General features: G+C 55.2%; 48 protein-coding genes and 3 pseudogenes (1 of these 51 running past the window's edge). 26 read left to right on the forward strand and 25 right to left on the reverse strand.

Annotation, left to right across the window (positions count from 1 at the left end):
* Positions 1 to 191 precede the first annotated feature (191 nt).
* Entirely contained in the window at positions 192 to 1,151 is a 960-nt protein-coding gene (gene fepB, locus FD737_RS19795; protein WP_160834354.1) for a Fe2+-enterobactin ABC transporter substrate-binding protein, read from the forward strand.
* A gap of 43 nt (positions 1,152 to 1,194) precedes the next feature.
* Here fepB and entS read toward each other — a convergent pair whose 3' ends face one another.
* The 4 genes from entS to fes form a co-directional block, all read right to left on the reverse strand.
* Positions 1,195 to 2,451, reverse strand: coding sequence for an enterobactin transporter EntS (entS, locus tag FD737_RS19800; protein ID WP_160834355.1), 1,257 nt, complete (start codon positions 2,449 to 2,451; stop codon positions 1,195 to 1,197).
* A 70-nt stretch (positions 2,452 to 2,521) separates the two neighbouring features.
* Positions 2,522 to 10,906 (reverse strand): non-ribosomal peptide synthetase, encoded by an 8,385-nt coding sequence (locus FD737_RS19805; RefSeq protein WP_160834356.1) that lies wholly within the window; start codon positions 10,904 to 10,906, stop codon positions 2,522 to 2,524.
* A 53-nt stretch (positions 10,907 to 10,959) separates the two neighbouring features.
* Positions 10,960 to 11,181 (reverse strand): MbtH family protein, encoded by a 222-nt coding sequence (locus FD737_RS19810; RefSeq protein WP_034830344.1) that lies wholly within the window; start codon positions 11,179 to 11,181, stop codon positions 10,960 to 10,962.
* Positions 11,174 to 12,529 carry an enterochelin esterase gene (gene fes / locus FD737_RS19815; RefSeq protein WP_160834357.1) on the reverse strand — a complete coding sequence of 452 codons (1,356 nt, stop codon included), beginning with the start codon at positions 12,527 to 12,529 and terminating at the stop codon, positions 11,174 to 11,176. Before fes ends, FD737_RS19810 begins: the two co-directional genes overlap by 8 nt.
* Positions 12,530 to 12,805: 276 nt before the next feature.
* Between fes and FD737_RS19820 the strand changes: the two genes are divergently transcribed.
* Complete coding sequence (locus FD737_RS19820) at positions 12,806 to 14,995, forward strand: TonB-dependent siderophore receptor (protein WP_160834358.1); 2,190 nt, start codon at positions 12,806 to 12,808, stop codon at positions 14,993 to 14,995.
* Between the two features lie 185 nt (positions 14,996 to 15,180).
* The gene (locus FD737_RS19825; RefSeq protein WP_097118821.1) at positions 15,181 to 15,639 is read left to right on the forward strand and encodes a hypothetical protein; all 459 of its coding nucleotides are present in this window, start codon (positions 15,181 to 15,183) and stop codon (positions 15,637 to 15,639) included.
* 38 nt (positions 15,640 to 15,677) lie between these two features.
* Here FD737_RS19825 and FD737_RS19830 read toward each other — a convergent pair whose 3' ends face one another.
* Entirely contained in the window at positions 15,678 to 16,307 is a 630-nt protein-coding gene (locus FD737_RS19830; protein ID WP_160834359.1) for a LysE family translocator, read from the reverse strand.
* Between the two features lie 75 nt (positions 16,308 to 16,382).
* A complete protein-coding gene (locus FD737_RS19835) occupies positions 16,383 to 17,132 on the reverse strand; it encodes a YoaK family protein (protein ID WP_097118823.1) in 750 nt (249 codons plus the stop codon).
* A gap of 218 nt (positions 17,133 to 17,350) precedes the next feature.
* Between FD737_RS19835 and FD737_RS19840 the strand changes: the two genes are divergently transcribed.
* From FD737_RS19840 to FD737_RS19850, 3 genes and pseudogenes are all read left to right on the forward strand, one after another.
* Complete coding sequence (locus tag FD737_RS19840) at positions 17,351 to 18,253, forward strand: lipid kinase (RefSeq protein ID WP_160834360.1); 903 nt, start codon at positions 17,351 to 17,353, stop codon at positions 18,251 to 18,253.
* Between the two features lie 290 nt (positions 18,254 to 18,543).
* Positions 18,544 to 20,445, forward strand: a complete 1,902-nt coding sequence (locus tag FD737_RS19845) for an acyltransferase family protein (RefSeq protein ID WP_160834361.1) — start codon at positions 18,544 to 18,546, stop codon at positions 20,443 to 20,445.
* A pseudogene (locus tag FD737_RS19850) lies at positions 20,445 to 20,597 on the forward strand (transcriptional regulator); the annotation flags it as partial. The gene FD737_RS19845 and the pseudogene FD737_RS19850, both read left to right, overlap by 1 nt.
* Here the strand turns inward: FD737_RS19850 and FD737_RS19855 are convergent.
* From FD737_RS19855 to FD737_RS19865, 3 genes are read right to left on the reverse strand one after another with little or no spacing between them, the layout of a single operon-like run.
* Complete coding sequence (locus tag FD737_RS19855) at positions 20,594 to 21,211, reverse strand: class I SAM-dependent methyltransferase (RefSeq protein WP_097118826.1); 618 nt, start codon at positions 21,209 to 21,211, stop codon at positions 20,594 to 20,596. The pseudogene FD737_RS19850 and the gene FD737_RS19855 overlap by 4 nt on opposite strands.
* A 42-nt stretch (positions 21,212 to 21,253) precedes the next feature.
* Complete coding sequence (locus FD737_RS19860) at positions 21,254 to 21,598, reverse strand: cupin domain-containing protein (RefSeq protein ID WP_097118827.1); 345 nt, start codon at positions 21,596 to 21,598, stop codon at positions 21,254 to 21,256.
* Entirely contained in the window at positions 21,595 to 22,200 is a 606-nt protein-coding gene (locus tag FD737_RS19865; protein WP_202404616.1) for a hypothetical protein, read from the reverse strand. Before FD737_RS19865 ends, FD737_RS19860 begins: the two co-directional genes overlap by 4 nt.
* A 245-nt stretch (positions 22,201 to 22,445) precedes the next feature.
* Here FD737_RS19865 and FD737_RS19870 point away from each other — a divergent pair, with 245 nt between their 5' ends.
* Positions 22,446 to 22,634, forward strand: a complete 189-nt coding sequence (locus FD737_RS19870) for a hypothetical protein (protein WP_160834362.1) — start codon at positions 22,446 to 22,448, stop codon at positions 22,632 to 22,634.
* Positions 22,635 to 22,700: 66 nt separating this feature from the next.
* On the opposite strand, the pseudogene FD737_RS19875 reads toward FD737_RS19870, so the two are convergent.
* Positions 22,701 to 23,566, reverse strand: a pseudogene (locus FD737_RS19875) (LysR family transcriptional regulator).
* A 185-nt stretch (positions 23,567 to 23,751) separates the two neighbouring features.
* Between FD737_RS19875 and FD737_RS19880 the strand changes: the two are divergent.
* The 3 genes from FD737_RS19880 to FD737_RS19890 all read left to right on the forward strand — a co-directional run bounded on the left by FD737_RS19880 (position 23,752) and on the right by FD737_RS19890 (position 27,244).
* The gene (locus tag FD737_RS19880; RefSeq protein WP_160834363.1) at positions 23,752 to 25,071 is read left to right on the forward strand and encodes an LLM class flavin-dependent oxidoreductase; all 1,320 of its coding nucleotides are present in this window, start codon (positions 23,752 to 23,754) and stop codon (positions 25,069 to 25,071) included.
* Positions 25,072 to 25,687: 616 nt separating this feature from the next.
* Positions 25,688 to 26,257: a hypothetical protein gene (locus FD737_RS19885; protein WP_160834364.1), complete on the forward strand. Its 570-nt coding sequence runs from the start codon at positions 25,688 to 25,690 to the stop codon at positions 26,255 to 26,257.
* A gap of 519 nt (positions 26,258 to 26,776) precedes the next feature.
* On the forward strand, positions 26,777 to 27,244 hold the full coding sequence (locus FD737_RS19890) for a helix-turn-helix domain-containing protein (protein WP_160834365.1): 468 nt from the start codon (positions 26,777 to 26,779) through the stop codon (positions 27,242 to 27,244).
* Positions 27,245 to 27,388: 144 nt separating this feature from the next.
* Here the strand turns inward: FD737_RS19890 and FD737_RS19895 are convergent, their stop codons facing one another.
* From FD737_RS19895 to FD737_RS19915, 5 genes are all read right to left on the reverse strand, one after another.
* On the reverse strand, positions 27,389 to 27,808 hold the full coding sequence (locus FD737_RS19895) for a VOC family protein (protein ID WP_237448837.1): 420 nt from the start codon (positions 27,806 to 27,808) through the stop codon (positions 27,389 to 27,391).
* A 120-nt stretch (positions 27,809 to 27,928) separates the two neighbouring features.
* Positions 27,929 to 28,807: a permease gene (locus tag FD737_RS19900; protein ID WP_160834366.1), complete on the reverse strand. Its 879-nt coding sequence runs from the start codon at positions 28,805 to 28,807 to the stop codon at positions 27,929 to 27,931.
* 103 nt (positions 28,808 to 28,910) lie between these two features.
* On the reverse strand, positions 28,911 to 29,099 hold the full coding sequence (locus FD737_RS19905) for a YjfB family protein (protein ID WP_160834367.1): 189 nt from the start codon (positions 29,097 to 29,099) through the stop codon (positions 28,911 to 28,913).
* A 150-nt stretch (positions 29,100 to 29,249) separates the two neighbouring features.
* Positions 29,250 to 30,200 carry an aliphatic sulfonate ABC transporter substrate-binding protein gene (locus tag FD737_RS19910; protein ID WP_160834368.1) on the reverse strand — a complete coding sequence of 317 codons (951 nt, stop codon included), beginning with the start codon at positions 30,198 to 30,200 and terminating at the stop codon, positions 29,250 to 29,252.
* Between the two features lie 100 nt (positions 30,201 to 30,300).
* Positions 30,301 to 31,206, reverse strand: coding sequence for a LysR family transcriptional regulator (locus FD737_RS19915; protein WP_160834369.1), 906 nt, complete (start codon positions 31,204 to 31,206; stop codon positions 30,301 to 30,303).
* A gap of 143 nt (positions 31,207 to 31,349) precedes the next feature.
* Between FD737_RS19915 and FD737_RS19920 the strand changes: the two genes are divergently transcribed.
* Together FD737_RS19920 and nfsB are read left to right on the forward strand one after the other, a co-directional pair.
* Positions 31,350 to 32,351, forward strand: coding sequence for a zinc-binding alcohol dehydrogenase family protein (locus FD737_RS19920; protein WP_160834370.1), 1,002 nt, complete (start codon positions 31,350 to 31,352; stop codon positions 32,349 to 32,351).
* Between the two features lie 87 nt (positions 32,352 to 32,438).
* Positions 32,439 to 33,092 carry an oxygen-insensitive NAD(P)H nitroreductase gene (gene nfsB / locus FD737_RS19925; RefSeq protein ID WP_160834371.1) on the forward strand — a complete coding sequence of 218 codons (654 nt, stop codon included), beginning with the start codon at positions 32,439 to 32,441 and terminating at the stop codon, positions 33,090 to 33,092.
* 64 nt (positions 33,093 to 33,156) lie between these two features.
* Here the strand turns inward: nfsB and FD737_RS19930 are convergent, their stop codons facing one another.
* Genes FD737_RS19930 through FD737_RS19940 form a run of 3 tightly spaced genes read right to left on the reverse strand, consistent with a single transcriptional unit; the run spans position 33,157 to position 35,995 of the window.
* The gene (locus FD737_RS19930; RefSeq protein ID WP_160834372.1) at positions 33,157 to 34,536 is read right to left on the reverse strand and encodes a heavy metal sensor histidine kinase; all 1,380 of its coding nucleotides are present in this window, start codon (positions 34,534 to 34,536) and stop codon (positions 33,157 to 33,159) included.
* Positions 34,533 to 35,207, reverse strand: a complete 675-nt coding sequence (locus FD737_RS19935) for a heavy metal response regulator transcription factor (protein ID WP_160834373.1) — start codon at positions 35,205 to 35,207, stop codon at positions 34,533 to 34,535. The genes FD737_RS19930 and FD737_RS19935 overlap by 4 nt, the downstream gene beginning before the upstream one ends.
* Before the next feature lie 26 nt (positions 35,208 to 35,233).
* A complete protein-coding gene (locus FD737_RS19940) occupies positions 35,234 to 35,995 on the reverse strand; it encodes an alpha/beta hydrolase (RefSeq protein WP_160834374.1) in 762 nt (253 codons plus the stop codon).
* Positions 35,996 to 36,246: 251 nt separating this feature from the next.
* Between FD737_RS19940 and FD737_RS19945 the strand changes: the two genes are divergently transcribed.
* Both FD737_RS19945 and FD737_RS19950 read left to right on the forward strand, forming a co-directional pair.
* Complete coding sequence (locus FD737_RS19945) at positions 36,247 to 37,017, forward strand: transporter substrate-binding domain-containing protein (RefSeq protein WP_160834375.1); 771 nt, start codon at positions 36,247 to 36,249, stop codon at positions 37,015 to 37,017.
* Between the two features lie 24 nt (positions 37,018 to 37,041).
* Positions 37,042 to 38,130: a DUF2817 domain-containing protein gene (locus FD737_RS19950; protein WP_160834376.1), complete on the forward strand. Its 1,089-nt coding sequence runs from the start codon at positions 37,042 to 37,044 to the stop codon at positions 38,128 to 38,130.
* Here FD737_RS19950 and FD737_RS19955 read toward each other — a convergent pair.
* On the reverse strand, positions 38,115 to 38,885 hold the full coding sequence (locus tag FD737_RS19955) for a 2OG-Fe(II) oxygenase (protein ID WP_160834377.1): 771 nt from the start codon (positions 38,883 to 38,885) through the stop codon (positions 38,115 to 38,117). The genes FD737_RS19950 and FD737_RS19955 overlap by 16 nt on opposite strands.
* A 98-nt stretch (positions 38,886 to 38,983) precedes the next feature.
* On the opposite strand from FD737_RS19955, the gene FD737_RS19960 reads away from it, so the two are divergent.
* The 4 genes from FD737_RS19960 to FD737_RS19975 all read left to right on the forward strand — a co-directional run bounded on the left by FD737_RS19960 (position 38,984) and on the right by FD737_RS19975 (position 42,600).
* Positions 38,984 to 39,883, forward strand: coding sequence for a LysR substrate-binding domain-containing protein (locus FD737_RS19960; protein ID WP_097118847.1), 900 nt, complete (start codon positions 38,984 to 38,986; stop codon positions 39,881 to 39,883).
* Positions 39,884 to 39,985: 102 nt separating this feature from the next.
* A complete protein-coding gene (locus tag FD737_RS19965; protein WP_202404619.1) occupies positions 39,986 to 41,272 on the forward strand; it encodes an SLC13 family permease in 1,287 nt (428 codons plus the stop codon).
* Positions 41,273 to 41,300: 28 nt separating this feature from the next.
* Positions 41,301 to 42,158: an AraC family transcriptional regulator gene (locus tag FD737_RS19970; RefSeq protein WP_160834379.1), complete on the forward strand. Its 858-nt coding sequence runs from the start codon at positions 41,301 to 41,303 to the stop codon at positions 42,156 to 42,158.
* A 34-nt stretch (positions 42,159 to 42,192) separates the two neighbouring features.
* Positions 42,193 to 42,600, forward strand: coding sequence for a DUF2000 family protein (locus FD737_RS19975; protein ID WP_045833270.1), 408 nt, complete (start codon positions 42,193 to 42,195; stop codon positions 42,598 to 42,600).
* 26 nt (positions 42,601 to 42,626) lie between these two features.
* On the opposite strand, the gene FD737_RS19980 is transcribed toward FD737_RS19975, so the two are convergent.
* Positions 42,627 to 43,970, reverse strand: coding sequence for an amidase (locus FD737_RS19980; RefSeq protein ID WP_160834380.1), 1,344 nt, complete (start codon positions 43,968 to 43,970; stop codon positions 42,627 to 42,629).
* A 4-nt stretch (positions 43,971 to 43,974) separates the two neighbouring features.
* Positions 43,975 to 44,796 carry an MBL fold metallo-hydrolase gene (locus tag FD737_RS19985; protein WP_160834381.1) on the reverse strand — a complete coding sequence of 274 codons (822 nt, stop codon included), beginning with the start codon at positions 44,794 to 44,796 and terminating at the stop codon, positions 43,975 to 43,977.
* A gap of 102 nt (positions 44,797 to 44,898) precedes the next feature.
* On the opposite strand from FD737_RS19985, the gene FD737_RS19990 reads away from it, so the two are divergent.
* Positions 44,899 to 45,822 carry a LysR family transcriptional regulator gene (locus tag FD737_RS19990; RefSeq protein ID WP_160834382.1) on the forward strand — a complete coding sequence of 308 codons (924 nt, stop codon included), beginning with the start codon at positions 44,899 to 44,901 and terminating at the stop codon, positions 45,820 to 45,822.
* 135 nt (positions 45,823 to 45,957) lie between these two features.
* Here FD737_RS19990 and FD737_RS19995 read toward each other — a convergent pair whose 3' ends face one another.
* Positions 45,958 to 46,638: an SDR family NAD(P)-dependent oxidoreductase gene (locus FD737_RS19995; RefSeq protein ID WP_034830294.1), complete on the reverse strand. Its 681-nt coding sequence runs from the start codon at positions 46,636 to 46,638 to the stop codon at positions 45,958 to 45,960.
* Positions 46,639 to 46,770: 132 nt separating this feature from the next.
* On the opposite strand from FD737_RS19995, the gene FD737_RS20000 reads away from it, so the two are divergent.
* Complete coding sequence (locus FD737_RS20000) at positions 46,771 to 47,682, forward strand: LysR family transcriptional regulator (protein ID WP_160834383.1); 912 nt, start codon at positions 46,771 to 46,773, stop codon at positions 47,680 to 47,682.
* Here the strand turns inward: FD737_RS20000 and FD737_RS20005 are convergent.
* Both FD737_RS20005 and FD737_RS20010 read right to left on the reverse strand, forming a co-directional pair.
* Entirely contained in the window at positions 47,666 to 48,949 is a 1,284-nt protein-coding gene (locus FD737_RS20005; RefSeq protein ID WP_160834384.1) for a histidine-type phosphatase, read from the reverse strand. The genes FD737_RS20000 and FD737_RS20005 overlap by 17 nt on opposite strands.
* 59 nt (positions 48,950 to 49,008) lie before the next feature.
* Positions 49,009 to 50,043, reverse strand: coding sequence for a LacI family DNA-binding transcriptional regulator (locus FD737_RS20010; RefSeq protein ID WP_097118855.1), 1,035 nt, complete (start codon positions 50,041 to 50,043; stop codon positions 49,009 to 49,011).
* A 216-nt stretch (positions 50,044 to 50,259) separates the two neighbouring features.
* On the opposite strand from FD737_RS20010, the gene FD737_RS20015 reads away from it, so the two are divergent.
* The 5 genes and pseudogenes from FD737_RS20015 (at position 50,260) to FD737_RS20035 (ending at position 56,458) form a co-directional block, all read left to right on the forward strand.
* Positions 50,260 to 51,288 (forward strand): ABC transporter substrate-binding protein, encoded by a 1,029-nt coding sequence (locus tag FD737_RS20015; RefSeq protein WP_160834385.1) that lies wholly within the window; start codon positions 50,260 to 50,262, stop codon positions 51,286 to 51,288.
* A 118-nt stretch (positions 51,289 to 51,406) separates the two neighbouring features.
* A pseudogene (locus tag FD737_RS20020) lies at positions 51,407 to 53,629 on the forward strand (ABC transporter permease).
* Positions 53,626 to 54,687 (forward strand): ABC transporter ATP-binding protein, encoded by a 1,062-nt coding sequence (locus FD737_RS20025; RefSeq protein ID WP_160834386.1) that lies wholly within the window; start codon positions 53,626 to 53,628, stop codon positions 54,685 to 54,687. Before FD737_RS20020 ends, FD737_RS20025 begins: the two are co-directional and overlap by 4 nt.
* A 14-nt stretch (positions 54,688 to 54,701) precedes the next feature.
* Positions 54,702 to 55,502 (forward strand): inositol monophosphatase family protein, encoded by an 801-nt coding sequence (locus FD737_RS20030; RefSeq protein WP_160834387.1) that lies wholly within the window; start codon positions 54,702 to 54,704, stop codon positions 55,500 to 55,502.
* A gap of 155 nt (positions 55,503 to 55,657) precedes the next feature.
* Positions 55,658 to 56,458, forward strand: coding sequence for an AraC family transcriptional regulator (locus tag FD737_RS20035; protein ID WP_160834388.1), 801 nt, complete (start codon positions 55,658 to 55,660; stop codon positions 56,456 to 56,458).
* Here the strand turns inward: FD737_RS20035 and FD737_RS20040 are convergent.
* A complete protein-coding gene (locus tag FD737_RS20040) occupies positions 56,429 to 57,067 on the reverse strand; it encodes a LysE family translocator (protein ID WP_160834389.1) in 639 nt (212 codons plus the stop codon). The genes FD737_RS20035 and FD737_RS20040 overlap by 30 nt on opposite strands.
* A 196-nt stretch (positions 57,068 to 57,263) precedes the next feature.
* Between FD737_RS20040 and FD737_RS20045 the strand changes: the two genes are divergently transcribed.
* A protein-coding gene (locus FD737_RS20045; RefSeq protein ID WP_160834390.1) for a MurR/RpiR family transcriptional regulator crosses the window boundary here: on the forward strand, positions 57,264 to 57,671 show its 5' end (the start). The gene runs 450 nt beyond the window's last position; 408 of the gene's 858 nt are visible here — the first part of the coding sequence; its start codon is at positions 57,264 to 57,266; its stop codon lies off the right edge, out of view.

Here is a 57,671-nt window from a genome sequence, read left to right on the forward strand (position 1 = left end):
CCCCTCAATCTTCATCCGTACTTCAGCATCAAATTTCACCAACCACCAACCACCATTCACCAACCACCAACCACCAACCACCAACCACTCCTCGCCACCCGTCATCAGCCCCACGCCAGCAAATCCGCTTGCACCCCATCCTGATTTTGATAATGATATCCATTCTCAATTATCAAGTAATGGATAACCTGATGCGTTTGCCCGTTCTGGCGTTACTGCTTTGCCTCTGCTCCCTGTTCAACTATGCGGCCGCCGCTGAGGCCTCAGCCAGCTGGCCTCGCACCATACCCACTCCGCAAGGGCCGTTCACCTTACAGCAGCCACCGCAGCGCATTGTTTCTACCAGCGTGACCTTAAGCGGCACCTTGCTGGCGATTAACGCGCCGCTGATTGGGTCTGGCGCCACCAGTCGCAATAGCAGCGTGTCCGATGCCCAGGGCTTCTTTACCCAATGGGGAGAGGTCGCTAAAGCCCGTCACGTCAAGCCGCTGTACGTCAGCCAACCCAACGCGGAGGCGATTGCCGCCGAAGCACCCGATCTGATCGTTATAGCTGCCACCGGCGGCGATTCCGCGCTGAAACTCTACGATCAGCTGAAAACCATCGCGCCCGTGCTGGTGGTTGATTACGGTGATAAGAGCTGGCAGGCGCTGGCATTGCAGTTGGGTCACATCACCGGTCACGCAGCGGAGGCGAAACAGGCAATCGCGCAGTTTGACCAACGCGTCGAGACACTGCGCAGCAGAATTACCCTGCCGCCGCAGCCGACCTCGGCGATTGTTTATTACGAAGATGGGCGCGGCATGAATGTGTGGACGCCGGCTTCGGCGCAGGGAGAGTTACTGAAAGCGTTGGGCTTTACGCTGGCGATGCCGCCTGCCAGCCTGCAGGGAAGTACCAGCATGGGCAAACGCAACGACATCATCCAACTCAACGGCGAGACCATGGCGGATGGCGTCACCGGCAATACGCTGTTGCTGTTCGCCGCCGATGAAAAAACGGTGCCGCAGGTGGCGAAGAATCCCTTCCTCGCACATCTACCCGCCGTGCAGCATCACGATATTTTTGCCATGGGCAACGATACCTTCCGCCTCGATTACTACAGTGCCAGCAATATGCTCAGCAGCATTGAACGGCAGTTCGTACACTAATCGGCAGCAATATACTCAGCAGTTTAGAACGGCAGTTTGTGCACTAAGCAGCGGCTTGCTCAGTGGCCGGTGGTTCTTGCTGCAGCTGTGCCGAGCGCAAACCGCGTGCGGCCAGCGCGACCAGCAGCAGTAAACCTGCTGCCACGCCGCCGAACCACAGCACGCTGTTGAGTGCTGCCAGCATGCGTGCTAATGCACCCAGCCCCAGCGCACCCAGCGAATCGCCACTCACATCCTGCGCGGTACCCAGGCTGTTGACCCGACCCAACAGGGCATCTGGCGTGTGGTGCTGAATCAAAATAAATTGCAGCAGGGAAGCGATAGCATTGCTGTAGCCATAAGCCACCAATGCCAGCAACGCCGGAATCAGTTGGCTATACAGCCCCAAAGAAGCGATGCAACCAAAGGCAGCCAGTGCACTCACCAGCAACACCAGGCCTGGTCGTGACAACTGTCGCACCCAGCCGCTGGTGAATGCGCCGATCATCGCACCCAGCGGCACGGCGGAATACATCAGCCCGAGCGCCGAAGCATCAACCTGCCACGTTTGCGCCAGTGCCGGGAACAGGATGCGCACCGCGCCCACCATACTGAGCAGCAAGCCGACCAGTACGGCCGCACCCACCACATTATGCCGGCAGACAAACTGAATGCCGCTGGCGAGCGCGCGCAAAGGGTGTTCAGGCTCCTGCTGCTCCGGTTTCATCGCGGGCAACCGCACCAGCGGGATCAGCGTCGCTAAGGTGCCGAGGGCGGCCACGGCAAAGGCCCAGCCGACGCCCGCCGCCACGATAATCATGCCACCCAGTGCCGGAGACAGTATCGCCCCCAGCCGTACGGTTAACATGCTCAGCGCACCGGCTTCCGCCAGATGCTCGCGTCCCACGATTAACGGAATTACCGCCATCAGCGCTGTCATGCCCAGCGCACCAAAAAATCCGTCCCAGAAGGCGAGGAAATAGAGCGCCCACAATGAAGGGGCAGGACTAAAGGCGTTCAGGCTCAGCAACACAAAACCGATACCACAGGTGCCACGCGCAAACAGGATCAGCTTGCGGCGATCATAACGATCCGCCAGCACGCCCCCGAGCAGCAGGCCAATAAACATGCCGATGCCATCCAGCATCACGGCCACGCCGACCTGCAAGGTCGAGCCGGTCATGGCCTGAATCTGGATCGGCACGCCCACTGCCAGCATGCCCAGCGCAAATACGGATAGCATGCGGGCGCAGAAGATAGCGCGAAACGCGGCGTTGTTTTTCAGCAGGCTGAAATCAAGAAAAATTGAAGGCTTAGCCATAAATATCCATTGTTAAAACGAGCAGGGGCGCACATCAGTGCGCCCACATTAAGTGGCCAAAGGCCGGGTGTTATGAGCGACTCTCAGATAACAAACGATTGATCAGCGGACCCAGCACTTTCAGCGAGGTGGCAGACAAAATGTCAGCGTGCTCGCAATCCAGCGGCCAGATTTCCAGGTCTGAAACAAACGGTTTCCAGGTCGCCGGCACATCCATGTCGGCAGGCAGGGTTTTCTCCGCCATAAACAGCGTGGCTTTACCGGCATAACGCGGCGTACGCGCTTCCGCCAGCCGTGCGACTGCGTCCTTGTAGTTGGCGACGATGGTGCTAAACATCGCGGCTTTCTCGGCACGTAACAGGGAATCGCGCTCATCTTCAGTAGCAGCCATAAACTCGGCCTGTTCCCGCGCCACTTCCTGCTCCGCCTCTTCAGCATCGGGCGTGCGCCAGTCCTGTCCTTCGGCCGGGTAAGTATCCAGCAGACCAAGGAAGGCCACGCTTTCGCCATTGGCCTGCAGGCGCGCCGCAATGCCTTGTGCCAGCGTGCCGCCCAACGAGTAGCCCAGCAGGAAATAAGGCCCATGCGGCTGCTGCTCGCGAATCACAGCCAGATGGCGATCGCACATGGCTTCTAGACTTGTACAGGCTGCGATAACACCCGCCGGGCGCGGTGATTGCAGCCCCACAATCGGGAAATCGCCGTCGAGATAGTGCAGCAGCGCGCTGTACTGCCAGGCGAACCCTGATGCCGGATGGATGCAGAACAGCGTCGGCCCCTGACCGGCACGCAGTGGCAGCAGTTCCCCGTTGCCGCTGCTGTCGCTGGCATCGCCTGATAACAGCGCTGCCAGTTTCTCCACGCTGCGTGCGGCGATGATCTGTCCGACACTCACCGGCTGCGCTACACGGCGGCGCATTTCTGCTGCCAGTCGCATCGCCATCAGTGAATGACCGCCCAGTGCGAAGAAATCGTCGTCGGCATACACCTGCTCACATCCCAGTAGCTGCTGGAACAGTTCTGCCAGCATCTGCTCGTGAGGCGTTTCCGGCAGACGGCCAGCCTGCGTGCTGCGTTGCGGCATCGGCAGGGCTTTACGATCCAGTTTGCCGTTGGCGCTGAGGGGCAAATCGTCCAGCAGCAGATAGCTCACCGGCTGCATATGGGCAGGCAGGCGGGTGCTCAACTGCTGTTTAATTTGATCGATATCCAGTACCACGCCAGGTTGTGCTACCAGCCAGCCGAGCAGCTGGCGATTATCGACGCCCGCCGCCGCCTGTTGTGTCAAATTGCGCGCAGCCACGACTGCTTGCGCCACGCCCGGCAATGCCACCAACGCCTGCTCAATTTCACCCGGTTCGATACGTTGTCCGCGCATCTTTAACTGATCGTCGCTGCGCCCCAGATACTCTACGGCGCCATCCTCACGCCAGCAGGCGATATCACCGGTTCGGTACATACGTTCGCCATCAGCAAACGGAGCGGCAATAAAGCGCTGCGCGGTAAGATCGGCGCGATGCAAATAGCCATCTGCCAGCTGGATGCCGCTGAGATAAAGATCGCCCGGCACGCCGACCGGCACCGGGCGCAGCAGGTTATCGAGGATATGCAGTTGGGTGTTCCACACCGGACGACCAATCGGCACGCCGGGGCCATTCAGGCCTTCGAGCGCGCTACCGCTGGCGGGTTGCCATGTGACATCCACGGCGGCTTCGGTCGGGCCGTACAGATTATGCAGCGGAGCGGCGATCACCTGCTGATAGCTGCGCGCCAGATCGCAGGCCAGCGCTTCTCCGCTGCAAAATACGCGGCGCAGTGAAGCGCAGGCGCGATCGGTGTGCGTACTGACATGCCCGACAAAGGCGGCCAGCATCGACGGAACGAAGTGCAGGGTGGTGACCTGATAATCGTCAATCAACTGCCACAGCGCCTGTGGATCGCGATGGGCATCCGGTGGCGCCATCATCAACTGCGCGCCGGTCATCAATGGCCAGAAGAACTCCCACACCGAAACATCAAAGCTGCACGGCGTTTTCTGCAACACCACATCGTCGCTGCGCAGTGGATAGCTGGCCTGCATCCAGCGCAAGCGGTTAACGATGGCGCGTTGATTGACTACCACGCCTTTCGGCTTGCCGGTGGAACCTGAGGTGTAAAGCACATAAGCCGGGCGCTGCGCGTCGGGTTTAGGCAATGGATGACGTGCTACCGTCTGTGCGCTGGCAAGGCGATCAAACATCATCAGCGTGCCAAAGTCAGCAAAACGATTTTCCAGCGCCGACTCGGTGATCACCACCCACGGTCGTGCATCGTCCACCATGTACGCCAGACGTTCATCGGGATAACCAATATCCAGTGGCAACCAGGCTGCGCCTGCCTGCAAGATGGCGGTAAGGGCAATACTCAGACGAACCGAACGCGGCAAGGCAACGGCAACGATATCGCCTGGCATCACGCCCGCTTCGATCAGTCGATCGGCCAGCAATGTGGCCTGACGCTGCATCTCGCGGTAGCAGAGCTGATGCTCAACATCACACAGCGCCAGCGCGTCCGGTGTGCGTGCGGCTTGCTGGGCGATGGCTTGTTGTAAGGTTTCATTTTCCAGCTGCACGCCGGTGTTATTGACCCACTCGAGCAGCGATTGCTCGGCGAGGGTTTGCAAACGCCACTGCGTTAACGGCAGATCTGGTGTGGTCACCAGCTGCTGTAACAGCAGCAACAGGCGTTCAGCCAGACGGTCGGCATCGGTGACGCAAGCGCGGTATTCCATTAATAGCGTCAACTGTTCACCCGGCAGCACCAGCAGCGTCAACGGATAATGGGTATAGCCGCGGTTGTGGATCGCGTCGCAGCGCACCTTCGCGTTGGCGTCGAGTAATGTCTGATTATCAGGATAGTTCTCCACCACCAGCAGGGTATCAAATAGCGTACCCGCACCCGCCAGCTGTTGGATTTCAGCCAGTCCAAGGCAATCCTGCTCAATCAGCTGGATCTGACGATTTTGGTGCGCGGCTAACTGCTCCAGCAACGGGCGTTGAGTATCAAACCGCACGCGCACCGGCAGCGTGTTACTGAACAGACCGACATGTTGATCGATCCCTTCAATCTGGCCGAAACGACCTGAAACCGGCGCGCCAAATATCACGTCCTGCTGACCACTGGCAATCGACAACATCATGCCCCACAGGCCCTGCATCACGGTGTTGAGGGTCAATCCGCGAGTGCGGCACAGCGCATAGAGTTCGCGCTCCAGCGAGGCGTCCAGCGTAATGCGTTTTTCCTGAACAGCACTCTCGGCGGCATTGGGATATAGCAATGTGGGCCGCACGTCGCGCAGACATTCTTGCCACTGCTGGCGAGCCTGATGCTCATCACGCTGGCTAAGCTGGCGCACGATGTCGGCATAATGGGTGCGTTGGGCGGCCAGCGGCTGTTGACGCAATGCGCTAAGTAAATCGTTTAAAATCACCGGCGTTGACCAGCCATCCACCACCAGATGATGCGCATTGAGCAGCAGCGTCCAGCGTGCTTCATGGCGATGCGGGATCAGCGTCGCCTGCAACATCACCGGCTGCCGGAACAGATCCTGTGACAGCGCCTGATGTTCAGTGGCGTCAATATCCTCGACTTCCAGCACCTGTAGCGGCCAATGCAGATCGCCTTCCGGCAGCAACTGCAAGGGTTGCAGACTGAGTTCGCTATCAAACCTGGCGGCGAGCTGCGGATGGCGCTGCAACACCTGATTGAGCGCCTGCTGCACCGATGCTACCGACACATCACCGCTGAGGGTTAATCGCGTCAGTGAGTTATAGCTGCCTTGCGCGCCACTGGTCTGCGCGTGGAACAGTAATCCTTTCTGCAACGGCAGCAGCGGCAAGACGTGGCTAAAGGCCCCGTGACGTGCGCGCAAACGTTGCAGCAGCGCATCATCAACGCCTTCAAGATTGATTTCCGCAGCGACCAGCGTGTTGGCGGCCTGCTGTGGCTGTTGCTCTGCGAAGTGGTAAAGCTGTTGCGCACCCAGAGCGATGGCCTGATGCAGTTGCTCAATCTGATCGGCATGCAAGACGCCCTCCGCCCAGCTCCAGTTCAGCGCCAGCTGCTGGTCATCAACAAACACGTTGAGTTCCAGTGCGTGCTGTAACGGCATGGCATCGTCCTGAATCACCGCAAAAGTGTCGCGGAACTGCTGCGCGGTCCGCTGAGGCTGCCAGTGACCGGCGGATTGAGTGAAGCGGCCGAGATAATTGAACAGCACCTGTGGCGCATGGTCGGCGGCCAGTTTCGCCAATGTAATGCCACGGTGGGCATCCAGCCAGCGCAGTTGGCCATAACCGATGCCGCGATCCGGCACGGCACGCAGCGCGGATTTTACCGCGCGCACGCTGTCATTGAGGTCGGCCGAAGCAGGCAGGGCGAGCAGCAGAGGAAACTCCGCTGTCAGCCAGCCCACCGTGCGCGCCAGATCCTGATGATCGTGCAACTCGGCACGGCCGTGTGACTCCAGCGTCACGCGTTGTAACGCACTGCCGTTCATGCTGCGCAGCGCCAGTGAGAGCAGCGTCAGCAGTAACTCTTCGCTGGTGGCACGGAATTGCTGCGGCAGGGTATGTAGCAAGGCAGAGCTGGTGGCCACATCCAGCAGGGTTCGCTGATGCAAGACACGCTCGTTACCCGTTAAGGCTCGCTCACCCAGCGCCGGCAGCGGCTGTTCCAGCATGCGTTGCCAGAACGGCATTTCGCTGGCGCGTGATGCCAGGTTAGCCAGCAGCGTAGCGGACCAGTCATGCAGCGAGGTCTCTTCGGCAGGCAACGTGATCGGTGCACCGCTTAGCAGTGCATCACCGGCCTGTTGCAGTTCATCCAGCAATACTCGCCATGACACGCCATCCACCACCAGATGGTGCAGCGTTAACACCAATCCGCAGCTTGCCCCTTGTGTCTGAAGCAGGGTTGCCTGTAGCAATGATCCTGTCGCCGGATCGAGGCGGGCTGCATCGTCACGGAAGGCCTGATCGGCGGCCTGGTCATATGCTGACACTTCGATAACACGACAACGCGCAGGGCGCGCAGAGAGCGATTCGCCCACCACTAACTGCTTATCACGCGTGAAGGCGTTGAGGGCTGGATGCGTGTTGGTAAGCTGTTCAATCAGCTTTTCCAGCTGCGCGAGTTGCAGCTCTGGCGGCACCGACAGCAGCACGCCGTGGGCGAAGCGTGCGTTAATGCCCGCCTGCGCATGGAACCAGTGCAGAATCGGCAGACCACCAATCGCGCCCTGTTGCGACATGCGGGCATGTTGAGTGTGTTGCGTTAGAGGGGCGAGATCTTGCGCCATACGTGCGGCGGTGCGTTCGGCAAAAATGTCACGTGGGCGAAGCATATAACCAGCGCGGCGAGCGGCGGTGCTGAGGCCCATTGCCGAAATACTGTCACCACCGAGTGAGAAGAAGTCATCTTCTGCGCCGACGCTCTCCAGCCCGAGCAGGCTGGCCATCGCCTGGCAAATTAACGCTTCCTGCGGGGTGCGCGCCGCGCGGCTTTGCTGTTGCTGAGCCTGATGGGGTTTCGGCAGTGCCTGGCGGTCGATTTTGCCATTCACATTCAGTGGTAGATCATCCAGCACCATCAGCACGGCTGGCAGCATATAGTCCGGCAACTGGCTACCCAACTGCGCCAGCAAGCGGTTGCTGATTTGCGGATCGGCGCGCAAGGCATCATCCTGCACCGAGCAGTAGCCAATCAGACGGTGCGTGGCGCCCATCACTTCGGCAATCACCACTGCGGTGCTGACTTCGGGCAGTGCCACCAGCGCGTTTTCAATTTCACCGAGTTCGACGCGGAAACCGCGCACTTTGATCTGGTGATCCACGCGTCCGATAAACGCCAGTTGACCATCCTGACGCCAGCGCATCACATCGCCGCTGCGATACATCACCTCGCCTTCGCGGAAGGGGTTAGCCACAAAGCGGGCGGCTGTCAGATCCGGGCGGCGCAGATACCCGCGAGCGATGCCGGTTCCGGAAATATAGAGTTCGCCGGTGCAGCCAATCGGCACTGGACGCAACTGGCTGTCGAGCAGATAAACCTGGCTGTTGCCCACCGGGCGACCAATCACCGGCTGCGGAGAAGCCAGCACGCTGGCACCGAGGGTATCAATGGTGTACTCAGACGGGCCGTAGTAATTGTGGATTTCCATCTGATGCTGTTGCTGCATCAGTTTCCACAACGTCGGCGTGGCCGCTTCACCGCCAATCATGACAAACGCAGGGCGGTGGTTTTCCGCTTCCAGTAATCCGCTGTCGATCATCTGAGAGAAGAATGACGGCGTGATGTCCAGCAGATCGACCGGCACCGCGTTCATCTGCTGAATCAAACCCCAGGCATCGCGACGTAGTTCTTCGTCGAAGATATTCAGCTCGCAGCCCATCAGCATGCAGAACAGCGGTTCCCACGAAGAGTCGAATGAGAACGACGCGGTATGACCGGCGCGCATGCGGCGCGGGTTGCTGGCGTGGAAGCGGTCAATCGCCGGTCCAAACAGATGTTCGCGATGTGACAGGAACAGATTCAGTAATCCCTGATGTGTGCTCATCACGCCTTTTGGCCGGCCGGTGGATCCGGAGGTGTAAATCATATAGGCAAGATCGTCGCCGCACAGCAGAGTGCTCGGTACGCTGGTCGGCTGTGCCGCCAGTTCGCTCTCCAGCTGATCGATGCACAGCGCGGGAAGGGCCGGCATCTGCGCCAGTGTCGTGGAGTGAGTCAGCAATAATGCGGGTTGCGCATCGTCACACATCAGTGCCAGACGTTCGCGTGGGTAGTCAAGATCCAGCGGCATGTAGGCCGCGCCGCTCGCCAGCACACCAAAGATGGCGACCAGCGAATCCACCGAGCGCGGAATCCCAATCGCCACCACGTCGTCTGCTTGTAAGCCACGCGCGATCAAGGCATGTGCCAGTTGCATGGCGCGGTCGGTCAGCTGGCGATACGTCAGTGACTGTGTGCCGCAGACGACTGCCGTCAGGTCAGCGCTTTGTGCCGTGCGTTGCAGCAGCATATCCACGATGGTGGTCGCCCCCGCTGGCGGGGTGATTTTCGGGCCGGTTGACCAGCGCTGTAAATCAGCCTGTTCGTCCGGAGCAATGATCGAAAGCGTATCCAGAGTGGCTTCGGGTTGTGCAGCGAACTGCGTGAGCAGATGACGAATACGGTCTGCGTGACGCTGTAACATTTGTGCGTCGTAGCGCGCAGGGTTAGCCACCAACGTTAACTGCAATGCGCCATCACGAAAGCCCACTTCAAACTCGATATCGTCAACCGGGCCCATGGCTAAGGTGTGGGTCGCCGCCGGAATGCCATCGAATTGCAGATCATCATGGTAGACCTTGACGTTAATCACCGGCCCGTAAAGCTGTTGGCTGCTGCCGACCAAACCCAGATCGCGACGCAGTTGCTCTGCTTCATAGCGCTGATGACGGCGTGCTTTGCGGATTTCCGCCTGTACCTGCTGCAGCAGCGCGGCTAAATCGGTGTGATGAGGGATGTCGAAGATCAGCGGCAGCACGTTGACCACCGGCCCCAAAGTCGTCAGTGCCGCTGAGCCCATGCGGCGCATAAACGGAAAGCCAATCGCTAAGCGCGAGCTGCCGCTAATGCGCGCCAGATAAGCCACCAGCAGGGCACTGACAATATCGCCTTCGCTGCAATCCTGGAACGCCACGTGCTGGCGCAACGTTGTCAACTCCGGCAGCGCGACGTGGCAGCTGATCGGACGATCGCCAGCATCCGTTACGCTTTCACTGGAGAGCGTTAAAGTTTCGGGTAGTTCAGCCGCATAGGTCTGCCAGTGGCTGGCGGAACGGGCAAACGCCGGGGATACTCCCCACTGCTGATACTCATCAATCACCTCGCTAAACGGCGTGAAGGGTGAAAGTGAGGGTTCTTCGCCACGGCACAGTTCGGCATAGATGGCCGCCACGCGCTGCGTCAGCGCTTCGAAACTGAAGCCATCAAGCAGCAGATGGTGATATCGCTGATACCACCACCAGCTGCCATCACCCACGCGCATTAACACGTGGCGATAGAGCGGCTTATCACCGTTGGCCGCCAGTTCGGCGCGCAGATCGGCCTGCATCAGTTTATGCGCCTGACCGGTGGCGTCCGCGCGCTGGCTGAAGTCATGCCACTCCGGCAGCACCAGTGCCTGCGCGCCAAACCATTGCGCGGGATTCCCGTTTTCATCGAGGCCAAAGCGTGCCTGCACGGTATCGGCTTCCGCCATCGTCTGGCGGATGGCGCTGTCCAGGGCGGCGCGGTTGATGTCGCCGTGCAGCACGCTGTAGTGCGCCACGGTAAATTGATTGCGCTGCTGCGCAATAGCGTCAGCGATCCAGATGCCGGGCTGAGCCGCCACCAAAGGATACGCAGGTGAATGCGTGATTAACGATGCCAAAGGAATGTTCCCGTCTAAAAAAATCGAAAAAGGAAAAGTTAAAAAGCGAAAAATCAATGTGCGCTGGACGACGTCTGTTGCGTCGCTGGTCGCATGTCCTGCCAGTGTGTTTCGATGTACTCAATCGCTGCGGCACGCGGCAGCGGACCCGCCACGTTTTGCCAGCCCGCAGGCACCTGAGCAAATGCGGGCCACAGGCTGTACTGTTGGCGCGCGTTGATCAGCACCAGAAAATCGAGCGCGTCGTTATCAAACGGATTTTGTTGTTCAGACATGGTGGTTACCTTTTGAGGTTGGGTCAGAGAGAAGATCGGCCAGCAGCCAGCGGCAGCCGTCGATCAAGCCGCCGCGCCAGCACAGCGCGTCGTGCCCTCCGGCGTAGCAGCGGAAAAACAGTTCATGTCCAGCGGCTTCTAGTGCGGGACGTATTTGTTGATTCACGAACAACATGTCCTGCTCGCGATCGCCGACTTCCTGGAAAATCTTCAACTTGCCAGCGGGCAGGGCGTTGTCCTGTAAGCGCTGCAACAGCAGACCCGGAGCGTGCCGTTCACGGTTAGCGTAATCGCGGATGTATTGCAGGTGCGGCCACCAGAACGAGCCGGATTGCGTGAGGATGCGGCCAAAACGCTGCGGCCAATGCAGACCGGCGTACAGCGCCGCGAGGCCACCGTAGCTTTGCCCCGCCACCAGCGTGCGGCAGCCATCGCTGCTGAACGCGGCATGCTGGCGCGCCAGCGGCAACAGTTCCTGTTGCACCGCCTGCCAGAAGGTTTCGTTGCAGGGCAGCTCAACCTCGCGATGCTGGCTATCGATTACGTCGATAAACAACCAGCAGGCAGGCGGCAGTTCGCCGGCATCGGTGACCTGATCGAGGGCGCTGAAAATCGGCTGTCCGTATACCCAATTCTGCCCATCCAGCAGAATCGCCAGCGGGCGCTGATCCGGTTGCGCAGTCTGTCCGGTGGTGTAAAGCCAGACGTGACGCGTGACGTTGAGCAGATCGCTGTGCCACTGCAAAGTTTGCAGGCCATCCGGCCAGGTTTCGGCTAAACCGGCATCCAGCTGTTGCCAGGCGGATTGATCAGGCGCCTCGGGCATATGCGCATTACTCAGCGCAAAGCGGCGGCTGCTCAGAAACGGGGGCGAAGGATTCAGCATGTCGGGGATCGCCAGTGGCATCAGCGAAATCCACCATTTGCGTTGCAGCACCCGGCAGGTTTCGTCACTGCCGCAGAACAGCGGGGGCAAATGCTCAGCGGTCACCGGGATCAGGCTATAGCTGCCGCGCCAGTCAGATTCGATCTGCGTCGACCAATGCCAGACATCGCTAAGACCGACGCGAACAAGGGATTCAGGCGCCTGGCTGTGATGATCGGTGACGCCATTTATATCGATATAGACCTTTTTGGTAGACGATAACTCGGAACGGCCTTCTGGATCGCGCCAGAAGAAATGCATGCGCGTTTCGCCATCTGCCTCATGCTCAATCACCGGCGTACCCGCCTGATGAAGCTGTTCCCACCAGCGATGGCTGCCGAGATCGTCCTGCTGTAACCACTGGGTAACTGTTCCGGTTGGCAACCAGATTTGCGTCATTTGTTCTGCATCGCTGAGAAACATCCTGCAATCTCTCTCCACATTTTCTTCAAAGACTTTACATTTACAAACGTAATGCAAATGCTATTGATAACGATTTACATTTGCAATATTATTTTTGCGCCGAATAAATCCCCTATTTTTCAGATGATTATTCTGAAATAGGCTTTTAAGGGGGATTTAGGGCCGCGTTTTGCGAGAGGAAGTTATATTTCAATCCGTTACAGCTTTCGCCGTTGGGTGGAGGGGAATGGACGGATTATTTCTTCGACAAGGCAGTTTGAAATAGAGATGGCAACTATGTCCGTTAAAGCAAAAAATTTAGCAATACCTGCTGTGGCACTTCCGTTCAGATTCTCCCGTCTCCACCTGTCACTGGCCTCAATTCTGCTGGTGGCGCCTGCCACTTTCAGCGTCGCGGCAGAAGAGACCATCACCGTGAATGCAGATGCGCGTGAAAGCGTGACGTCTCCACTGCAAGGCTATGTGGCGAAAGAGAGCGCTGCAGGTACCAAAACCTCAACGCCACTGCGTAAAACCCCGCAATCGATTTCGGTGATTACGCGTGAGCAGATGGACGATCAGGCAGCGCCGTCGGTAGCGGATGCTCTGAGCTACACCAGCGGCGTGCTGACCAACTACCGTGGCAACTCGAACCGTAACGATGAAATCATCGCGCGTGGTTTCCGCTATGCACCGAAATTCCTCGATGGCTTGAGCTATGGCTTATCCGGCCAGGCTGGCGCGGCAGGACAGATCGACCTATGGTTGCTGGAGCGTGTGGAGATGATTCATGGCCCGGCATCGGTGTTGTACGGCCAGGTGAACCCCGGCGGTGTCATCGCGATGACCAGCAAGCGCCCAACCGCGCAGAGCATTCATAAAGTTCAGCTCAGCACCGGTAATCAGCATCTGGGCGAAGCGGCGTTTGATTTCGGCGGCAAACTGAATGACGACAACACGCTGTTTTATCGTCTGAACGGTATTGCCAGCACCAAACATGAGTTCGTGAAAGATAACAAACAGCAGCGCATGGCGATTGCCCCCGCGCTGACCTGGCTGCCAAACGCGGACACCAGTTTCACCTTGCTGACCATGTATCAAAACGAGCCAAAGGCCGGATATCGTAACTTCCTGCCTGCCAACGGCACGCTGTTTAACACCAGCGCGGGCTACATTCCTTACGATTTCAACGTCAGCGATCCGAGCTTTAACGAAGCGAAACGCGAGCAGACTTCGGTTGGCTACATCTTCGAGCACAACTTCAACGACAACATCAGCTTCACGCAGAATATGCGTTACAGCAACATGGATGAGTCGTACAAATACCTGGTCTATACCTTCGATGTGGATGGCAGTGACCATCAGATCAACCGTCGCCCGCAGCATGACAAAATTAAGTCCAAAGAACTGGGTATTGATAACCAGGTGAAAGCGACCTTCGATACTGGCAACGTTGCGCATACCGTGCTGGGCGGGCTGGATTACAAATGGAGCGATGTCGATAACAAACTGTGGCGCGACAGCGGTGATCAGTACATTCTCGACTGGGCGAATCCGACCAGCGTGACGATCAATGAGAGCGATCTGGCGTTGAACACCAGCACGCGCAAAAAGCTCGATCAGGTTGGCGTGTATTTGCAGGATCAGCTGGAATGGAATCAATGGAATCTGCTGCTGTCCGGTCGCCAGGACTGGTCAGAAGTGCGCACGCAGGATCGCATTGAGAACACCTCCACCCAGCAAAATGACAGCAAGTTCACCGGCCGTGCCGGTCTGTTGTACGCCTTCGATAATGGCCTGTCGCCGTATATCAGCTACAGCACCTCGTTCGAACCGAACCTGAGCACCGGGGCGCCGGGTAGCGATCCGTTCGCACCGACTACGGGTGAACAGACGGAGATCGGTATCAAATTTCAGCCAGTGGGTTGGGATGCAGTGTTCACCGTTTCCGCGTTTGATATCACGCAGAAAAACATCACCTCTTACAACAGCGAACTGGGTTACAACGAGCAGATCGGTAAGGTGAAGTCCAAAGGTATCGAGACGGAAGCGCACGCGCAAATTACCCCCGAAATTAAGGTGATGGCGGCTTATACCTTTACCGATGCAGAAACCAAAGAGAGCAACACCGCGGCGCAGGTTGGCAAAACGCCTTCCAGCATTCCGCGTCATGCCGCATCTGCCTGGGGTAGCTACAGCTTCCTTGATGGTGCGCTGAACGGACTGACGCTCGGTAGCGGCGTGCGTTACACCGGCACGGCCTGGGCGGATTCCATCGGTCAGGACAAGGTTCCACACTACACGTTGTATGACGTGATGGCGAAATATGAGCTGGGCGAAGCGGCGAATTCACTGCGTGGCACCACGCTGCAGCTGAACGTGAACAACGTGGCCGACAAGCACTATGTTGCCTCCTGCAGCAACACCAGCGCGTGCTTCTACGGCAGCGGTCGTTCGATTGTGGCGTCTGTCAGCTACAGCTGGTAAGCGTGATAAGGCAGGGCGTCCTTGCGGGTGCCCTGGTTTTATCCATTTGCATTCCGTGCTGTGTTCCTGCAGATGAAACACCTGGAGACAGGTTTTCGGATAATACTGGATTTGTGTGACTGTCATCACTCCGCGAGGCACGCTAAAATGATCGCTTCTCATTTAGCAAAAGGTTTTTCGTCACGATGTTTTCGCGTTTCACTTTGGCCGCTCTGACGGCCGCACTCATGCTTACCGGTTGTGCACGTCACGCCGCAGACAGCAACGCTACCGCGCAAGCTGACGCTCCAGCAGCGGCGCCCATCGAGAATGACAACATTCCTTCCCAGTTTGATAGCGGCCCGACCGTGATCAACGTTTCTCATCTGATCACGCGTACCGATGACGGGTCTTCCGTTTACGTGACGGTAGATGGTCAGGATGCCGGGCTGCTGCAAAAAGGCGAGAATAAAGAGATCCGCGTCAGTGAAGGCAAACACCAGGTCGGTGGTTACGTGCAGACGCTGTTTGGTTTTGGCAAGGTGACCATCGCATCGGTGGATGTGACCACCGACACCAAAGGCCCAAAGAACGTGGTTTATTCGGTGACGCGTCAGAAGCCGACCTTTAGCGAAACCCAGGCCGCTGCGCCAAACAACTCCTGATTTGCAAGCGGTGCTGCGCTTGCCAGCACCGCCCCCGTTTAATTCCGGCTAAACACCAGTTTCAATCCCGCAACGGCGAAGCAGCAGGCCAGCAGCGCATCCAGCCCACGGCGGATACGGCGATAAAATGCCGCCATCACCGCAGTGGAGAACAGCACGGCATAGCCGCAAAACACCAGCACGCAGATTGTGGCACAACCGGCGATGATCATCGGTAAGGTTGAAGTCGCTGCATCCGGTTTCAGTGCTACCGACATGATCGCCACCCAGGTCAAAATCGCCTTGGGATTACCGACGTGCATCAAAATCCCCTGACGAAACAGCCTGGCAAAGGCGACTTTATCGCCGTTGGCGCTGAATTCATTCGCATCGGGACGGCGTAACGCGGATTTTCCCGCCTTAAAGGCCAGCCACAGCAGATATAAGCCACCGCCGATTTTCAGCACTATCAACAGCTGAGCAAAGGTTGCCAGTACGGTTAACACGCCGCAGGCTGCCAGCAGCGCCCACATCATCGAACCGCTGATCACACCACTTGCCAGCGCCAGTGCGGCACCGCGTCCTTTCTTCATCGCCGTGCCCATGATCGCCATATTGCTCGGGCCAGGGCTGGCGGTGGCAACAAAATAGGTGGTGTAGATTAAAATCAATTCGTGTGAAAGCGCCATGTCGTCCTCTGCGATGAGATTGTCCTGCTTTTGTTATATCGCCAGCATCGCAGAATGACTACTGCTGATTCCGTCTTAAGAAGGAATCGCTTTGGCGTAACCGCGACGCTTCACTTTATAAAGCGTGAAAATGATCGAAAGCGTGGCAATCACCACCAGAATCAATCCGGGGCCAATCAGCGATCCGAAGCCTAACGCATTAAAGATCAGTAGACCGACAATTCCACCGGTCAGGAAGGAGAAAATGGTCACCAGATGGGTATTCAGCTGCTGTTTAAAGGCACGGATGTTTTTGGAGGGATCGCGGCGTAATAATGCAACAAATACCGAACCGATAGAGATACCTGCATCGGTTAGTGTGCCGGTAATATGGGTCGATCGTACGCGGCCGTTCGAAAGTTGCGTCGAGGTGGAATTGTGCACACCCATTAAAAATGCCAGTAGTAATAATATTTCTGCGTTATTATTCGATGAGAAATAATAGATCTCGAACAGCGACGTCAATATTAATAACACGCCTTCAACCAATAGAATGCAGCTAAATATGGTGCGTAGCCCATTAATTACGCCAAGCACCACCGAAATCCTTGCCACCACCGCACCGGTGACAAAGGCACCAATCATGGCAATGAAGACTTTAAGATTACGTATATCCATCTCATTCAAATCGCTGGATATTTGTGCGATGTTGCCGGACATGTGCGAGGGGAAAAAGCCAAAAGCGGCTAACGCCATGGCGTTCAATAATCCCGCTGATGTGGCCAGGCACAGGGCGAGATTACGATCTTCAACGTGTGTTCTGGTGCGCTTCAGTTTTATCAGCATAATTCACCCTTGCTCATTGAGAGTATTGTGATAACGCAATGCGTCAAATCTGGTGTTCGCCAGTGAATAAGTGAAGCACAAAAATCTTAAGGGGATCTTAATAACTTTCAGATATAGATAAATCTTATTATGGGTGTAAAGATATCTAAGGAAGATTGCCAGTTGCGTTATCTCTGTTTACTTTGGCCTGATGCATTTAATTTCAGGGAAATATCGAAATGACCCATTCTGGTGCTCAACCTGAGCAGCGGCGCGCGCTACTGCTGGTCAATCGTCGGGCACGTCGCGGTGCGCAGTGGGCGGATCTGGCACATCAGCAATTATCGGCAGCAGGCTATTCCCTGATTACCCCGCACGAAGATGATGAACGCAGTTACAGTGAATTGATTCTGGCGCATCAGCATCAGGTGGATGTGGTGATTGTCGGCGGCGGCGATGGCACGCTGAATGCAGCGGCACCAGGGCTGATGCAATCCCGCTTGCCGCTGGGCATTTTACCGCTCGGCACGGCCAATGACTTTGCCCGTACATTAGGCATTCCTTTTAATGTGGATGCAGCAATCAACATCATCGTCACAGGGCACACGCGGCGTATCGATCTGGGTGAAGTCAACGGTCACCTGTTTTTGAACGTGTCCAGCGTTGGGTTTTCTGCCAGCCTTGCGCGAAATCTCACCGCAGCAGCCAAGAAAAAGTGGGGCACAGCGGGTTATGCGCTTGCGGCTTTACGCCTGCTGCGGCAAAGCCGTCCGTTCAGCGCCATGCTGCATTATGATGGCCAGCAGGAAGCGATTAAAACGGTGCAGTTTTCGGTGGGCAACGGCCGTTTTTACGGCGGTGGGATGACGATAGAGAAGGATGCTGCACCCGATGATGGTCGTCTGGATGCTTATAGCCTCGAAGTGCGCCACTGGTGGCAAATTCTGGCGCTTTTTCCTTCCTTGCGCCGTGGCACGCATGGTCGCTGGGGCAGCGTGCGTACGCTGAGCGGCACTCAATTTAGCCTGCACACCCGGCGTACGCATGACATTAATGCTGATGGGGAAATTATTGGCCGCACGCCTGCGCACTATCGTTTAATTGAGGGGGCGATTTCGGTATTAGCACCAGATAAACCTTAACAATTCACTATGCTGGAACGTTAATATCGGCTGATGAGAGTGTGCCACTATTCTGAATATCCAGAACTCATTTCATTTAAGTTAATAATCAGTTCGTTAAGGTGTTCCTCTTTTTACCTCTGACAACCTGATGATAATTCGAGGTGTCATTCGATCACCTTGAGATAAATCATCGGGTGCACAGTTCCATTTCTCGTATGATGGCGATGAAATGACAGACCTTTCATCGATTGCCGCGCCTTATCACAATCTTTACATTATCCTGAAAACCTCTTTCAGGGATCATCCCAATGAATTTCCGCTCTGACATAAACGGGCTGCGTGCCTATGCGGTTATGTTAGTCATCCTCTACCACTTTGGTTTTCCCCTGGTGAGCGGAGGATTCCTCGGTGTGGATGTGTTCTTTGTTATTTCTGGTTATTTAATGACGGGAATTATTCTCTCGCGACTTAATCATCAGAAATTTTCACTGATGGCTTTCTATGCCGCGCGCTGCAGGCGAATTATCCCGCCATTAATGGTGCTGTGCGCAATATTAATGTTGATGGGTTATTTCCTGATGCCGCCAGACGAGTATCAACGCATGGCGGAGCATGCGGTCTCCAGCCTCAGCTTTATATACAATGTGGTCTATTTCAAACAGGGCGGTTATTTTGATACCGGATCGGTATATAAATGGCTGCTGCATACCTGGTCGTTAAGCGTTGAGTGGAAGTTTTATTTGTTATTACCTTTGGCGTTGATGTTCACCGCGCGTTTCCTGCGCCAGCAATTTGCCTGGGTGATGAGCATAGCGGCGCTGTTGTCGTTTGGCCTGGTGCTGGCGATGGTTGCTGCTGATTATCATCTCACCGCCACCTATTATTTGTTGCCCACCCGCGCGTGGGAAATGCTGGTTGGCGGATTAGTTTATCTGGCACCTAAAACACGACTGAGCGGGCAGGGCTGGGTTCCACCACTGAGTATTCTGGCGCTGATTTTGTGTGCGCTGATATTTGATGAGAATATCGCGTGGCCCGGCATCATGACGTTGATACCGGTGATGTTCACCGCGCTGATCCTTCATGCGGGGGTACAGAACAGTCGGTGGTTAAATCATCGCGTGATGCAGCACATCGGTAAAACGTCTTATTCGATCTATTTATGGCATTGGCCCTTGTGGGTGTTCTGGCATCTGGCGGACTGGCCGGTCACGTTCGTCAGCCAGGTATTACTGATCCTACTGTCACTGGCTGCCGGTTGGGCTTCTTACGTCTGGGTTGAGAACAGGCAAAGCTGGTTCAGCCGGAAAACCTTTATCGCGCTGGGACAGGCTGCTGTGGTGATGTTGTTCGGTGTGACGATCGTTGCGAGGGCGGGAATCCCTTCGCGCCCGCCCGCCGTGGTGGCCTCAATCGATCACTATTCACAGCAACGCTTTGCGCTGGCTAAAAATTGCTTTGTACTTAGCGGCATCACATCACCACAGTGCGTATTTGGCGATGCCAGAAGGGTGAATCTGGTGGTGCTGGGTGATAGCCACGCCGCCGCCATGTTGTCCTCGATTGTGGCCAGCGCGGGAACGCAGGATGGCGTGGTGTTCATCGCACAGTCTGGCTGTCCTTCAGTGCCGGATATTCAACGCAGCGCCAGCCCTGATTGCGGTGGCTTTGTAAAAGCGGCAATGGCTGATATTGAACGCAAATACCCCAACGCATCGGTATTGATCATCAATCGCATGTCGTTTTATCTGCACGGCGAATATGGCAGCGGCAGCAGCGCACCGACCTATAGCTTCAGGCAGGACGGCAGTTCTGTTGCCGCCTACCAACAGCATTTTGGCGCCGCAGTGAAACAGCTCGCCAGCCATCATCGCGTCTTTATCATGACGCCGGTGCCGGAATTCGGTTATGACGTGATTTATCGCATGTCACGCGATGCGATGCGCGGCAAAGTGCTGACCATTCAGCAATCTCGCGCTGAGTATCAATTACGTCATCAGGACGCGCTGGCAATGCTCAACAAGATCGTGGCGCTCTCACCTAACATCACCTTGCTGGATGCCACGCAGGGATTGTGTGACAGCCGTTACTGCTACGGAGCCAGTGAGAATGTGCCGCTGTATCGCGACGATAACCACTTTTCGGAAGTGGGAAACAAAAGTCTGAGCGGGGTGTTTGCAGGGATGTGGGGGATGATTGAGGGGCGGTGATGAGAATCGCTCAACCGTCGGTTGCAGCAATTGAAGCGCGCGGCGAAGATCTGAAAATTGCCACTTTAAAGCGTTATGTTGAGGCGCTGGGCGGGCAATTAACGATTGGCGTAAATATGCCTGGCGGCCAGCACGTCGATTTTGCGCTTTAAGCAGTTTTGTTTTTCTGAGCCAGCCACACCGTCCTGCCACCGCAGGTGGCATCTTCGGTGACCTGATTAACCACGCTGAAACTGTTATCCGACAGCAGTTGGCGGAATTCATCGTGATCCAGACTGGCATGATAGAGCGGGCGTTCAAGGAAAGTGCCCATTGCTTCGCCGTCGCCGTGCCCGCTGGTGAACATCAATGCCGCGCCGTTCTGGGCATGCTGAGCAAAACGTGGAAACATCGCGCGTTGATGATCGCGCGTCAGGTGGAAGAAGCTGTCCCATGCGATGATGCCGTTGAAAGCCTTCGCGAGTGCCAGCGTGCGCATGTCGGCAATATGCCATTGCGCCTGTGGGAACCTTTCCCGACAGCGGGCAATCATCGGCTCGGAAGCATCCACCCCAGTGACCTTGAATTGCTGCTGCAAAAAGTGCTGCGCAATAGGAATACCCGCGCCGCAGCCCACATCCAGGATCTCACCGCCAGCGGGAATCAGATCCAGAAAACGCGCCAACCAGTGCTGCTCAATAAAGTGCTTAATGCGATGGTTATCCCAGACTTCGGCACCTTCCCGATACAGGTCAATAATATGGTCAGCTTCTTTTTCGTGATTCATGGCCTGCCTTCATTGGGGTTGAGGGTTCATTATCGTTGAAACTCAGCATGCTGAAAGATCAGTACGGTCCCCTCGTGGCGTTGGATGGGAGATAACAAGAAATTCCACTGGAGATTCACTATCGTTCCTGGCCTGATGCTTTGCACCTGGGGCGATTTCCAGTCCCTGCTGGGCCATGATGTCGTGTTTCTCACCTTCCAGTTCCATCGTCAGGACGCCCTGCAGAACGAAAAAGAATTGTCTGGATACGGAGTGAAAGTGACGTGTTTCACAGGTGCCAGGAGGCATTTTCTCATGAATAATCAACATGTCCTGACGATTGACTAAATACCAACCGTCGCAGTTATCACCCCAGACATAATGCTCAGCATTCTCTTGCGAAATCATCTCGTTTCCTTATCTGAATATTTTTCTAACTCCCGCTTAACGGCGCTCAACGTTCTGCGTCGAATCAACCCACTTCCCGCTCTGATCGCCAGCCAATAAGCTGCCATCTTAAAATGAGAGGCTTTGTCGGGGCAGTGGATGAACGTTTCCGTAATAAGTTCGGACTGGCTGCCATTAATGATATTAACTTGATAGCGCAGCAACAGCTTTGCAGCACCCGGCCGCGCAGGCTGCTGATACTCTTCAGCGTCTGAAATCTTTTCCAGGCCAAAGTCGGCACGCCAAAACTCGCCTCTTAACCCATAGCAAAGTTCTAAAGCAGAGGCGTGAAGAAGCGTGAAGGTTTGCAGACCGAATTGATCATCCTGGCATACAGGGGCCTTTCTTTGCAGTTTACGCGGCAACTGTCGTATCGACATCAATGCCCGGATCACCGCATCCTGCTCGAGATCGAAGCCCTTGATAAGCGGCATGATCTTTTCCGGGCTGGTGGTTTGGATTACCGCACTGTGTTTTTCGTGGAACTGGAAATCAGGCAGGTAGGGCGGAACGTCACCCCAACTAGTCAGCATTTTCTTTGACACAAAACCCAGTGAAATCATCCTTAACCTCGTTTTGGGGTGTTAATGCATAGCCCGTTGGATGCGGTATATGTTTATTAACATAATCAGGTCGTCTGCGAAATTAAAGAATGGAATGCTCACTCTCAGGGGAAGGGGGCTCTGTAGCGGGTCATCCTAAGGATGAAAATGCGCCCGGTGGCGCATTTTTTTGCGACTAAAGAACCAACCAGAGATATCCTGCACTGAACAAAAATCGCCCACTCAAACTTTGGAGAATAAAATCCATGAAAAGCGCAACTGCAAAGTCCTTTAAAAAAGCGAACGAGTTGTTGAAAAGTGGTGAATTCAGGGAGGTGGTGCTGGATTTTAATATCAGTGCCGATGAGTTTTTTGAACTTGCGGATCGCTGGGCAGAACGAGGAGCCAAAATCAAAAAAGAAGATGGTTCGTTTGTTATCAGGCTAGCCAAATGATGTCCAGCCAGGGCTAAAAATCGCGATGTACGCAACGTCGACGAGGCGAAGTCCACGGGGAACAAGTCATAAGGCCTCAATGACAACAGACAGGCGTTTCATCACGTGATGAGCAGCCCGGGACAGCTGTCTTGTAGAGTTAATGCACAGTCCTAGAATCAGCGGACGCAGCGGCCTGTTCTTTAGATGAACAAAATGTAAACGTCCCGCTTTGACATCTTCCATGACGTCGAGCCAGCACAGCACACTCACTCCGGCTCCTCCCGCAATGAGCGCTTTAATCAGGCGAATATCATTGCAGGAGATTGCTGACTCGGGCACCTGACGTGCATGGGCATAAATTGATCGGACACGTTCGTGAACGACCAGTGATTTACCTGGAAGAATATGCTTTTCTTCATTCAGGTCAGACAGGGAAAGCGCCACATTATCTTTATACCTGTGCTGAGGCGGCAGAACGATGCCCATCTCAATCTCTGCAAAGGCGAACACTTCAAGTCCGACAACGCTTTCCGGGTCGAGTATCAGTCCAAAATCAATTTCGGAATCCCGTACCTGTTGTGTTACTACCGCGCTGCTTTCAACATTTAGTTGGAGATCCAGCCAGCTATGCTCTTGAGCAATTGCAGAAATCTCGTCACAGAGTTGCCCCTCCGTCAAAGCCTGAACCAGCCCGATCCTGACCTAACCGCGCCTGAGCCCCTTAATGTCATCAAATCTTTGTTTTGTCACGTTAAAGTCACGTTGCCAGCGTAGTAGGTCGGTGTAGAGAAGTTCACCTGCCGTTGTCATACGCATGCCCCCCGGCAGTCGCTCAAACAAAGGTATACCCAGATTTTCTTCCGCCTGGAGGATCTGCCGATTAATGGCTGACGCGGAAACGTGCAGCTTTCCGCTGCTTTTCGAAGACTTCCATGGCGCGCAACTTCCATAAAGTAGGCTGCAAAACGGGAAAACGGACTCGTGGCGACCCTGTATAGTTTTATGCAACAGGGTCGTGCATTTATGCTGATGGATTAGTACACCTTAAATTACACATACTGCCATGGCAATGCACAGGCTAATCATCCAGGCGATGAGATCGCGCTTTGGCACAGTATTAATAAGAGGTGAGTTTATGACACAAAAGAAGCTTCATTTAGCCTTGTTTCTCTTCCCGGGATATCACCTCGGAGCCTGGAGATTGCCGGACGCCATTCCAGAGATAGATCTGGACATCGACCATCTGGTGCACGCCGCACAGCTTGCAGAAGCCGCCAAATTGGATGCCATTTTTTTCGAAGACCAGGCCGCCGTGCGTCGCAGTAATGACATCCTGGCGGGTGACAAATACGGTGCGGCTAACCCCCGTTCAATCCACTTTGATCCTACGATGGTGCTGCCGCTTCTCGCAGCCCATACCTCAAGATTGGGTCTGGCTGCCACAGCCACGACGACATTTAACGAACCGTTCAACATTGCGCGTCGGTTCTCAACGCTCGATTTTATTAGCAAGGGGCGCGCGGGATGGAATTTAGTCACTTCCTTTAACGAAGATGAAGCGCAAAACTATGGCCTGGATGCCCATGTTGGCCACGCAGACCGCTATGGAAGGGCGGAAGAGTTCGTCGACGTTGTTAACGGCCTCTGGGAATCATGGGATGAGGATGCTATTACGCGGGATAAGCAGAGCGGTGTTTACTTCGATGTTGATAAGATGCATTTTCTTCAGCACCAGGGGACGCATTTTAAAGTTCGTGGTCCACTTCCGATGGGGCGCAGCCCACAAGGGCGACCTGTTATTTTTCAGGCCGGCGCATCAGAGCCCGGTCGGGTGCTGGCGGCACGAACGGCTGATGTGGTCTTTACACTGCAATCCACCATCGAAGGCGGGCGCGCATTTCGTGATGACATTCGTCGGCGTGCTCAGGTATTCGGACGCTCACCCGATTCAATCAAAATCATGGTGGGGCTTACTCCCATCATTGCCGAAACTGACCAGAAGGCCAGAGAACTGGCCGACCAAATGTTAGCCCTGATTCCAGATGACATTGCCCTAAGTAATCTAAAACCATTGGCAGGTGGGGTCGATTTTCGCCAGTTTGACCTTAATGATCTTGTACCAGAACTGCCTGAATCAAACGCGGGGAAATCGCACCGGGACGCAATTATGGCCATTTCCCGAGATAAAAATCTCTCAGTCCTTGAAACTGCCCGCTACTTCGCGGAAGGCAGTTATCTGAAAGCCATCGGTTCCCCGGCCACGGTTGCCGATCAGATGCAAGCCTGGCTTGATGCCGATGCCTGTGATGGATTCCTTGCAGTACCCACTCATTTCCCAACAGGGGTAGAGGCATTAACTGGACTTCTAGTGCCGGAACTGCAACGACGAGGCATCTTTCGGACCGAATATGAAGGAACCCATCTGCGGGATCACCTCGGGCTGACTAAATATTGACTGATAACCGAGGCTATGAAGATAACAGTGCTGACCTGCTTTCAATAGATTCACACTGAGTGCTGTCAGCATTGTCAGCATTGTCAGCATTGTCAGCATTGTCCGCAGATCGCGCTCTGTGCACATTTGTGTATATTTTAAAAATCCCGCCCAATGTATTCCCGTAATTTAATTTTTTTTAAGGTGTTCGCCAATAGGACCTAGCCGAAGGCCCGATACGCGTCCTTTCTCCTATAGGCGAAGCTTACACGACCAACCGGAGGGTCGAAGGAGGCCATACGATATCGCATGTAAGTTCATTTGAGGGTCTAACCAGACAATCTCATAAAGAGCAGATAGAGGAAATAGAGGAAATAGAGGAGACAGACTTACAGAAAGCGAATAATAAAATGTGAGGAGTCCTCACACATTCATTGTGTTCTCAGAATCACGATTATCTGAAACCAGTTGAAATGTAGGAAGTTTTAACATTCGATGACGGCATACCCATCTGGCATGATCTTGCTGTGATATCTATTAAACAATGAGCAACAGAGAGTCATTTAAAGATCATAATCTGAAGTATTACCTGGGATTGCCGATAACAGCACCATCTTACTAAAGGGAAATAATTGGTATGCTGTTAAACATAATAAAAGTTCTACCGTTGGCTGCTATGATAATATCTGTGCCAACACTGTCCGGCTGCAGCGCATTACTACCGCTCAATTACAAAGATTATTCCGGGAAAGATGCCGCTACGTTAGTCGTACAGCACAGAAAAGGTGAGATTGGTACGCTTTATGTCTCCTTTTATGAGAAGAAGGGGGCATGTTATGACAGAACCGAACGTTATGAGCTGGATTCCAGCGTATTCGGTGCTGAAGGTAGCGTGATTTCACGCAAGATCCCACCGGGAAAACTAGTTGCATTCCAGCAAATCCACGGCGGCGGTAAATTCGCTAAGATTGATGGCGATATGAAATATAACCATGACGGTTACACCGAGATCCAATGGATCCCCCTGATTCCACAGCCTGGCAAGCGTTATTATGTAGCCTTAAACTATGGTGCCCGTGAAATTCCTGCGAACTACAGCATTACTGTGAATACCGACCCGAGCAAGGTATTCAATGAGTTTAAGGACGAACTCAAACCCAACTGGGATGCCAACCTACGCTGTCCTCATCTCATTGGCGGCAGTTAACACCGGGTGAACAATGAGCTATGGCCCGAAACGTGCTAACGAGATTCGGCGGTGTTGACCGGGCTTACGCCCCAGCTAGCCTTAGATCCCAGTGGGCAATCTACAGCATCAACGCAGCAGCCTGAGGGCAAGTTGAAACAGCATGTAGGCGCTAAATCCCTTCATCTAAAGCCTTCCTGTCGGTCTGATGTGTTGAACGCGGTTCTAATTAACACTCTGAGTAAAGGATATACGTGGGAGGATATTAAAAATCGCGTGCAGTCAGGCTATGGCCCAATCGGTGGAGAGCTGTAGCGGGCACAATGTTTTTAGAGGTTTCGGCAGCTTAGTGCCAGAAGCGGAAGTAGCATATGAACTTGTATGTTAAATCCGACCGTATATGCTCCTGAAGTTTGGGATTCAAGAACCTCAAAGCGGCGTGTCAGGCCGTTGTCAGGTTACTGTCGGGTTATGATCGTGGTCGTGCAGGATTGTCTGGGCAACACTGTGCGCTGACCACCTTCCATTAGGAGACATAACATGAGTAATACAAACAAATTTAGATCGCTTCGTCTTGCGCGAGCATGGTCCCAGGAACAGCTTGCCGAACTATCCGGACTTAGTGTGCGCACGGTGCAGCGTATCGAGAATGGCGATCAACCCAGCCTGGAAACACTGAGCGCCCTAGCAGCTGTATTTGAGGTGAGTGTTGCGGATCTTTCTGGCCCTAATGCGCATTGCGATGATGCGCTCGACCAGAGAATTGCCGAAGCGAAGAGCAACCTCGAAGAGGAAGGTCGTTTTTACCGGTCGGTTATTACAGCTATCGTTGTTTGTGCGATACTGCTTGTTCTTAACCACTTTACGGCCCCGGCCAGCGTATGGTCATTGTGGGTAGCGGGGATCTGGTTTGCACTACTGGTTATTCGTGGTATGAGGACGTTTGTTTTTCGCGGGTTGATCAGCCGCTGGCAACAGAAGCGGCTGCGGCAGATGCTACGGCGATAACCGCGATTCGCAACAGGGATGTTATGTTTAATGTGGCGTAACATCCCTAACGCCAGAATTTTGACGTCCGCAGTTCGCTCAAAGCGGCCTTCAGCCCCAGGAAGCGATTACGCTAAAAACAGCCCCCAACATCCACAATCACCCTCATTCAACAAACTGGCTAAAACGCAAAAGATAGCCATCCGGATCCTGGACGAGGAACTCTCTCTGACAAGCCGTGGTTTCTCCAATCTGATAAGTGCTTTCACGCAAATCCCGATACAGCGGCACGCCATGTTTACTCACCCGCGCCAGCACACACTCAATATCATCTACTTCAATCTGGAAATTCACGCCGCGCCCGAGCGGTTTGACGAGTTCAGCAGTATTCCAGCCTTCGGCGTGAAACTGCTCAAGCATCAGCTGTGCTTCGCCGAGGTTGATGTAAGCAAATTCGGGATCGCTTCGTCTGACCATAATCTGAAATCCCATTACATCAGTGTAAAAATGCAGTGACGCAGTGAAGTCCGTTACGGTCAGTTCGGGCACCATTCGGTTCCAGTAGGGTTCATGCTGAACTGTCATTGCTTATGTCCTTTTAAATTGCACGACCTAAAGCTGATGCCGCGAAACTTTTTGCTCATGCCGCGACAAACGATAAATGAGTGTCTTAAGAGCATCACGTTAACCCGCTTAAACATCTCTTCAACCCCATATCCCTAACGCTCTGCCACCCCAAAAAGCACCCGAATAAAGCGCTATCGCTACGATACTGATACAAGTCCCACATGAAATCGCCCGCGCTGAATTTCCAGTGCCCAGGTAATGCGTCTCTAGCACGATAATATTGGCTGCCGGGGGAAGCAGGCAGAAAAGATACAGCGTTGCCGGATTATGTGTAATAAGTGGCGCGTTGAACTGATTGGCTATTAGCAGCAGCAACGAAATCAGCACAGCGAAAACTATTGAGCGAGTGAGAAACGGACGCAGTTCGAGTCGAAAATCGCGCATCGATATTATTGTCTTTGAAAGCCAAATTCCTAAAACGGCCATGCCAAGAAAGCTCATCATAAATTTGGCAATTTGATACAGGCTATCAAAGTGAAGAGACACCGAATTACTCAGCGTAATCAATGCTGCGCCGATCATCAGTGCGATGACGGGCGGGGTGCGCATCAACGTGATTGGATTAAATCTCTCGCCGGAGAGCATGCCTGCGCCCAGCGAGTTTCCGACAATTGAGCTGCCGACGTAGGCGGCAATGATAATGGTCGCAGCATCATTGCCGAATAGCACGCTGGCGACGGGCAGACCCAGCCAGCCGATATTGAGATAGCTGAAACAGAGGTTTTTTATTGGGTCAGCAAAAACATAACGGCCAGCCAGCAATAGCAACATCATGCATATCGCGGTGGCAGTAATAATGGTGCTCATGCTGTGGAAGCGGGTCGATATATTAAAAATGATCACGATGGGAATAGCGATGCGCGTCAATATCCATGACGCAGCCGTTTTGCAATCCCAGGCGGTTTTGCCCAGCAACCATCCGGCAAACAGATAGATAAGCGGAAAGAAAATCGTCACGAAACGTCCCTGATTAGCGTGTCGACCACTCCCTGAAGTAGGGAGTGGTTAAAAATACACGCTATCAGAGGTCGTTCAGTGAGTGCAACGATGCAACGCGAGTTTATGCGGTGGTATTGATGTTGCGGCCAACTGCCGGATTGGCAGGCAGTTGCGGAATCGAATCAAGAATTCCTGCTGCAATCGACTGCTGATTATCCAGGGTCTTTTTCAGTACCAGGGTGCTCACTTTACTGCTGAGGTCCATATTATCCAGACCGATAGCCAGTGAAGTAATCTGTGATACATCCATCTTGCTCTCCTTTAAAACGACTAATGGGGGGCGGAAACGGCTTTGAGAAAGCCTGATACGTCTATCGGCATCCAGGGGCAAAGCTTCACTGCTATCTTCGGAGATCCCCGACGCCAACCGGCTTAATCAACTCATTCTCTGGCAGGGCGACTATTTCGCCTGCGGCTGCCAGGTGCCCACATCCTGCGCATCAATCGCTTTCGGCAGCAGCTTCGCCTGATAAAACGCATCTGCAATTTTCTGCTGCTCAGCCAAATCGCTCTTGTTCACTGGCTCGATCTGGTAGCTGCGTTGCTGATTCGCTTGTTCCACCGTGGCGAGCGGCAAATTACCCCACAGCGGAGAGAGAAGCTTTGCGGCATCCGTTGGATGTGCTTTCAGCCATTGAGCTTCCTGATCCAGCGTCTTATACACAATGCCCAGCACCTCAGGATGCTTCTGCGCATAAGGCGTCGACACCAAATAGTAGCGCTGATAACTGGCGAGACCTTTGCCGCTCACCAGCACGCGCGTGTGCTGCTCGACTTTCGAGCTGGTGACAAAGGGTTCCCAGGTCACCCACGCATCAACGCTGCCATGTTCCAGCGCGGCACGCCCATCGGCAGGTGTCAGCCATGCAGGTGTGACATCACTGAATTTCAGTCCCGCCTTTTGCAACGCGGCGATCAGCAGATAATGGCTGCCAGCCGCTTTGGTAACGGCAATCTTTTTACCTTTTAAATCCTGCAGTGATTTGATGCTGGAGTTGGCGGGCACCAGAATGGCCTGAGCTTCAGGAGAGGGCGTCTCGCGTGCGTAATATGTGAGGTCGGCGCCTGCCGCTTGCGCGAACACCGGCACGGTATCGGCGACATCAGCAGAGAGGTCAACGTTGTTGAGATTCAGCGCCTCCAGCAGCGGTAAGCCGCTGGTGAACTCGTGCCATGTCACTTTAATGCCGCGCTCGGCGAGCGCCTTATCCAGATCGCCACGCTGCTTTATCAACGTCAGCAAGGTGGAAGATTTTTGATAGCCGATGCGAAGTGTCTCTTCGGCATTGGCGCTGGCAAGCAGTGAGGAGAAAAGCAGTGAAGCAAGTATTGTCTTTGTAATGTTGCGCATGTGAGTCCCTGAAGGTTTTATCAATTTTTTAAAAATGATAAAGCTGCTCACGAGGCAATCAAAACCGCAAGTTCGCATAAGCTCTGCACATTTACAGCTATCAAAGTTGCGCGGTCATCGCCCGCAAATGCTCCCGTAATACACTATGCAACGCCCGAATCGCGGGAGAGAACTGTTTACGATGCGGGCAGATTAAATGCAGCGGCGTGCTTTCGCCGGGGATCTCAGGCAGCACTCGTTCCAGGCGGCGCTGTTGAATGTCTTCACAGACGTCAATCCAGGATTTATACGCGATGCCCATGCCATTGATAGCCCAACGGCGCGCCACTTCGGCGTCATCACACAGCAGGCGACTTTTCACCGTGATTTGGCGGCGCATACCTTCCTGCGGGAACGTCCATTTGTCATAGACATGGCCGCCCATCACAAACGGCAGGCAGTGATGCTGGGCCAAATCCTCCAGCTTCTGCGGGCGTCCATGTTGGTCGAGATAAGCTGGCGATGCCACCATAATGCGGCGATTGTCCTCGGCCAGCGGTAGTGCCACGTAACTGCTGTCTTCCAGTTTGCCGTAGCGAATGGCGATATCGACCGGATCGCGGAACACATCACTGATTTGATCGGATAACGATAACCGGACCGACAAGGCAGGGTGCTCACAGCAAAATTCGGTAATCAGCGGCAAGAGAATATTGCGGCCAATATCGGAAGGCATCGCGATTTTAAGCTCACCGCTCAGCGCGTCTTCATGACTTTGCAGGCTATCAGCGCCCGCTTGCATCAGGGCCAGCATCTCCTGCGCGTAGGGCAGATATTTTTCACCCTCTGCGGTTAAGCGCAGGCTACGCGTAGATCGCGCAAACAGGCGACGATCCAGTTCTCGCTCCAGTCGCTGAATCGCGGCGCTCACTTGCCCCGGCAGTAAATTCACTTCACGGGCCGCGCGGGAAAAGCTGCCCAGTGCCGCCGAACGCACAAACAGCGTGACATCTTCGAGTCGGATCATTTTCTTACTCATCGTCAAAACAGGCAGGGATTTTCACTCTAAGAGTGAAAGTGTTGCTGTGCAATCGGCATTTTTCCTCAGCGTGCAGGCCGCTATGCTGAGCTCAACTTACCTAACACCCTGATGAATTGAGGAACGGCTTGATGAAAGCGATTGTTTATAGCCAAAACGGTTTACCGATTTCCGATGAAAATGCGCTGTACGAACTGGATGTCGCCCAACCGCAGCCGGGCGCGCGTGACCTGCTGGTAAAGATCCACGCCATTGCCGTAAACCCGGTGGACACCAAAGTGCGTAACGGTGCGCCCACCGATAAACCGCGCATTCTGGGTTGGGATGCGGTCGGCGTGGTGGAAGCGGTGGGTGAGGCGGTCACGCTGTTCCAGCCGGGCGATGAGGTGTTTTACGCAGGCGATATCACCCGCGCGGGCAGTTATGCCGAATATGGGTTGGTGGATGAACGCATTGCCGGCCATAAACCCCGCACGCTGAATGATGCCGATGCCGCCGCGTTGCCGCTGACATCACTCACCGCATGGGAATTGCTGTTTGATCGTCTGGAAGTACAGACGGATGACAATGCTGCACTGTTGATTATCGGAGCGGGCGGCGGTGTGGGATCGATCCTGACGCAGCTGGCGCGCAAGCTGACTAACCTCACGGTGATAGGCACCGCATCGCGGCCCGAAACCGCGGATTGGGTGCGCTCACTGGGCGCGCATCATGTGGTTAATCATCAGCAGCCGCTGGGCGAACAGCTGGCGGCCATTGGCCACCCGCAGGTGCGCTATGTGGCTTCATTGACGCACACCGACAGCTATTACTCCCAGCTGGTGGATGTGCTGGCCCCACAGGGCAAACTGGCGCTGATCGACGATCCTGAAACGCTGGACGTGGTGCCGCTGAAGCGCAAAGCCATCTCGCTGCACTGGGAGCTGATGTTCACCCGCTCACTGTTCCAGACCCGCGATATGCAGCGTCAGCACGATATTTTAGAGCGTGTAAGCCAGTTGATTGATGACCAGACGCTGCAAACCACGGCCGGCGAACATCACGGCACTATTAATGCGGCGAATCTACGCAAAGCCCATGCGCTGATCGAGAGCGGGCGAGCACGCGGCAAGATCGTGCTCAGCGGTTTTTAACTTGTTGAAACACAATTCGTTAACCGCCGTGTAAGCGCGGCGGTTAAGGTAACGGCACTTTTAAAATAATCGATTCAGGAGATTGCCATGACACTTAATGACGCAGTGGTTCGTCGCCACACTGTGAAAGCCTTCGCCAGTGGTAAAAGTTTGCCGCAGGAAGAGATCGAAACGCTGCTGAACGTGCTGCGTAACAGCCCGTCTTCCGTCAACTCTCAGCCATGGCATTTTGTGGTGGCTTCCACGCCAGAAGGTCGTGAGCAGATCGCGCAATCCACTACCGGCGCCTTTGTTTATAACGGCCCGAAAGTACTGAATGCTTCCCATGTGATCGCGCTGTGCATGCGCACCGATCTGGATGACGCACATCTGCAAAATGTGCTGGCGCAGGAAGAACAGGATGGGCGTTTTGCCAAACCAGAAGGCAAAGCCGGTCAGGATAAGAGCCGTCGTGGCTATGTCGATATGCACCGTTACGAGCAGCGTGATATCCCGCAGTGGATGGAGAAACAGGTTTACCTGGCGCTCGGTGGTCTGCTGCTAGGTGCCGCGATGTTAGGGATTGATGCAACGCCGATGGAAGGTTTTGATCAGCGTGCGCTGGATCAGGCGTTAGGCCTGCGTGAGAAAGGCTTTACCAGCGTGGTACTGGTATCGTTGGGCTATCGCAGCGAAGAAGATTTCAATGCGGCATTGCCAAAATCACGTTTGCCGCGCGAAGAGATTTTCACCTTTATTTAAGCGGTTGCGGCGCAATTTTTTGCGTGGTTTTAACCCCGCGCGATGAATCGCGCCGCTACACGTTTTATCGCGGAAACCGCAAACTGAACCGGTTCACCCCGTTCTCACTGCTCACCGCACAGCTACCGTGATGCAAGCGCATGATGCTGCGTACAATCGACAACCCCAGCCCGCTGCTGCTTTGATGGCGTGAGGCATCGGCGCGCCAGAAGCGATCAAACATGCGTGACTGCTGTTCAGCACTCAACGCCGCGCCTTGATTCTCCACCACCAACTCGATTCCCTGATTGCGCACCGCACTTAACACGCGAATAGTGGTATCCCGTTCGCCATAGCGCAAGGCATTCGCCATCAGATTCGCCAGTGCTCGTTGCAGCAGCTGAGGATCGGCGCGTAATTCTCCTTGCAAGCGCATCTCCAACTGCATGTTGTGCTCCTCGGCCATGCCATCAAAATAGTCCTGCAACTTCTCCCCAAGCTGTGCCAAATCGATGGCTTGCCAATCCATCGCCTGGCTTGCGTCTTCCGCTTTAGCAAGGAACAGCATGTTATCGATCATCTTTGCCAATCGCTCCAGTTCCTCGTAGTTGGAGCCCAGCAGTGCCTGGTAATCACCGACGCTACGCGGCTGGCTCAGCGCCACCTCGGTCTGACCGATCAAGGTGCCAATCGGCGTGCGCAGGTCGTGCGCCATATCGGCGGAAACCTGGCTGAGCTGTTGATAGCCCATTTCCAGACGACTGAGCATCTGGTTGAAGGCAGCGACCAGCGGTTGCAGTTCTGACGGGGCATCGCTGAACTGGATACGGTGCGATAAACGCCGCACGTCTATGGCATCAGTTTCCGCTGCCAGCCGACGCAATGGCGATAAGCCGCGTCGCACCAGCCAGATGCTCAATAATGCAACCAGCAGGGCTGCCAGTGCAGTTGATAAAATAATCTGGTCGCGATAGCTGTTCAGCGTTTGAGTACGGTCGCTCATCAGGCGGCCGGTGATGATCTCAATTTGCCCATTACCATCACGCGTCGGCGCTAGGGCGGCGGCGGAGATAAAAGGGGTGCCATCCTGCGCTTGCTGGTGATGCACTGAGGTCAGACTGAGTGGCTGATCGGCGGGCACGGGCGTGATGGCGGGCATCGGTCGTGCGCCGGGATTGACCACAATCAGCGGCGGCTGGCCAGGAAAGCGCAGCACTAACAAGGATTCTGTATTGCCCAACATATTGGCAAACAGGCGCGGTTTTTGCTGAATCAGCGTGATGGCATCTTCATCGCGCAGCAGCGTACGAATCTGATCAATGCGCGTCAGCAGGGCCGCGTCATCGCGTACACCGATCTGCTTCGCCAGCGACTGATACAACGCAATGCCGCTCAGGGCAAAAATCACGATCACCGCAGTGCTGAGCAGCAAGGATAATCGGGTGGCGAGCGAAAGTTTAGTCATGCTTCAGCTTCGCAGCGATACCCAACGCCGTGCACGGTGTGAATCAGCGGATGGGCAAAGGAACCATCGATTTTGTGGCGCAGGCGTTTTACTGCCACGTCCACCACGTTGGTGTCGCTATCAAAATTCATATCCCATACGCGGGAGGCGATCACCGTGCGCGTCAACACTTCACCGGGATGCAGCATAAACAGATGCAGCAGGTTGAACTCTTTGTTGGTGAGGTCGATGCGTTGCCCCGCGCGCTCCACCCGACGTTTAAGGATATCGAGTTGCAGATCGGCCAGGGTCAGCACATCGGGAAGTTTTTGCTGGCCGCCGCGCCGCAGTTGCGTGCGGACGCGTGCCAGTAGTTCCGCAAACGAGAAGGGCTTCACCAGGTAATCATCCGCGCCCAGTTCCAGCCCCTTGATGCGATCTTCTAACGTGCCTTTAGCCGTGAGGAAAATTACCGGCGTCTGGATCTGTTTATCCAGCGCGGCCATCACCTCCCAGCCGCTCATGCCGGGCATCATTACGTCGAGTAAAATCAGGTCGTAATGATGCTCCTGCGCATAGAACAAACCATCTTGCCCATTTTCCGCTACATCCACGATGAATCCCGCTTCGGTTAATCCTTTGCGCATGTAATCGCGCGCTTTGGCTTCATCTTCAATCACCAAAATTTTCATGCGCATCTCCGGGCGGGATAAGTGGGTTAGGGCTGCGCCTGCTGAGCGGCCTGTTCAATCAGTTTCGCCACATCATCAGGATGAGATTCATACACCGAGTGGCTGGCGCCCGCGACTTCAGCCGTGTGGCTGTGCGCGCGTTTGGCGTACATCCGCTCCAGATCAGGGTTAATGATTTTGTCAGCTTTCGCCACCATGTACCAGCTAGGCTTGGTCTTCCACGCCGGGTCTGGAATGTTGGCGGTGAACACGGCGGCGTTGGTTGGCATCTGCGCGTGGGCTTCAAAATCCGCCTGCGCCGCCGGTAAATCCGCAGCGAAATCGCTGTGATAATTTTCTGGCGCGATGGTCAGGTAGCCATCAGTCGATTTGGCAAACGGATGCGCGCTGTTGGGGAACTTCTTGCCGTTGATCGCTTCGGTTTCGCCGTTATCCAGCGCGTGCGCGGCGATATACACCAGACCCACCACCTTGTTGTCATTTCCGGCTTCGGTGATGATCGCGCCGCCATAGCTGTGGCCGACCAGAATCACCGGTCCGTTCTGCTGATCGATGATGCGGCGTGTCGCCGTGACATCTTCCGGGAAACCGGTCAGCGGCTCCTGCACCAGCGTCACTTTATAGCCATCGTGCGTCAGGCGGTCATACACCGGACGCCATCCTGCACCACCCACAAATGCACCGTGTACTAACACAATATTCTTCACCGGCTGCGCTTTGGCTTGCGCCGCGCCGCCTGCCATCGCCAATAAAATGCCCGCTGCTAACGTCAGTTTTTTCAGTTTCATGATCGTGCTCCAGATAAGGAAGGTTCGGGCACAGGATATGAAAGCGGCGCTGACAGCAGGGTGAGCGAGTTATGACAAAAGAATGACAGGGGGTATTAAGTAATTTTTAATGGGGTGTGAAATTCCTCTAACCTATTAATCAATATAAGAATTCACTCTACATAAATCCATTATTTTAATGGTGGTAATGTTTCCGTCATGTTATTAAATCTCCATGCCGTTGTGAATTTACCTGCCTGCTGGAGATAACAATGAAAAAGAGTTTGTCCTTCGCGTTACTGCTTTCACTTGGCGCATTCAGCCACCTCTCATTTGCTGAGCAGACGTTGCGCTTTGGTGTCGATCCGACTTTCCCTCCGTTTGAATCCAAAGCCAGTGATGGCTCACTTAAAGGATTTGATATCGATTTGGGCAACGCCATTTGTGCCCAGGCAAAAGTAAAATGCCAGTGGGTGCAGATCGGCTTTGATGGCAGCATTCCGGCACTGCAGGCGAAGAAGTTTGATGCAATTCTGTCGGCGATGTCGATGACAGAGAAACGCCGTGAGCAGGTGGATTTCAGCAACATGCTGTATATCACGCCGAGTGCGCTGTTGACGCCAAAAAACAGCACGCTGACCGAAGATATCAGCACGCTGCGCGGTAAGAACATCGGCGTGGCGCAGGGCACCATTCAGGAAACCTACGCCAAAGCAAAATGGGCGACGCAGGGCGTGAATATTGTGTCCTATCCGAACCAGATGGAGATCTATCCCGATCTGGTCGCGGGGCGACTGGATGGCACTCTGGCGAATGCGGTGTCTGCGGATCAGGGTTTCCTGAATACGCCGGAAGGCAAAGATTACGTCATCAAAGCCACGCTGGTGGATAAAGAACTGCTGGGCAACGGTGTGGGAATTGGCCTGCGTAAGGGCGATACCGTGCATCTGAAGCTGATCAATGATGCGCTGGCCGAACTGCACAACAACGGCACTTACGATCAGCTGGCGAAAAAATATTTCAAGTTTAAGGTCTATCCGTAATCGCCCTTATTTACAGGAAACAGCATGTCAGATTTGCCGCATTATTCGTCCCAACGTGCCCGTTTTGTTGCGGCAGTCGAGCGCCAGCAAGGTGCTTTGACTTCCTATCCGCATCCGCTGCCGGGCCCACAAGGTGAAACGCTTTACACCGATGTCGCCGTGATCGGCGATCCCGGTGCCAGCAAGTTGATGATGATCATCTCGGGTACACATGGTGTCGAAGGCTATTACGGATCGGACAGTCAGATTGAGTGGCTTAATCGCTTTAGTCTGACTGCCTTGCCCGATGACACCGCGATTGTGTTGCTGCACCTGTTGAATCCCTGGGGAGTAGCGCATTTGCGACGGGTAAATGAAGACAACATCGATCTTAATCGCAATTTTATCGATTTTACTCAGCCAGCCCCCGCCAATCCGGAATACCCGTCATGGCACGGGATTTACCACGGCGATCGGATACAAGCTGATGAGCTGTTAGTTAAAACCCTTAACGGCGCAGGCTGGCTGGCGGTGAAACGGGTGGTGGAAGCCGGGCAATACCAATTCGCTGACGGCTTCTTCTACGGTGGAAAGCAACCGAGCTGGTCTTATCGCACCATGCAAACCATTATCACCGACCATTTATCGCAGGCAAAAACCATCCTGAGTTTCGATCTGCATACGGGAGCCGGAGCCTGGGGGCATCCAATGTTGCTCTCGATTGCTGAGCAGCAGGTCGCTGCGCATCAATGGGGAAAATCGTTGTATGGCGAGTGGTTGACGCTACTGTTTACCGGCGCAGGTCGTGACAGTGTCACCGGAGTGACCGCGACCGCAACGGGTTATCTGTCGCAGTTCCTGCTGGAATCACTGCCGCAGACGCAAATTTTGCCACTAGTGGTGGAGTGCGGAACCTATCCCGGCGAAGAGATGCATCGTCGCGTGCGTGACGATCATTGGTTGCATCTGCAAGGTGAACCGACCAGTGAGTCAGGGCGCGCCTTAAAGCATGAGCTGGTGGAAGGTTTCTGGCCAGCAGACCGCGACTGGCGCGATCTGGTGGCTTTTCGGACCCAGCAGATATTTGTACGCGGCTGGCAAGGTTTGTTGAACGCCGATCACAACCGACCATAAAAAGTCATACGCGCCGTTTCCGATAGAGCGATGCCAGGCTGTGTGTTATACGCCAGCACTGCCAGCATGCGTGTGATGTCGCCTTCGGTTGGCGTCACACGATGCATTGAGTTGCGACCACGGAACAGCACTAAGTCACCCGCTTCAATCGCCAGCGCATCGACCGGCTGGCGCTGATCCAGCACCGCGGCAACGCCTTCGAAATTCATCTCACCGGCATCGGCATCGCGCAAATCCTTCACATACTGGAATACACCACCCGCGCGGGGTTTCTGCACCAGCAGGGTGATGGCGAAGGAGGAGTTATCGAAGTGCCAGCCGAGTTCCTGACCATCGGGCGCGTAATGCAGATTGATGGACGAGAGCGGATCGGCATAAGGATAGAGCGCGGTTTCACCCAGCACGTCGCACAGGAAACTTTTAAACAGTTCGTCGTTGTACAGCTGGCGCAGCGGCGATTCGGCGGCGATCACGTCGTCGGTAATACAGCCTTTGGTACTGATCACATCACGATTGCGCGGATGGTCAGCGTCATACGCCTCGTCTTTCTTCATCAGATAGACGTTATGCTTGCTGAGGGTGTGATAGGCCAGATGGCGCTGAGCGTTTCCTTCGGCAATGATGCTTTGCAGCGCGTCGGGTTGTAAAAACTGACGCAGGACCAGCGCGCCATGCTGGTTGAGCTGTTCACGGCATTCACGTCGCCAGTCGGCGTCGGCCAGTGGATGCAAATCGAAACGAATCAATGCAGACATAGCAACAGTTCTCATTGTGACAGGTGTGTTATCACAGTAACTCACTGATATGTTAGTGCGTAACGATATAAATTTAATGCCCTGCTAAGGAAACTTTAATGCCCTCACAGTCACCTCGTTTACCGAAAATCAGCGTAATCCAGTCATTTAAGGTGGCGGCGGAGTTAGGTAGTCTGGCAAAAGCCGCCGCGCAACTGGCACTGACGCCTGCGGCGGTGAGTCAGCAGATCCGGCAGCTAGAGGAACAGTTGGGCAGCGCGCTGTTTGTGCGTACGCAGAGTGGGGTCATGCTGACCGAAACCGGCAAAGAGTATCTGCGCTATGTGACGGAAGCTTTTGATATTTTGCATCTCGGTCAGCAAAACCTGCGTCATGTGGCGGCGATGCCCAAGCTCACGCTCTATTCATTGCCCGCGCTGGCCTCGAAGTGGCTGCTGCCCAATATTGCGCAGTGGCGCGTTCACTGTCCCGATATTGATTTATCGCTACACGGCACCCATGCGCAGGTGGATTTTAATGCCACCCCTGCTGACTTTGTCATTTGCTTTGGTGAGGATCGCTATCCCCAGCTTGATAAGCAGCGTCTGTTTTTGGATGAGGTGGTGCCGGTGGTGAGCCCCAGGCTGTTGCAGCAGTTTCCATTAGAAAACGTGTTGCAACAGGCTCCATTGATCCATCTTGATTGGGGCAACGAAGGGCGCTTTCTGCCGGACTGGCGAAGTTGGTATCTGGCCAAAGGGATGGCGGAACCCGCATCACAGCCCGCGTTAAGTTTTAATCTCACCTCATTGGCGATCGATGCTGCGGTGGCAGGCGCGGGTTTGTTATTAGGGCAGAAAAGGCTTATCGCTGCAGAGCTGGCACGAGGCGATTTAGTTATGGTTGATGCGTTAAGCCTGCCATTAAGTAAACCCTATTTTCTTGCCTGGCCGCAGCGTTCGCGCAGCCAGCCGGGCAGTGAAGCGTTAATAAACTGGCTCGGACAGCTGGCAATTTAACAAACTGTTAACTGACTCAGCATTGCAAATCGTGGATTGCACTATGCTTATTCGCTTTGTGCGACGGATCGTAGACAGGGAGTTCAGTCAGTGACTTTAGATATGCATTTCTGGCTTACCACGTTGGTCATAGCCATCACCATTTTGCTGTGGGCAAGTGCACGCCTGCCGGAATATCTCACCGCGCTGCTGTTTTTTGCCGCCGCCACGCTGCTTAACATCGCCCCGACCAGCACCATCTTCAGCGGATTTGCCTCTTCAGCCTTCTGGCTGGTATTGAGCGGTTTTGTGCTCGGTGCGGCGATCCGCAAAGTCGGGCTTGCACAGCGCTGGGCTAACTATCTGGTGGTGCCGTTCAGTCAGAGCTGGCCGCGCATGGTCGTTGGCACCCTGGTGCTGACCTATCTGCTGGCATTGGTGATGCCTTCCAATATGGGGCGCATCGCACTGCTAATGCCTGTTGTGCTGGCGCTAGGTGAGCGGGCCGGAATTAAAGCCGGGAGCCGTGGCAACATTGGTCTGGCGCTGGCGGTGGGTTTTGGCACATTCCAGCTCTCCGCCAGCATCTTACCGGCTAACGTGCCCAATCTGGTACTCAGCGGCGCTGCTGAAAACGCTTATCAGATCCATCTCCAGTGGCTGCCCTGGTGGCTGCTGCATATGCCGGTGGTGGGGATTGGCAAGGGAATGATACTCGCAGCCGCTATTCTGTTCCTGTTCCGCGCGCAACCTCAGCCCGTGCGCCATCGCGATCAACTTGAGCCGCTCAGCCGCAGCGAATGGCGGTTGATGGGCCTGTTGGCTATCACTCTATTGCTGTGGATGACCGATAGCCTGCACGGCTTGCCCGCCGCATGGATTGGTCTGGCGGCGGCGTGTATTTGCCTGCTGCCGCGCATCGGCTTTCTCTCAAGTGATGATTTCGCCAGCGGGGTTAATTTCCGCACCTGTATCTATATTGCCGGTATTCTCGGCGTGGCCACAGTGGTAGTGGATTCAGGGCTGGGTCGTCTCATCGCTGATCTGCTGCTTAGCGTGTTGCCACTGCAGGATCACGCTTCGTTTGGTAATTTCGCGGTGCTTAACTCGCTGGTCTCGCTGCTCAACTTTGTGCTGACTGCCAACGGCGTGCCAGCGATGGTGACGCCGATCGCGCAAGAGCTGGCAACCGCATCCGGCTTTTCTCTGATGAGCGTCGTCATGATGCAGGTGTTTGCCTACGCGACGCCGCTGTTGCCTTATCAGGCTTCGCCAGTGGTGGTGGCGATGGGGCTGGGTAATGTGCCTGCCAAAGCGGGCCTGCAACTGTGCGTGCTGGTGTTTATCTTCAGCGTGCTGTTGCTGTTACCACTGGATTATCTCTGGTTCAGGCTGCTAGGCTATGCCTGACTTTCCCTCACTGCCTGAGCACGCCGTTATGTCAGCCAATAATGATTGGGTCGATTTTCGTCGCGATGACGAAACCGGTATCGAAAGCGTCAACGCGCATTTTCGCGGACACGCCTACGATCCGCACGATCACGACGAATTATTGGTGGGCGTGACGCAGCAGGGCTTACAACGTTTCAACTGCCATCGTGCATTGCACACCAGCACACCGGGCCGCGCCATTTTGATTGAGCCGGGCGCGGTGCATGACGGCCACGCCCCTAACGAAGAGGGTTTCACCTACACCATGCTCTATCTGCCGCAGCGTTGGGTGGCAGAGATGATGCAGCGACGCGGTCTGGGGGATGTCTCCAATATTGAAGGGGCGTTTCGCCACACGCTAAATGATGATGCGCTGCTGGCCAGTGCCATCCAGCAGGCGTGGTTTTCAGTGCATCACAGTGAAGGGCGACTGGCGCGCGACCAAAGCCTCGATCATCTGATGACGATGCTTTCCCGCCATCTTGAAATCAAACCCAATGCGCAATCAGGTGCAGCGATGCAGCACATGCAGCTATTACGCGACTATCTGCACGATTTTATGGCGCAGGATATAGGGCTGGATGAGTTGTCACGGCTGGCGGGCATTGATCGCTTTAAGCTGACGCGTCAGTTTAAGCAGGCGTTTGGTCAGTCACCGCATGCCTACCTGGTACGGCTGAGGTTGCGCAGCGCACGTGTGCTGCTGGCGCAGGGCATTGAGCCGGTGCAGGTTGCCGCTCAGGTTGGTTTTGCCGATCAGAGCCATTTAGGGCGTTGGTTCCAACGCGCCTACCGCATGACACCGGCCTCCTATCAACGACAGTGCACAAACGTTCTATATCCCACCCCCGCGACTCTTAGATGATACTGTTTTAGACCCCATCGGAGAGTAGTGACAGATGTTTGATACCAAAATCGCCCTGATTGTTCGTGATGATTTAGCCACCTGGCAGCGCCTGAATGTGGTGGCCTTTCTCGCCACCGGCATTGCTTCTGCCGCGCCTGACATGATGGGCGAACCTTACGTGGATGCGAAGGGGCGTCAATACGGCAATATGGCAGGCCAGCCGATGCTGGTGTTTGCGGGTGATGTTACGGGATTACAACGGGCTCATCGCCAGGGTTTGGAACGGGAGTTGACGGTGATCCCGTATGTGGAAGCGATGTTCGCCACCGGACATGATGCCGCCAACCGCGAGGTATTCATGGCTGAAGATGCCGACAACCTGAACCTGGTCGGCATCGCGATTCGTGGGCCAAAGAAAGCAGTGGATAAGGCGATTAAAGGGCTGTCACTGCACGGATAAACGCGGTCGCCCCTGCGGCGACGCTTTCATTTATTCAGCGATATGCGCAGCTCGATGGCTTCAGCTGCGCGCAGCAACAAGTCTTCCCGGCCACGCAGCGCCAGCAATTCGACGCCAATCGGCAACCCGTCGTCGCTCAGGCCAGCGGGAATAGAGATAGCAGGCGCGCCAGTCACTGCGGAAACCAGCGCATTGCTGCCTTCCTGCATCTCGCCGTGTTTGACTGGCGCACGGCGCACCACCGGGTAGGCCAGCAGGTTAATGTTGTGCTGGTCGAACATCGCCACCAACTGCTGGTAAAGATCATGTTGGCGCTGCTGCACCCGTGCATAACCTTCGCTGGCCGTGCCAGGATGTACCGCGCGGGTCTTAAACACGGTTTCGAGCTGAGGATGATACAGCCCGGATGCAGCGATATCCGGCAGGGTATAGAACTGCGCCTGCGGCTTATCGGCTAAATACTTCGCCAGCGCTTCAGAAAATTCATAACCGATGATATTGGCATCAGCCGCTAACGTCTCTAATTCTGGCCAGACAAGTGTCGCGGGTGCGAACCCGGCCACGGCAGCCTGCACCGCCTGGTTAATCTCATCTTCATCAGCGGCAAATCCTTCCTGCCAGATGCCGACCCGTAATGCTTCTCCCTCCGTAGCAAACGTCTTGCCGCTGAGCACTTCGCAGGCGATGCGCAGATCGGCCGCGCTGCGCACCAGCGGGCCGGGGATATCCTGCGTCGGTGACAGCGGCACAATTCCAGATGTGCTAAGTGCACCTCGCGTCATGCGTAAGCCAAACAGACCATTAAACGCGGCGGGAATACGCACCGAACCTGCTGTGTCGCTGCCAATGGCGAGCGGCACATAACCGGCGGCAACGGCAACCGCGGAACCGCTACTCGAACCGCCCGCTGAACGACCTTGCTGCCAGGCATTGTGAGTAAAGCCGCTCAGCGATGAGGCGCCAGTAATGCCCGCTGCCAGTTCATGCATCGCAGTTTTGCCGATCAAAATCGCGCCTTGATTGCGCAGTCTGGTGACCAGCGGAGCATCGTTATCAGCGATGACGTCACGCAACATCACCGAACCCGCGCTGGTGGGCCAGCCTTGTACTTCAATATTGTCTTTAATCAGCACCGGGATGCCGTCCAGCTGACCCAACGCCTCACCGCGTTGACGGCGTGTATCACTCCGTTCTGCTGCCGCACGCGCGTCATCCGCAAACAGCCAGGTGATGGCGTTGTAGCGCGGCTGGTCTGCCTCACTTATGCGCTGCAGTGCGAAGTCGGTCAGCTGGCGCGCGGTAACATCACCGCGTTGCAGTGCCAGTGATAAGTCGCTCAGCGACGCGGTGAGATAATCAGCGTATTGCATCCGGTCAATCCTCAAGTGGAGTCCATTGCCCATCAGGCGCAACACGGCCCAAAGAGCTGCTGTGAAAATGGGAACTGAACCAGATTGCCTGATGTTGCTGGCACCAGTCTATAACGCGTTGTCGCGATGCCATGGCGAGCGGAAGATCTTCACAGAACAGCGAGTTCCAGTGCGGGTGTTGAAACTGCACCGGATGGTGCATCACATCGCCGGGGAAAATCGCATATTCGCCCTGGCTTTCCAGCACAATCGACGCGTGATCGATGCTGTGACCCGGTGTGGCAATGTAGCGCAGCACGCCGGCGAACAGAGGAGATTCCTGCACATTGATGGTCTGCAGCTGGTCGCGTTCGATCAGCGGCAGGATACTGTCGCGATACAGTTCCTGACTGGCGGGATCGTCCTGACAGTGCTGCAATTCCGCCGCCGAGCAGACATAACGCGCGTTGGGGAACAACGGCTGCCACTTACCGTCCACCCAGTGCGTATTCCAGCCAACATGATCGGTATGGATGTGCGTCATCAATACCAGCGTGACTTCAGCAGGATCAACGCCCGCCCGTGCCAGATTTTCGACATAAGGCGTATTCAGCTGATGGAATAATGGTTTGTTATCCCGATTGCGCCCATTGCCGGTTGCGGTATCAATCAGAATAGTGTGTTCAGCGGTACGCACCACCCAGCTGTGTATCGACACTTCAGCCGGCTGTTCGGCAAAGGCGTCACTCATCTCAGAACGATGTGCCTTAAACAACACCCCAAACGGAAAAGCGGCGCGCTGCTCAGTGATTTTTTCAACCCGGCACTCGCCCACCTGAATCTTCATGCTGTGCTCCACTTGATAGAGGACGCGTTCAGCAGCGTCCGTGACAGTAAGTTGAAAGTCACTATACTGAGGCGGATAACATTATTTAAATCGATTAAAAAAATGAAAAACATCAATGAAAATGATTTCTCTCGTATCGACCTCAATCTGCTGGTGGTGTTGATGGTGATGTGCGAGGTACGCAGCGTCACGCAGGCCGCCAATCGCCTTTACCTCGGCCAGCCAGCGGTGAGTGCCGCTTTGAAAAGGTTGCGTGAAATGTTCGATGATGCGCTGTTTATCCGCACGTCATACGGCATGACACCGACGCCGCGTGCCGAACAATTAGTGCAGCAGTTCGCACCGCTGATGCAGGGGCTGCATCGGGTGATCTTCACGCCCGATGCATTTGATCCACAGCGTGATAACCGCCGTTTTCGCATCGGCATCAGCGATTGGCTGGAACAGTGGTTGATGCCTGATTTGTTAGCGGAACTTGCCACTGCCGCGCCCGGTGTAGATATTCATGTCGTCGCTGCCGATCCCTGGCAGGCGATTCCGTTAATGGAGCAGCAGCAGGCAGATGTAGTAATCACCGTTGGGAATGAAGTTAGTCGTGACTTAACCCGCGAGAAAATCGGCCCGGCGGGTTTTCGCACTGTGTGGAGCTGCCAGCAAATTGCACTGGAACGCCTTACGCTGGCTCAGTTTGTCGGTCATCAGCATGCGCTGGTGTCTTATCGCGGTGCCAGCGAAAGTGCCCTTGACCATGCTCTGCAGCGCCTGGGTAAATCCAGACGTGTACGCTATGTCACGCCGCACTTTTCCAGCTTACCGCTGCTACTCCAGCAGATGCCGCTGTTCGCCACGGTGCCGCAAGGGCTGGCTCCTGCATGGTGCCAACGCTATGGCTTGAATGCTGCGCCGGTGCCGGTTGAGATGCCGGACTACGAACTGTCTTTGCTATGGCATAACGCCCAGCAAGACGATCCGGCAAACCGCTGGCTGCGGGAGACTTTGTGCAGTCTGCTGCAGCGGAAGATTTAGTCTGGCGTTCAGAATTCAGAATTCAGGCTTCAGGCTTCAGGCTCAGACTTCAGGCTGAGACTTCAGGCTCAGGCTCAGACCTCAGACTTCAGACTTCAGGCTCCGGGCTGCAGCGTCCTGCTCATCCCTTTGACTTCACCACGGCACGACGCGGCCGAGGTAATCGAGATAATGCAGCCCGGTGCGGCCCGCATACGCCTCCATGGTGTTGAGCAGATTGGGGATGCTCTCATCGATGGTCAGGCGAGCTTCCGGCCCGCCCATATCGGTCTGCACCCAGCCTGGCGCCATTAACAGCAAGGTGCGCGCATCCTGATGGCGTGCGGCAAAGCTGCGCATAAACATATTCAGCGCTGCTTTGCTGCCACGATACACCTCGTAGTTGCCGTTAGTATTGTTGGTGAGACTGCCCTGACCGGAAGACATCACTGCAATCGTGCCACTGGCGCTGACCCGATCTTTAAAGGTTTCGATCACACGCAACGGGCTGAGCGCATTGGTGACCATGACACGGGTGAACTCCTCGGTTGAAACGTCGGCAATGGTTTCCCGATCGTCATTTTTTACTCCGGCATTGACGAACAGCATGTCAAACTCCGTGTCCGCCAGACGTTGATGCAGGGCGCTAACCTGCTCGGGGTCCGTAATATCCACCGTTTCTACCGTCAGCTGTTGCGGATAGCGCGCAGCCAGCTGCGACAGTTTATCGGTAGAATGGGCTCGCCCGGTGGCCACAACCTGATAGCCTCGCTGTAGCATGGTTTCTGCCAGTGCGAATCCCAACCCGCGTGACGCGCCAATCAATAATGTTTTCATCCTGTGTTCCTCAGTGGAGTCGATGAGAAAAGTCTAGCGCGGAGTGAGGGGAGGCGGAACACGCAGCTTGTGCAGTGATAACCTGCACTGAACGCCTTGTTATGTCGCCCGACATCCAGCAGGATATTGACCATGAACATCACCGATCTGAATTTACTCACGGCGCTCGACGCGCTGCTCACTACCGGCAGCGTGGTGGGTGCCGCTCGCAAACTCAACCTAAGCGAGTCAGCGATGAGCCGTACGCTGGGCCGACTACGCAATGTGACGGGCGATGCGTTATTAGTGCGAGCCGGACGGCAGATGGTGCTGACCCCTTATGCAGAAGCGATACGGGAACGGACGCAGCGTACGTTGCGGGAAGCACATGCAGTGCTAAGCCCGGATGCTGAAACGCTGGATTTAGCACAGCTGAACCGATGTTTTAGGCTGCGCACCAACGAAGGCTTTGTCGAAGCGTTTGGCAGTGCGTTGATTGCTGCTGTGACCGCGCAGGCACCGAAGGTCGAGTTGGTCTTTGTGGCAAAGCCGGAGAAAAGTGATCGTGAATTGCGTGATGGCAGCATTGATATAGAGATTGGCGTGCTCGGCAATATGGGGCCAGAAATCCGCTTGCAGGCGCTGTTTCGCGATCGTTTTGTCGGCGTGGTACGCGCGGGCCATCCTTTGACACAGCAGATGGACATCACCCAATTAGCCCGATTTGGCCACATTGTGGCGTCTCGTCGCGCAGAGCGGGGTGGACCGATCCATGACGCCATTGAGCAAGCCGGATTGCAGCGCAAGGTTGTTGCTGTTGTGCCGGCTTTCTCTGCCGCTGTGGCGCTGGTGGTCGATTCGGATTGGGTGGCGCTGGTGCCCCGTTCGCTGGTTGCACATCACCCATTGATCGCTCACAGCCAGGCGTTAGCGATGGTTGAGTTGCCCTTTGCCACGTCGGAAATGACAGTGTCACAAATGTGGCATCCTCGACTGGAGAATGATGCCGCGCATCGCTGGTTGCGCGGCGTGGTGAAACAGGTTTGCGTTATGGCGCGAAACTGATCGGCGTAATGGCGGTAGGATCAAGTTGCTGACCGAATTTCGCTAACGTGGATGCCATTGGACAAAGCGTACCCACCTCGGTGACCCGACAGTCAGGCGTTCGCCACTCTTCACGCAACAGCGGATGCGCTTGATCGACAGACTGCAGATGATGAAGGTCATCGAGGCTTTGTGCCTGGAAGTAAACATGCAGCCATCGCTCGCCGCTCTGCTTATCGCGCCAGCGTTCAAACACCAGGCTACTGCCGGGGGGAATGTTGCCGCGCGTGTAGCCCGGCAAAGTCCAGGTGAAGCCCATCAACGTGCGCACCATCGCGATGTTAGTGTCATGTGCGACAAACAGCAGCCAGCGTGCATCCGGCACGGCTTCTGAAACGGGGCTGACACCCTGTTCAACACCCTGAATCATTTCATTCAGCAGAATGGAGCCACGCTTTTTCGCCGTATACAGCACGTCGTTACTGAGGTCGTAATTAGCGGTTAACAGCGGTAATACAGCGGTTATCTGTGTAGAGTGGGTGATATTGCCCCAGGCCAGTTGATCTGCCGGCAGGTTCTCACTCCAGCCCAGACGCAACGTCTCCACCATGCTGGCAAGAACACTCAATCCCTGCACATAGGTCTTGCCGCTCTTGCTCTGCTTGATCTGCCACGGTTTGTCAAAGACCGAGCAATCGCTACCTGGCTGACAGACAGCACTTTTTAATGCCTGAACGGCAGGTTGTAGCGCCTGCTGACGTGCGACCAGATTCCCCGTCGTAGCGGTCACGGCGGCAAGTTGTTGTGCGGGATCGGTATCGGTAGCCGGAAACGCTTCGGTCTGGAACAGGGGATCATCCTCACCCGCCACGTGATGCACCGTAACGCCACAGCCTGGAAATGCACCATCCACCAGCGCCTGGGCAGTGGCGCGGGTGCGTTGCAACGGGCTGGCGCGAACATACACCTCTTGTGCCTGTGGGCAGCCTGACGTCAATAAACCTAACTGACGATAGTGATCGCCTTCCCAGCGCCCCTTGTTCACCACGGCAGCGTAGCCATGCCCGGTCAACTCGCCATCGTGTGTGGTCCAGATGGTCCACGGGCGCTGAGTCGCCGCTTCAATCTCCTTACGGTTGCCAGACGTGGGTGGGCGAATACCATGTCGGCTTAGTTCCACGACCTTTTCCAGCTGATACCGCGCTTCAGCGTGTGCCGGTAGGGCGCTAAACCAGGACGCACCGGCAATCAACAGGCTGGCGGCAAAGTGATTTATACGAAGGTTCATCGTGATCCTTATACGAAATAGGGCGTTTATGCAGAACCGGGTGGGATAACACGCTGTGTTTAGGCACCGCGCACGGACCCGCGCCACACCACATCGGCCTGGTACAGCAAGCTGTCATGCTGTTGCTCGGTTTGCGGGGTAAAGCCGGTTTCATCGGCTTCGGTTTGCATCAGCCAGTTCACGGCATCGCGCGCAAACAGCTCAACCGGTTGGGCAAAGGTGGTGAGGTTATAGGAAGACCAGCCTGCCTGCGCGATGTTGTCATAGCCAATCAGGCACAAATCTTCCGGCACGCGCAGGGCGAAACGGTGGCGCGCTTCATCCATAAATCCGCAAGCAACCAGGTCGGTCACGCAAAACACGGCGTCGGGTCGTTGATGCTGAGTCAGCAATCGGTGGGCCAGAATCTGCCCGCTTTCATAAGAGGTGGAGCCAAAGCGCTCAACGGTAACCGTCATCCCAACGCGCTGCGCTTCGGCAACGAACGCCGCTTCCCGTTTCATCAGACTGGGTGTGCCCGCCAGGGAGTTAGCAAAGGCGAGGTGGCGACAGCCAGCACGCTGAAACGCCATCACCGCTGTGGCAGCGGCTCGCTGTGCATCCAGATTGATGCTGAGTGAACCGGGTAGTGCTTCATCGCGGTTAATCAAAATGATGCGCTGACCATGTTGATAACACTGACGCGTGATGGTGCGATCCGGCATACCGGAAAGGATGATCGAGGCGTCCGCACGGAAGTTAATCGCCTGCTGCAACGCGGCTGACACGCTGTTGTCGGAACGATCCGTATTGATCAGCATGGCAATTTTTCCCGCTTCCTGCAGAAACTGGGTTAGCCAGCGCACCAGGCTAGCGCGATAGGGTGTGGCGATCTCCGAGACTATCAAGCACACAATTCCACTGCGATTACGCACCAGGCCGCGCGCCAGATGGTTGACGTGATAGCCGAGTTCTTGCGCGGCTTTCATGACGCGGATTCGCATGGCAGAGGACACGCTGGCACCCGGTGTAAACACGCGTGATACCGCTGAGCGTGATACGCCAGCGCGTTCTGCCACATCCTGCGCACTGACCACGGTTTTCTCACTCTGCATGCTCAACTCCTGTGCAAACATCGATTGAAAAAGAGTCTGCCTCAAATTGCAAAGCTGTGCAAACCGTTCAGAATCTAATTTGTTGCATTTTTGTGACACAACCAATCAATTGCATCGCAAGCCATTTGACAGCTGTTTTTTTGTTCATTACTACTTTGCACAGATGTGCAAAAAAGGTGCCAGTGAAGCACCACCCTACAATCAAAGGAGAACACCATGCGAGCCACCTCAATCGCCGTCGCACTATCCCTCTCTTGTACTGTACTGCCTTTCGCTGCCTCTGCGGCGGGCAACCTCAACATGGTTTGTTCCGCTGACGTGGTGGTGTGTGAACACATGACACGTATCTTCAGCCAGAGCCATCCAGATATCAAAGTCAGTATGGTGCGTTTGTCGGCGGGGGAAGCGTATGCGCGTTTACGCAGTGAAGCGCGTAATCCGCGTACCGATATCTGGTGGGCCGGTACCGGCGATCCGCATATGCAGGCGGCCGATGAGGGGTTAACGCAAGTGTACAAATCTCCACTGCTTGACCAGCAGCAGGATTGGGCACAAAAACAGGCTGAAAACTCGGGCTATCGCACGGTGGGAATTTACGCGGGTGCACTGGGTTGGGGCTATAACACCAAACTGTTAGCCGATAAAAAACTGAAAGAACCCACTTGCTGGAAAGATCTGCTGGATCCCGGCTTTAAGGGGGAAATTCAAATCGCTAACCCTAACTCCTCCGGTACCGCCTACAACACACTGGCCACCCTGGTGCAAATTATGGGAGAGGAGCAGGCCTTCAATTACCTGAAAAAACTCAATGCCAACGTCTCGCAATACACCAAGTCCGGCTCCGCACCGGTGAAAGCCGCGGCGCGAGGTGAAACCACGGTCGGTATCGTGTTCATGCATGATGCCGTTGCAATGCAAGTGGATGGCTTCCCGATCAAAACCGTGGCGCCCTGTGAAGGCACAGGCTATGAAATCGGCTCAATGTCGATTGTGAAAGGGGCGCGCAACCTGGCCAATGCCAAGGTCTGGTACGACTGGGCGCTCAGTGCGGAGGCGCAGTCGCACATGAAGGAAGCGAAGTCCTTCCAGCTACCGTCAAATCGCAACGCGGAAATCTCGGAATACGCCCCGCGCTTCGAAAACATCAAACTGATCGATTACGACTTCAAAACCTATGGCGACTCCGCCAAGCGCAAAGCGCTGCTCAGCCGCTGGGATAAAGAGATTGGTGCCAGCGCACAGTGATGGCCTGACTGCGTGAACCCGCGCCACATCCTGCGAGATCCTATCCTTGCCGTGGCGCCTTTCAACACATCATTCCACTGCGAGCCGGAGAGGCAGACTCTCCCTCTTGAGGTGTTTTATGCATGCAAATAATCGTCGGCTTACCGGCGCACTGTTGATCGGCCTGGCATCTCTACTCTTGCTGCCGTGGTATAGCCTGGAAGCCGGCTTTTTTGATGGCGGCTGGTTGTTCAATTTGTGGCGCGATCCTGCTAATGCGCCCGCCTTGTGGCAGGTCAGCTCACATCCGTGGCTGGCGATTGCACTGACCTTGTTCGCGCTCTGTGCCGCGTGTGGATTACTTCCCTCTGGCGCGCGCAGCCGCCTGATGCTGTTATTTAGCGCACTGGGCGTCATTTTTCTGGTGATTGAAGGACATGCCATCGGCTACAGCGGCTGGAGCTGGTTATGGCTGGAAAACCGCTTCGGGGCACTGGAGCAGGGCCAACCGGCGATGGGCGCGGGTGCACTGCTGTTGATGACCACCTTTTTGCTGCTGTTTTCGTTTGCGCTGGCCGAGCGAGGCGTGTTGAAAGGCGATGCCTTTGTGGTGGCGTCCCTGGTATTACTGACCGCGCTGGTCAGTATTTTTGTGCTTTATCCGGTGCTGAGCATGTTTGTGGTCTCGGTGCAGGACGTTGATGGCAGTTTTAAACCCGACGGACTGATCAGCAATATTCAGGATCCTTCAATCTGGAGTCTGGCCTGTTTGAAAGGAGGCACCTGCGGTACGGCCTAGCGCACGCTGTGGCTGGCGCTGATGACGGCTTCTGGTTCTACGTTATTGGGGCTGGCCTTTGCGCTGGCCGCCACGCGCACGCCGCTGCCCTGTAAAAAAGCGCTGCGTATGCTGACCATTTTGCCGATTATCACGCCGCCGTTTGTGATTGGTCTGGCGCTGATTCTGCTGTTTGGCCGTTCAGGCGTGGTCACGGAATATCTGGCGGCGCTGTTTGGCATCGAACCTGGACGATGGCTGTATGGTTTAACCGGCATCTGGATTGCGCAGGTGCTGTCATTCACGCCTATCGCGTTTCTGGTGCTGATTGGTGTGGTCGAGGGGGTAAGCCCTTCACTGGAAGAAGCCTCACAAACGCTGCGCGCCAACCGCTGGCGCACCTTCAGCCGCATTTCCCTTCCTTTAATGGCGCCCGGTCTGGCCAACGCTTTCCTGATCAGCTTTATCGAAAGCATGGCTGATTTTGGTAACCCGATGGTGCTGGGCGGCAGTCACGGTGTGCTCTCCACCGAAATCTTCTTCTCGGTAGTCGGCGCGCAGAATGATCCCAGTCGGGCAGCGGTGCTGGCGATGATTTTACTCAGCTTCACCCTGGCGGCGTTCGTACTGCAGCGTTGGTGGTTGGGCGGCAAAAATTTCGCCACCGTCACTGGTAAGGGCGACGGCGGCAAACATGGTCAACTGCCCAGACTATTACGCTATGGCGTGTATGGCATGGTGATCCCGTGGGGGCTGTTCACGTTGGTGATTTACGGCATGATCGTCGTCGGTGGGTTTGTGCAGTCATGGGGGCTAAATGACGCCCTCACTGTCGAGCATTATGTGCGAGCTTTCCGTGTCAGCAGCAGTGACGGGCATCTGCTTTGGACCGGCGTGGCGTGGAACTCGTTCTGGACCACGCTGGAGATAGCGCTGATTGCCGCGCCGCTCACCGCGATTGTCGGCTTGCTCACCGCCTGGCTGATTGTGCGACAGAAGTTTGCCGGCCGTCAGACGTTTGAATTCTTGTTGATGCTGAGTTTCGCTATTCCGGGCACGGTGATTGGTGTGAGTTATGTGATGGCGTACAACTTGCCGCCGCTGGAGATCACCGGTACGGCTCTCATCCTGATTGCCTGCTTTGTGTTTCGTAATATGCCGGTGGGGGTGCGCGGGGGCATTGCGGCCATGAGCCAGCTGGATAAAAGTCTCGATGAAGCCTCACTGACGCTGGGTGCCAACAGTTTCCGCACACTGCGAAAAGTGGTGCTGCCGTTACTCAAACCGGCGATCAGCGCCGCATTGGTGTACGCCTTTGTCCGCGCCATCACTTCCATTAGTGCCGTGATCTTCCTCGTTAGTGCGCAATACAACATGGCGACCTCCTACATTGTCGGGCTGGTGGAAAACGGTGAGTACGGTGTGGCGATTGCTTACTCCACGGTATTGATTGTGGTGATGTTACTGATCATTGGCGTGTTTCAGTGGCTGGTCGGTGAGCGAAAATTGCGTCGTGTTGCCCGCCCCGCGGATATCGCTGTGCCGTCGACTTCAACTTCGTTAACTCAGGAGAGAACCGTATGACCAGTATCAATGCGGGTTCCGTGGTATTTGAGCATGTCACTAAACGTTTTGCGGGCTTCAACGCCTTACCAGATCTGTCACTGACGGTGGAACCTGGCACGCTGGTTACGCTGCTGGGCCCCTCTGGTTGCGGCAAGACCACCACGCTGCGCTTGCTGGCGGGGCTGGAACATCCCACCTCCGGGCGCATTCTGATTGGCGGCAAAGATGTAACACATTTGCCTGCCAACGAGCGCGATGTGGCAATGGTGTTCCAATCTTACGCGCTGTTTCCCCATATGAGCGCGCTCGACAACATCATGTATGGGCTTCAGTCCTCGGGAATGAACAAGCGGGAAGCGCAAGACCGGGCGCGCGAAGGATTGAAACTGGTGGGACTGGAAAACCAGGGCCAGCGATTGCCGTCTGAGCTTTCGGGCGGTCAGCAACAGCGTATTGCAGTGGCGCGTGCGCTGGTGCTGGAACCGCAGGTGCTTCTGCTGGATGAACCCTTATCCAATCTTGATGAACGTCTGCGTCGCCGTGTGCGCACCGATATTCGCGAGCTACAACAAAGGCTTGGCTTTACCGCAGTCTATGTCACGCACGATCAGGAAGAAGCTCTGGCGGTGTCTGATAAAATTATTGTCATGAAAGAGGGTGATATTGCCCAGCAAGGCGCACCAGAAAGCCTTTACCACGCCCCGAATTCGGTGTTCATCGCTGATTTTATGGGGGAAGCCAACATTCTGCCGTGCGAAGTCGAGCAAGTGGAGGGCAACGATGCGCTGGTGCGGCTGGGAAATCTGCGTTATCGCGTGCGCGGTAACGGCGTGCCAACCGGCTCGGCCCAATTGTCGGTGCGTCCGCAGTTTATTACGTTGCACAGCGATGGGCAGGGAGCCTTGCAAGGCGAAGTGACCCACAGCACATGGCTGGGTGATCACATCGAATATGAAGTGGCCACGCCGCTCGGTTCCTTGTTTATCGTTGATGCGCAGATGGAGCAGCGTCTGCCGCTGGCTTCTGCCGTGGCGATTGATTTTAAACCTCAGGGATTAGCCCTGATTGCCGGATAATTTAAGGACAGATAATGAGTGACACCGTGAATGACGCGCTGCTGGCACGTTTGATTTTGGCAGAGAAAGTGGCACGCGCAGGGGGCGAGAAGGCGCTGGAGTATTTCCATCATCGCGACACGCTGGTGGTCGAGACCAAGTATGATCTGCAGGATGTGGTGTCGCGCGCTGACCGCGAAGTCGAGCAGATGATCGATCAGCAGATTCGCGCCCAGTTTGCCGACGACGGTTTCCTGGGGGAAGAGTACGGATTGCAGGAAGGCACATCGGGATACACCTGGGTAGTTGATCCGATTGATGGCACCAGCCCATTTTTGAACGGCATGCCAAACTGGTGCGTCTCCGTCGCGGTACTGCATGACGGTGTGCCAGTGATCGGGGTGATCTATGCGCCCACCTATCAGGAGTGCTATGTGGCGGCGTTGGGGCAAGGCGCGACGTTAAATGGCCGTCGTTTGCAGGTTGATCCAACCCGCACGCTACAAAACCATGTCACTGGCTTTGGCGCTAACAGCCACGTTAGCCCTGTTGAAGTTGGCAATATTCTGGCCTCATTGCTGGAGGCCGGGGGCAACTTTATCCGTATCGGCTCTGGCGCATTGATGCTGGCGTGGGTGGCGGCTGGGCGCGTAGTGGGCTATTACGAACCCTATATGCACGCATGGGATTGTCTGGCGGGCTACTGCCTGGTGAAAGAGGCGGGCGGCTGGTATCACCCGTTCAATACCGAAGGCGAACGTTTGCTGAAAGGCGCTCAGGTGCTGGCGGTGGCGCCTGGCGCGGAAGCAGATTTGAAACGGATTGCGGGAATTTAAGCCTTATCCTCGTTGCCGGAAGCCGTTGCAGCAGCGGCTCCCGGCAAACGCTTTAATGGTCACTAAAGCTAATCGGCCCGCTATAACTCAGCAGCATTGCAATTCGACCCTGGCGATGCTGTTATAATCCATCACCATATTTACCGGGTCATCGCGTGTCGCTCTCCTCATCAGAATGGTTTAGCCGTAATGGCATTGAATGTTCGCGCGTGAACGCCACTGGCAGCCGCTTTCCACGTCATCTGCATGATGAATATGTAATTTGCGCTAACCTCAGCGGGCGCGAAGAGATTTGGCTCGATGGCAAAGTCTCTGACGTGTTTGCCGGGCAGGTGACGATTTATAATCCCAGCGCGATTCAGTCCTCCTTATTCAGCAATGATCCGGTAAGTTTTATCAGCATCCACTTGCCGCAGGTGATCTTATCCGAAATGTTTGACACCACCGCTGCGCCCGCTTTGCGCGAAGGGGTGTTCCATGACGCGCGGTTGTTTCAGGCGATCACTGAATTCGACCAGGCCGCGCGCGCAGGAGATGAGTTACTGCTGGAACAACAGCTGCTGTGGCTGTGTGGTGAACTGCTCGACGATAAAGAGAGTGCCGAACAGGGGGAAGTGCAGATTATCGAGCAGGTGAAGCAGTTTCTTGGTGAACACTTGCACGAGAAACCGCAACTGGATGTGCTGGCGCAACGTGCCGGGCTAAGTAAGTATCATCTGGTGCGTCGTTTCACCCAGCTCACCGGGCTGCCACCGTTGCAATACCATATGCAATTGCGGCTACAGCAGGCGCGGGAACTGTTGCGCCGTCGGGTACATCCGCAGGAAGCCGCGCTGCAACTGGGTTTTTACGATCAAAGCCACTTCATTAACGCCTTTCGCAAAGTAATGGGTACCACACCACACCATTACGCCCAGCAAATTGCCTCAGCCCAATACAAACTCCCGATAGCCTGACACCATCACATAGGCGGCGAAGTAGCAGAAGATCAGCGCCGAGGCGAGATAGGAGTATTTTAACAGGCGCTGCCCCAACAGCTTACCGCCCATGCTGCCCACCAGGCATAACACACAGGTCCAGACCACTCCCGCGATAAAGAACCCACCGAGGAAAGAAGAGGTGGCATTGACGCTGCCGTGCCCCATGCGAGCAATCAGTGCACCGCCCACGCTGGCAAACCATAAAATCGCCGTGGGAGATGACATCGCCAGCACCACGCCACGACTGAACTCTCGCAGTAACGAACGATAAGGCTGTTGCTCCGCTGGGGGTAACGCCGCATCTTTACGCAGTGCAGCGATCAACATTTTACCTGCGAACCACAGTAGTAATAATCCACCGCCAATCCACAACACCCAGCGTACCGCAGTAAACTGCAACACCACCGCCATGCCAGCCAGCGCCAGCACCGCATAAATCAGGTCGCCAATGCAGGTGCCAATCCCTAACCAAAAACCGTTAAAATAGCCACGCTGCATCGCGAGGGTAATCATGGCGATATTGGCCAGCCCAATATCAAGGCACAGCGATAAACTCAGCAGAAAACCATTTGAAAACTGCAGCATAGCAATAAGCCTGTCCTTATTTTTTTCTGTGGGCGGCATTAAACCACGGCACGAATCACACTGTATTGGAAAGAATTGCGCCACAGCGCCCGGAGCACCACGGCATTCGCTCCAGGATGAATCGTCTCTGCGTCTGGTTTTCTCGCCGTCGCAATTATGTTTATATGCATCCATCTGCCATCAACGACCAAACGCCATGAATCTTCGGGAAAAAATTGTCGGCCAGTTCAGTGAGCTGTCACCAGAACTGCAGCGCGCGGCTGAGTTCTCTCTGCAAAATGCCAATCAGCTGGTGGTGCAATCGATGCGCGCGTTTGCCGTTGAAGCCGGTGTGAAACCTGCCACGCTGCTGCGGCTGGCGCAGCGTTTGGGCTACAACGGCTGGGGCGAACTGAAAGATGCCTTCATTGATGACATTGGCCTGCGCAATGATACATACGTATCCAAGGCCGAAAAACTGATCGCCAAAGGAACACAGCCGCAGCTGTATGATGAGGTGTTTAGCGCGCATCAGGCCAATCTGGCCTTTACGCAAAACGAAAATCAGGCGGAAATGGAACAAGCTGTGACCCTGCTCGATGCGGCTGATAACGTCTATATCTGC

It is taken from the genome of Pantoea sp. Seng, from assembly GCF_009829935.1.
In the GTDB taxonomy this organism is placed as follows: Bacteria; Pseudomonadota; Gammaproteobacteria; order Enterobacterales; family Enterobacteriaceae; genus Pantoea; species Pantoea communis.

Bases quoted from the DNA above. Each gene is read 5' to 3' on its own strand.
- fepB (WP_160834354.1), top strand. From the start codon at position 192: ATGCGTTTGCCCGTTCTGGCGTTACTGCTTTGCCTCTGCTCCCTGTTC.
- entS (WP_160834355.1), bottom strand. From the start codon at position 2,451: ATGGCTAAGCCTTCAATTTTTCTTGATTTCAGCCTGCTGAAAAACAAC.
- FD737_RS19810 (WP_034830344.1), bottom strand. From the start codon at position 11,181: ATGTCTGAACAACAAAATCCGTTTGATAACGACGCGCTCGATTTTCTG.
- fes (WP_160834357.1), bottom strand. From the start codon at position 12,529: ATGTTTCTCAGCGATGCAGAACAAATGACGCAAATCTGGTTGCCAACC.
- FD737_RS19820 (WP_160834358.1), top strand. From the start codon at position 12,806: ATGTCCGTTAAAGCAAAAAATTTAGCAATACCTGCTGTGGCACTTCCG.
- FD737_RS19825 (WP_097118821.1), top strand. From the start codon at position 15,181: ATGTTTTCGCGTTTCACTTTGGCCGCTCTGACGGCCGCACTCATGCTT.
- FD737_RS19830 (WP_160834359.1), bottom strand. From the start codon at position 16,307: ATGGCGCTTTCACACGAATTGATTTTAATCTACACCACCTATTTTGTT.
- FD737_RS19835 (WP_097118823.1), bottom strand. From the start codon at position 17,132: ATGCTGATAAAACTGAAGCGCACCAGAACACACGTTGAAGATCGTAAT.
- FD737_RS19840 (WP_160834360.1), top strand. From the start codon at position 17,351: ATGACCCATTCTGGTGCTCAACCTGAGCAGCGGCGCGCGCTACTGCTG.
- FD737_RS19845 (WP_160834361.1), top strand. From the start codon at position 18,544: ATGAATTTCCGCTCTGACATAAACGGGCTGCGTGCCTATGCGGTTATG.
- FD737_RS19855 (WP_097118826.1), bottom strand. From the start codon at position 21,211: ATGAATCACGAAAAAGAAGCTGACCATATTATTGACCTGTATCGGGAA.
- FD737_RS19860 (WP_097118827.1), bottom strand. From the start codon at position 21,598: ATGATTTCGCAAGAGAATGCTGAGCATTATGTCTGGGGTGATAACTGC.
- FD737_RS19865 (WP_202404616.1), bottom strand. From the start codon at position 22,200: ATGATTTCACTGGGTTTTGTGTCAAAGAAAATGCTGACTAGTTGGGGT.
- FD737_RS19870 (WP_160834362.1), top strand. From the start codon at position 22,446: ATGAAAAGCGCAACTGCAAAGTCCTTTAAAAAAGCGAACGAGTTGTTG.
- FD737_RS19880 (WP_160834363.1), top strand. From the start codon at position 23,752: ATGACACAAAAGAAGCTTCATTTAGCCTTGTTTCTCTTCCCGGGATAT.
- FD737_RS19885 (WP_160834364.1), top strand. From the start codon at position 25,688: ATGCTGTTAAACATAATAAAAGTTCTACCGTTGGCTGCTATGATAATA.
- FD737_RS19890 (WP_160834365.1), top strand. From the start codon at position 26,777: ATGAGTAATACAAACAAATTTAGATCGCTTCGTCTTGCGCGAGCATGG.
- FD737_RS19895 (WP_237448837.1), bottom strand. From the start codon at position 27,808: ATGACAGTTCAGCATGAACCCTACTGGAACCGAATGGTGCCCGAACTG.
- FD737_RS19905 (WP_160834367.1), bottom strand. From the start codon at position 29,099: ATGGATGTATCACAGATTACTTCACTGGCTATCGGTCTGGATAATATG.
- FD737_RS19910 (WP_160834368.1), bottom strand. From the start codon at position 30,200: ATGCGCAACATTACAAAGACAATACTTGCTTCACTGCTTTTCTCCTCA.
- FD737_RS19915 (WP_160834369.1), bottom strand. From the start codon at position 31,206: ATGATCCGACTCGAAGATGTCACGCTGTTTGTGCGTTCGGCGGCACTG.
- FD737_RS19920 (WP_160834370.1), top strand. From the start codon at position 31,350: ATGAAAGCGATTGTTTATAGCCAAAACGGTTTACCGATTTCCGATGAA.
- nfsB (WP_160834371.1), top strand. From the start codon at position 32,439: ATGACACTTAATGACGCAGTGGTTCGTCGCCACACTGTGAAAGCCTTC.
- FD737_RS19930 (WP_160834372.1), bottom strand. From the start codon at position 34,536: ATGACTAAACTTTCGCTCGCCACCCGATTATCCTTGCTGCTCAGCACT.
- FD737_RS19935 (WP_160834373.1), bottom strand. From the start codon at position 35,207: ATGAAAATTTTGGTGATTGAAGATGAAGCCAAAGCGCGCGATTACATG.
- FD737_RS19940 (WP_160834374.1), bottom strand. From the start codon at position 35,995: ATGAAACTGAAAAAACTGACGTTAGCAGCGGGCATTTTATTGGCGATG.
- FD737_RS19945 (WP_160834375.1), top strand. From the start codon at position 36,247: ATGAAAAAGAGTTTGTCCTTCGCGTTACTGCTTTCACTTGGCGCATTC.
- FD737_RS19950 (WP_160834376.1), top strand. From the start codon at position 37,042: ATGTCAGATTTGCCGCATTATTCGTCCCAACGTGCCCGTTTTGTTGCG.
- FD737_RS19955 (WP_160834377.1), bottom strand. From the start codon at position 38,885: ATGTCTGCATTGATTCGTTTCGATTTGCATCCACTGGCCGACGCCGAC.
- FD737_RS19960 (WP_097118847.1), top strand. From the start codon at position 38,984: ATGCCCTCACAGTCACCTCGTTTACCGAAAATCAGCGTAATCCAGTCA.
- FD737_RS19965 (WP_202404619.1), top strand. From the start codon at position 39,986: ATGCATTTCTGGCTTACCACGTTGGTCATAGCCATCACCATTTTGCTG.
- FD737_RS19970 (WP_160834379.1), top strand. From the start codon at position 41,301: ATGTCAGCCAATAATGATTGGGTCGATTTTCGTCGCGATGACGAAACC.
- FD737_RS19975 (WP_045833270.1), top strand. From the start codon at position 42,193: ATGTTTGATACCAAAATCGCCCTGATTGTTCGTGATGATTTAGCCACC.
- FD737_RS19980 (WP_160834380.1), bottom strand. From the start codon at position 43,970: ATGCAATACGCTGATTATCTCACCGCGTCGCTGAGCGACTTATCACTG.
- FD737_RS19985 (WP_160834381.1), bottom strand. From the start codon at position 44,796: ATGAAGATTCAGGTGGGCGAGTGCCGGGTTGAAAAAATCACTGAGCAG.
- FD737_RS19990 (WP_160834382.1), top strand. From the start codon at position 44,899: ATGAAAAACATCAATGAAAATGATTTCTCTCGTATCGACCTCAATCTG.
- FD737_RS19995 (WP_034830294.1), bottom strand. From the start codon at position 46,638: ATGAAAACATTATTGATTGGCGCGTCACGCGGGTTGGGATTCGCACTG.
- FD737_RS20000 (WP_160834383.1), top strand. From the start codon at position 46,771: ATGAACATCACCGATCTGAATTTACTCACGGCGCTCGACGCGCTGCTC.
- FD737_RS20005 (WP_160834384.1), bottom strand. From the start codon at position 48,949: ATGAACCTTCGTATAAATCACTTTGCCGCCAGCCTGTTGATTGCCGGT.
- FD737_RS20010 (WP_097118855.1), bottom strand. From the start codon at position 50,043: ATGCAGAGTGAGAAAACCGTGGTCAGTGCGCAGGATGTGGCAGAACGC.
- FD737_RS20015 (WP_160834385.1), top strand. From the start codon at position 50,260: ATGCGAGCCACCTCAATCGCCGTCGCACTATCCCTCTCTTGTACTGTA.
- FD737_RS20025 (WP_160834386.1), top strand. From the start codon at position 53,626: ATGACCAGTATCAATGCGGGTTCCGTGGTATTTGAGCATGTCACTAAA.
- FD737_RS20030 (WP_160834387.1), top strand. From the start codon at position 54,702: ATGAGTGACACCGTGAATGACGCGCTGCTGGCACGTTTGATTTTGGCA.
- FD737_RS20040 (WP_160834389.1), bottom strand. From the start codon at position 57,067: ATGCTGCAGTTTTCAAATGGTTTTCTGCTGAGTTTATCGCTGTGCCTT.